The organism is Nocardia sp. NPDC046763 (assembly GCF_040645495.1).
In the GTDB taxonomy this organism is placed as follows: Bacteria; Actinomycetota; Actinomycetes; order Mycobacteriales; family Mycobacteriaceae; genus Nocardia.
Genome location: NZ_JBEYYI010000018.1, coordinates 56014 through 113684, shown reverse-complemented (window position 1 = coordinate 113684; position 57671 = coordinate 56014). Strand labels below are relative to the sequence as shown.

At 66.0% G+C, this 57671-nt stretch carries 43 protein-coding genes and 4 pseudogenes (1 of these 47 running past the window's edge); 37 read left to right on the top strand and 10 right to left on the bottom strand.

Translation table 11 applies throughout. The features are described from left to right. The 16 genes from eccA to ABZ909_RS27160 all read left to right on the top strand — a co-directional run. On the top strand, positions 1-1093 hold the 3' portion of the coding sequence (eccA, locus tag ABZ909_RS27235; RefSeq protein WP_357004674.1) for a type VII secretion AAA-ATPase EccA. It extends 620 nt beyond the left edge of the window; only the last 1093 of its 1713 coding nucleotides appear in the window; its start codon lies beyond the left edge, outside the window; its stop codon occupies positions 1091-1093. Positions 1094-1119: 26 nt separating this feature from the next. Further along, a complete protein-coding gene (gene eccB, locus ABZ909_RS27230) occupies positions 1120-2676 on the top strand; it encodes a type VII secretion protein EccB (protein WP_357004672.1) in 1557 nt (518 codons plus the stop codon). Then, positions 2673-6668: a type VII secretion protein EccCa gene (eccCa, locus tag ABZ909_RS27225; RefSeq protein WP_357004670.1), complete on the top strand. Its 3996-nt coding sequence runs from the start codon at positions 2673-2675 to the stop codon at positions 6666-6668. Before eccB ends, eccCa begins: the two co-directional genes overlap by 4 nt. Before the next feature lie 125 nt (positions 6669-6793). Continuing rightward, positions 6794-7108 carry a hypothetical protein gene (locus ABZ909_RS27220; protein WP_357004669.1) on the top strand — a complete coding sequence of 105 codons (315 nt, stop codon included), beginning with the start codon at positions 6794-6796 and terminating at the stop codon, positions 7106-7108. Positions 7109-7152: 44 nt separating this feature from the next. Further along, complete coding sequence (locus ABZ909_RS27215) at positions 7153-8562, top strand: PPE domain-containing protein (RefSeq protein WP_357004666.1); 1410 nt, start codon at positions 7153-7155, stop codon at positions 8560-8562. Positions 8563-8620: 58 nt separating this feature from the next. Then, on the top strand, positions 8621-8977 hold the full coding sequence (locus ABZ909_RS27210) for a WXG100 family type VII secretion target (RefSeq protein ID WP_357004663.1): 357 nt from the start codon (positions 8621-8623) through the stop codon (positions 8975-8977). Between the two features lie 20 nt (positions 8978-8997). Beyond that, positions 8998-9306 (top strand): hypothetical protein, encoded by a 309-nt coding sequence (locus ABZ909_RS27205; protein ID WP_357004660.1) that lies wholly within the window; start codon positions 8998-9000, stop codon positions 9304-9306. Between the two features lie 53 nt (positions 9307-9359). Further along, positions 9360-10187, top strand: coding sequence for an ESX secretion-associated protein EspG (locus tag ABZ909_RS27200; RefSeq protein WP_357004657.1), 828 nt, complete (start codon positions 9360-9362; stop codon positions 10185-10187). Between the two features lie 587 nt (positions 10188-10774). Then, positions 10775-12094, top strand: coding sequence for an AAA family ATPase (locus ABZ909_RS27195; RefSeq protein WP_357004655.1), 1320 nt, complete (start codon positions 10775-10777; stop codon positions 12092-12094). Beyond that, on the top strand, positions 12091-13614 hold the full coding sequence (gene eccD / locus ABZ909_RS27190) for a type VII secretion integral membrane protein EccD (RefSeq protein ID WP_357004653.1): 1524 nt from the start codon (positions 12091-12093) through the stop codon (positions 13612-13614). The genes ABZ909_RS27195 and eccD overlap by 4 nt, the downstream gene beginning before the upstream one ends. Before the next feature lie 23 nt (positions 13615-13637). Beyond that, positions 13638-14972, top strand: coding sequence for a type VII secretion-associated serine protease mycosin (gene mycP / locus ABZ909_RS27185; protein WP_357004650.1), 1335 nt, complete (start codon positions 13638-13640; stop codon positions 14970-14972). Then, positions 14969-16681 (top strand): type VII secretion protein EccE, encoded by a 1713-nt coding sequence (gene eccE, locus ABZ909_RS27180; protein ID WP_357004647.1) that lies wholly within the window; start codon positions 14969-14971, stop codon positions 16679-16681. Before mycP ends, eccE begins: the two co-directional genes overlap by 4 nt. 35 nt (positions 16682-16716) lie before the next feature. Continuing rightward, on the top strand, positions 16717-17055 hold the full coding sequence (locus ABZ909_RS27175) for a helix-turn-helix transcriptional regulator (protein ID WP_357004644.1): 339 nt from the start codon (positions 16717-16719) through the stop codon (positions 17053-17055). An 80-nt stretch (positions 17056-17135) separates the two neighbouring features. After that, positions 17136-18167 carry a hypothetical protein gene (locus ABZ909_RS27170; protein ID WP_357004642.1) on the top strand — a complete coding sequence of 344 codons (1032 nt, stop codon included), beginning with the start codon at positions 17136-17138 and terminating at the stop codon, positions 18165-18167. A 122-nt stretch (positions 18168-18289) separates the two neighbouring features. Further along, a complete protein-coding gene (locus ABZ909_RS27165) occupies positions 18290-18868 on the top strand; it encodes a hypothetical protein (RefSeq protein WP_357004639.1) in 579 nt (192 codons plus the stop codon). Between the two features lie 152 nt (positions 18869-19020). After that, positions 19021-23847, top strand: coding sequence for an NAD-glutamate dehydrogenase (locus tag ABZ909_RS27160; protein ID WP_357004637.1), 4827 nt, complete (start codon positions 19021-19023; stop codon positions 23845-23847). A gap of 79 nt (positions 23848-23926) precedes the next feature. On the opposite strand, the gene ABZ909_RS27155 is transcribed toward ABZ909_RS27160, so the two are convergent. Then, a complete protein-coding gene (locus tag ABZ909_RS27155) occupies positions 23927-24961 on the bottom strand; it encodes an SPFH domain-containing protein (RefSeq protein ID WP_357004635.1) in 1035 nt (344 codons plus the stop codon). A gap of 200 nt (positions 24962-25161) precedes the next feature. On the opposite strand from ABZ909_RS27155, the gene ABZ909_RS27150 reads away from it, so the two are divergent. Both ABZ909_RS27150 and ABZ909_RS27145 read left to right on the top strand, forming a co-directional pair. Next, positions 25162-26766 carry an amino acid permease gene (locus ABZ909_RS27150; RefSeq protein ID WP_357004633.1) on the top strand — a complete coding sequence of 535 codons (1605 nt, stop codon included), beginning with the start codon at positions 25162-25164 and terminating at the stop codon, positions 26764-26766. 233 nt (positions 26767-26999) lie between these two features. Next, positions 27000-29330: a tetratricopeptide repeat protein gene (locus ABZ909_RS27145; protein WP_357004630.1), complete on the top strand. Its 2331-nt coding sequence runs from the start codon at positions 27000-27002 to the stop codon at positions 29328-29330. A gap of 7 nt (positions 29331-29337) precedes the next feature. Here ABZ909_RS27145 and ABZ909_RS27140 read toward each other — a convergent pair whose 3' ends face one another. Next, complete coding sequence (locus ABZ909_RS27140) at positions 29338-29697, bottom strand: DUF1707 domain-containing protein (RefSeq protein WP_357004627.1); 360 nt, start codon at positions 29695-29697, stop codon at positions 29338-29340. A 201-nt stretch (positions 29698-29898) separates the two neighbouring features. Here ABZ909_RS27140 and ABZ909_RS27135 point away from each other — a divergent pair, with 201 nt between their 5' ends. From ABZ909_RS27135 to ABZ909_RS27115, 5 genes are all read left to right on the top strand, one after another. After that, positions 29899-30630 (top strand): MerR family transcriptional regulator, encoded by a 732-nt coding sequence (locus tag ABZ909_RS27135; protein ID WP_357004624.1) that lies wholly within the window; start codon positions 29899-29901, stop codon positions 30628-30630. A 138-nt stretch (positions 30631-30768) separates the two neighbouring features. After that, on the top strand, positions 30769-31317 hold the full coding sequence (locus ABZ909_RS27130; protein ID WP_357004622.1) for a hypothetical protein: 549 nt from the start codon (positions 30769-30771) through the stop codon (positions 31315-31317). A gap of 130 nt (positions 31318-31447) precedes the next feature. Continuing rightward, positions 31448-31786 carry an Lsr2 family protein gene (locus ABZ909_RS27125; protein WP_357004619.1) on the top strand — a complete coding sequence of 113 codons (339 nt, stop codon included), beginning with the start codon at positions 31448-31450 and terminating at the stop codon, positions 31784-31786. A gap of 159 nt (positions 31787-31945) precedes the next feature. Further along, the gene (locus ABZ909_RS27120; RefSeq protein ID WP_357004616.1) at positions 31946-32104 is read left to right on the top strand and encodes a hypothetical protein; all 159 of its coding nucleotides are present in this window, start codon (positions 31946-31948) and stop codon (positions 32102-32104) included. Positions 32105-32219: 115 nt separating this feature from the next. Next, the gene (locus ABZ909_RS27115; RefSeq protein ID WP_357004613.1) at positions 32220-33275 is read left to right on the top strand and encodes a hypothetical protein; all 1056 of its coding nucleotides are present in this window, start codon (positions 32220-32222) and stop codon (positions 33273-33275) included. 833 nt (positions 33276-34108) lie between these two features. On the opposite strand, the gene ABZ909_RS27110 is transcribed toward ABZ909_RS27115, so the two are convergent. Continuing rightward, positions 34109-35797 (bottom strand): tetratricopeptide repeat protein, encoded by a 1689-nt coding sequence (locus tag ABZ909_RS27110; RefSeq protein WP_357004610.1) that lies wholly within the window; start codon positions 35795-35797, stop codon positions 34109-34111. A gap of 200 nt (positions 35798-35997) precedes the next feature. Further along, on the bottom strand, positions 35998-36525 hold the full coding sequence (locus tag ABZ909_RS27105; RefSeq protein ID WP_357004607.1) for a LysR substrate-binding domain-containing protein: 528 nt from the start codon (positions 36523-36525) through the stop codon (positions 35998-36000). A gap of 18 nt (positions 36526-36543) precedes the next feature. Here ABZ909_RS27105 and ABZ909_RS27100 point away from each other — a divergent pair, with 18 nt between their 5' ends. Continuing rightward, a complete protein-coding gene (locus ABZ909_RS27100) occupies positions 36544-36810 on the top strand; it encodes a WhiB family transcriptional regulator (RefSeq protein WP_357004778.1) in 267 nt (88 codons plus the stop codon). A 54-nt stretch (positions 36811-36864) separates the two neighbouring features. On the opposite strand, the pseudogene ABZ909_RS27095 reads toward ABZ909_RS27100, so the two are convergent. After that, positions 36865-37111: pseudogene (locus ABZ909_RS27095) on the bottom strand (transposase); the annotation flags it as partial. Positions 37112-37288: 177 nt separating this feature from the next. On the opposite strand from ABZ909_RS27095, the gene ABZ909_RS27090 reads away from it, so the two are divergent. Both ABZ909_RS27090 and ligA read left to right on the top strand, forming a co-directional pair. Next, complete coding sequence (locus ABZ909_RS27090) at positions 37289-37495, top strand: hypothetical protein (protein WP_357004604.1); 207 nt, start codon at positions 37289-37291, stop codon at positions 37493-37495. A gap of 358 nt (positions 37496-37853) precedes the next feature. After that, a complete protein-coding gene (gene ligA, locus ABZ909_RS27085) occupies positions 37854-39845 on the top strand; it encodes an NAD-dependent DNA ligase LigA (RefSeq protein WP_357004601.1) in 1992 nt (663 codons plus the stop codon). 338 nt (positions 39846-40183) lie between these two features. On the opposite strand, the gene ABZ909_RS27080 is transcribed toward ligA, so the two are convergent. Together ABZ909_RS27080 and ABZ909_RS27075 are read right to left on the bottom strand one after the other, a co-directional pair. Beyond that, entirely contained in the window at positions 40184-40930 is a 747-nt protein-coding gene (locus tag ABZ909_RS27080; protein ID WP_357004598.1) for a glucose 1-dehydrogenase, read from the bottom strand. Then, complete coding sequence (locus tag ABZ909_RS27075; RefSeq protein ID WP_357004595.1) at positions 40927-41100, bottom strand: hypothetical protein; 174 nt, start codon at positions 41098-41100, stop codon at positions 40927-40929. Before ABZ909_RS27075 ends, ABZ909_RS27080 begins: the two co-directional genes overlap by 4 nt. A 399-nt stretch (positions 41101-41499) precedes the next feature. On the opposite strand from ABZ909_RS27075, the gene ABZ909_RS27070 reads away from it, so the two are divergent. The 6 genes and pseudogenes from ABZ909_RS27070 (at position 41500) to ABZ909_RS27045 (ending at position 48496) form a co-directional block, all read left to right on the top strand. Further along, the gene (locus ABZ909_RS27070; protein ID WP_357004592.1) at positions 41500-43161 is read left to right on the top strand and encodes a class I adenylate-forming enzyme family protein; all 1662 of its coding nucleotides are present in this window, start codon (positions 41500-41502) and stop codon (positions 43159-43161) included. Between the two features lie 331 nt (positions 43162-43492). After that, positions 43493-43789, top strand: coding sequence for a transposase (locus ABZ909_RS27065; protein WP_357004589.1), 297 nt, complete (start codon positions 43493-43495; stop codon positions 43787-43789). A gap of 190 nt (positions 43790-43979) precedes the next feature. Next, positions 43980-44315: pseudogene (locus ABZ909_RS27060) on the top strand (IS3 family transposase); the annotation flags it as partial. 247 nt (positions 44316-44562) lie between these two features. Next, positions 44563-44946: pseudogene (locus ABZ909_RS27055) on the top strand (helix-turn-helix domain-containing protein); the annotation flags it as partial. A 203-nt stretch (positions 44947-45149) separates the two neighbouring features. Next, entirely contained in the window at positions 45150-46568 is a 1419-nt protein-coding gene (locus ABZ909_RS27050; RefSeq protein ID WP_357004586.1) for a hypothetical protein, read from the top strand. A 20-nt stretch (positions 46569-46588) separates the two neighbouring features. Further along, on the top strand, positions 46589-48496 hold the full coding sequence (locus ABZ909_RS27045; protein ID WP_357004583.1) for an ATP-binding protein: 1908 nt from the start codon (positions 46589-46591) through the stop codon (positions 48494-48496). Positions 48497-48550: 54 nt separating this feature from the next. Here ABZ909_RS27045 and ABZ909_RS27040 read toward each other — a convergent pair whose 3' ends face one another. The 3 genes and pseudogenes from ABZ909_RS27040 to ABZ909_RS27030 form a co-directional block, all read right to left on the bottom strand. Then, a complete protein-coding gene (locus tag ABZ909_RS27040; RefSeq protein ID WP_357004580.1) occupies positions 48551-50407 on the bottom strand; it encodes a hypothetical protein in 1857 nt (618 codons plus the stop codon). Next, positions 50404-51336 (bottom strand): hypothetical protein, encoded by a 933-nt coding sequence (locus ABZ909_RS27035; protein WP_357004577.1) that lies wholly within the window; start codon positions 51334-51336, stop codon positions 50404-50406. The genes ABZ909_RS27040 and ABZ909_RS27035 overlap by 4 nt, the downstream gene beginning before the upstream one ends. A gap of 526 nt (positions 51337-51862) precedes the next feature. Continuing rightward, positions 51863-52267 (bottom strand): annotated as a pseudogene (locus ABZ909_RS27030) (transposase); the annotation flags it as partial. 584 nt (positions 52268-52851) lie between these two features. Here ABZ909_RS27030 and ABZ909_RS27025 point away from each other — a divergent pair. The 5 genes from ABZ909_RS27025 (at position 52852) to ABZ909_RS27005 (ending at position 57671) form a co-directional block, all read left to right on the top strand. Further along, on the top strand, positions 52852-53430 hold the full coding sequence (locus ABZ909_RS27025; RefSeq protein WP_357004574.1) for a hypothetical protein: 579 nt from the start codon (positions 52852-52854) through the stop codon (positions 53428-53430). A 257-nt stretch (positions 53431-53687) separates the two neighbouring features. After that, positions 53688-53993, top strand: coding sequence for a hypothetical protein (locus tag ABZ909_RS27020; protein WP_357004571.1), 306 nt, complete (start codon positions 53688-53690; stop codon positions 53991-53993). A gap of 335 nt (positions 53994-54328) precedes the next feature. Further along, positions 54329-54775, top strand: coding sequence for a hypothetical protein (locus tag ABZ909_RS27015; RefSeq protein ID WP_357004568.1), 447 nt, complete (start codon positions 54329-54331; stop codon positions 54773-54775). Positions 54776-54862: 87 nt separating this feature from the next. Beyond that, complete coding sequence (locus ABZ909_RS27010) at positions 54863-56836, top strand: gamma-glutamyltransferase family protein (protein WP_357004566.1); 1974 nt, start codon at positions 54863-54865, stop codon at positions 56834-56836. A gap of 229 nt (positions 56837-57065) precedes the next feature. Then, positions 57066-57671 (top strand): response regulator transcription factor, encoded by a 606-nt coding sequence (locus ABZ909_RS27005; RefSeq protein ID WP_357004563.1) that lies wholly within the window; start codon positions 57066-57068, stop codon positions 57669-57671.

Genomic DNA, 57671 nt, shown 5'->3' with positions numbered 1-57671 from the left:
CGATCACGATGCGGCCGATCGAATCCTGAAGGGACTGCAGGGTTCCTCACTGTGGTCGCAGCGCCCGCAGTGGCAGCGAGCCGTCGCGGACAAGGCCTACCGCCTCCAGATCACCAGTGCCGAGATGATCGAAACTCGCACCGATCGCTGGGATCCCAAGTCCGGCGACGACCCGGCCGAGCTGGCGGCGACCGCGGCCCGTTCCGAGCGCGAGACGCTGGTGTCCGAGGCCTCGGATCTGCTGCGGGCGCAGATCGGGATGGACTCGGTCAAGGAGCAGGTCGACCGGCTCAAATCCGGTGTGCTCATGGACCAGGTCCGCGTCGAGCGCGGGCTCACCGTCGACTCCCGCTCCCACCACCTGATCTTCTCCGGCCCGCCCGGCACCGGTAAGACCACCGTCGCGCGAGTCATCGCGAAGATCTTCGCCGGTCTGGGAGTTGTCGAGAATGCCGAGGTGATCGAGGCGTCCCGCAATGACATGGTCGGCACACATCTGGGCCACACCGCACCCAAGACGAACGCGCTGATCGATTCCGCGCTCGGTGGTGTGCTGTTCGTCGATGAGGCGTACACCCTCATCCAGGAGGGCCTGTCCGGCGGCGATGCCTTCGGCAAGGAGGCCGTCGACACCCTGCTCGCCCGCATGGAGAACGACCGCGACAAGCTCGTGGTCGTCATCGCCGGATACGAGGACCAGATCGACCGCTTCCTGGCCTCCAATGACGGTCTCGCCTCGCGATTCACCAAACGCATCCGGTTCTCGAGCTATGACCCCGACGAACTGGTGCAGATCGCCGATCATATTGCGCACAACAAGGATTCGATCCTTGCGCCGGACGCGCGGGAGGCCCTGCGGCGCCGATGCGAGCACCTGTCGCAGGCGACGCGCAACGGTCGCAGCCTCATCGACCTGGCGGGCAACGGCCGTTTCGTGCGCAACGTGGTCGAATCCGCGGAATCCGAACGCGACTACCGGTTCACCCGCGAGCACGTCGACGTCGCGCGGATGTCCGATGAAGAACTGATGACCATCTCCGTGGACGACATCACCGCGGCCCTCGAAGGATTGGCGCCGACCGCGACGGTCTGACGCCCGCCACGGAAGGAACGAACACAGTGGCGCGCTTCCGCGTGGTGACCAAGTACCAGATCTCCGGCTGGCGCTTTCTGTTTCGCCGCATCGAACACGCTCTGGTCCGGCGTGACGTGTCGATGATCGACGACCCCCAGCGCGGCCGGGTCACGGCGCTGTCGGTCGGCATCGCGCTGGCCTGCGTGGTCGTCGCGGGGTCGGCTGTCCTGGCCTTCTTCAAGCCGGCCCGGCAGATCGGCAATGCCCACATCATCGCCGATCGCGAGAGCGGCGCGCTCTTCGTGCATGTGGGTGACCGGCTGTATCCGGCCTTGAACCTGACCTCGGCCCGCTTGATCGTCGGTGCGCCCGAGAACCCGGTGCAAGTTTCCGGGAGCGAGCTCGCCAAGTACCCGCGGGGCCCGATCGTCGGCATCCCGGGCGCGCCCGGGAGCATCGCCGAAACCGGAAATCGCTCCTCGAACTGGGCGGTCTGCGACAGCACCAGCGTGGGTGCGGGGGCCACGGTCGACCCGGCCACCGGACTGCCGACGATCAGCCGGTCCCCGGTGCGCACGATCGTCATCGGGAGCCCGCTGCGTTCCGATGGCGACACCACCCGGCTGCTGGCCGTCGGTGAGGCGCGGCTGTTCCGTGAGGGAATCACCACCTGGCTGGTGTACACCGGCCACGACCACACCGTCGTGCGGTCGGCCATCGATCTCGCCGACTCGGCCGTCGCTCTCGCCCTCGGCATCGACGCGACCGCTCCGGTGGTACCCGCGTCCAAGGGGCTGCTCGGCGCGATCCCCGAAGCGCCGCCGCTGCGCGTGCCCGATGTCCCGGGATCCGGCCAAACAGTCACTCTCGCTTCGGGTCCGACTGTTCCGGTCGGCTCGGTCCTCACGACAACGGCCGTCGACCGCAGCACGCTGTACTACCTGGTGTCGCAGTCCGGCTTCGTGCAGATCACCCCGGTCCTGGCGGCGATGTTCCGCAACGCGAACTCGCACGGCGCGATCTCGACGACCGCGGTCGGACCCGATGTCATCGCGGCCAATCTGCGGGCCGGCGGCTGGCCCGGTACCGCGGACTATCCGACCGCGGAAGTGCGTCTGCTCGACCCGCAACGGGATTCGGTCACCTGCTATCACTGGTCGCGCGCCGAGACCGACTCGACCGCGGCCACCGAATTACTCATCGGACGCCAATTGCCGCTCACCACCGAGGAACTCAACCGCTCCGTTCCCTTGGTCACGGCCGCCGGATCGCACGGAAGCACCGCCGATGCCGCGTACATGCCGAGGGATACCGGCCGATTCATCCGGGTGACCGGATCCGAACCGGCCTCGCCCCTGCGTGAGGCCCTGTTCTGGATATCCGACAGTGGTATCCGCTACGGCATCGACGCACCACTCAACGGCAACAGGATGGACCCCACCGTGACCGCGCTGGCGCTGCACGATCCGATCACCGCGCCGTGGAGCATCGTCTCGCTCTTCGCGGTCGGACCCACCCTGTCGCAAAAGGACGCGCGAATCCAGCACGACGGCATCGCCTCGGACAAGGCGGCCGCGGCGATGCCGGGAGGACAACCGTGACCAGTACCCGCCGGTTCGTGCGGCCCGCCAGAACGATTCGGGGCCCGAAGGCGCCGGCGGTCACCGAGCTACGGCTGCAGCCGCCGACCGAGCTGCCCAAACCTGTTCCGCCGTCCCGGATCCGGATGATCATGCCGGTCGTCATGATGGCCGGGATGGTCGGCATGATGGTCATGACCTTCCGCAGTGGCGGCACCTTCTCACCGACCTCGCTGTTCTTCCCCCTGATGATGCTCGTCTCGGTGTTCGGCATGGCCGGTGGCACACTCGGCGGCGGGCAGGGCGGTGCCGCCGCACTCAACGAGGAACGCAAGGACTACCTGCGCAGCATCGCCGAGCATCGCAGAGCGGTCCTCACCTCCGAGGCCGAGCTGCACGGCTACCTGCAGTACACCCATCCCGGACCGGCCGGGATCGCGCGATTGGTCGGCGGCCCGCGCATGTGGGAGGTACAGGTCGCCAGCCAGCAGTTCCTGCGGGTGCGGGTGGGTCTGGGCCGCATCGCCAACCAAGTGCGGGTGATCGTCCCGGAGGCGGCGCCACTGGCCGACCTCGACCCGGTCGGCGTGGTCGAGGTGACCCGCTTCGCCAAGGCCTACTCGACGGTCGGCGGCATGCCCGTCGCGATCAATCTGCTCTCCACCCCCGAGGTCGGATTGGACGGCGACACCGCTGCCGTCGCCGCCCTGGCACGGGCCATGGTCGCGGAAGTCGTTGTGCTACACGGCCCGGACCAGGTCGGCGTGGCCGCGGTCCTGCCCGATCCCGATGCTCCCGAATGGGGGTGGCTGAAATGGCTGCCCCACGCGCAGCACCCCTCCGAGACCGACGCGATCGGCTCGAGCCGAATGGTGTACCGCAGTGTCGCCGAGCTCCGGATGAAGGTCCTGGCGGGACTGAACCGGGGCCCGTTCTCGGCCAATAGCCAACCCTCGATGGACCGCAAGCACTTCCTGCTGATCGTCGCCGGCGGCGGCGCGGCCAACGACCGTGACATCTCCGGCATCGACGGCTGCACCTGGCTGCGGCTGGGCGCCACCGAAGCGCCGCTGGCGCGCGCCCTGCGGTTCACGGTCGACACCGACCGCTCGCTGTACGAACTGACCGCGCGCGGCAAGCGCCAGGTGGGCGACGCCGATGCCCTGCCCGAACCCAGCATGACCGCCCTGGCGCGCGCGATCTCGCCCTACCGGCTCTCGACCGTCGTCGAGGTGGTCGCCGCCGAGCAGGCGGGTGGCACCGCGTGGGAGGACCTGGTCGGTATCGCCGATCCCGGCGACATCCGCACCGCCCGCACCTGGGTCGCCCGGCGTGACGTCGACCGCTCCCGGCTCAATATTCCCTTCGGCTACGACCCGGTCGGTGCGGTCGTGCACCTCGACATCAAGGAATCCGCCGAGGACGGTATGGGCCCGCACGGCATGTGCATCGGCGCCACCGGTTCGGGCAAGTCGGAATTCCTTCGCACCCTGGTCCTTTCGGCGGTGACAACGCACTCACCGGACGTGCTGAACCTGCTGCTCGTCGACTTCAAGGGTGGCGCGACCTTCCTCGGCTTCGACCGCCTCTCCCACGTCACCGCCGTCGTCACCAATATGGAGGAGGAAGCCGACCTCGTCACCCGTATGGAGGACGTGATCAACGGCGAAATGACCCGCCGGCAGCGGGTGCTGCGTGACGCCGGGAACTTCGCCAGCGTTGCCGATTACGAGCGAGCCCGGGAGCAGGGCGCCCAGCTCGAACCGCTACCCACCCTGCTGGTCATCCTCGACGAATTCGCCGAACTGCTCGAACAGCATCCCAACTTCGCGAAACTGTTCGCCGCCATCGGCCGCCTGGGCCGCTCGCTGCGCATCCACCTGCTGCTGGCCTCGCAGAAGGTGCCCGCCAGCCGCATGGGCGAGCTCGAAGCGCACCTGTCGTATCGAATCGCCCTGCGCACCAACCAGACCAGCGATTCCCGCGATGCCATCGGCACCGCCGACGCCTACCACCTGCCCAAGAAGCCCGGCGCGGGCTACCTGCGGGTCGGCGCCGGAGACCTGCAACGATTCCAGGCCGCCTACGTCGGCGCGAACTACGCCGCACCGGCCCAGGCCGGCACCGCCGGCGCGCAACGCGCCCGACGCGGCGGCGGCTATCGGCCGCCGCGGGCGTTCACCGCGGCCGCCATCCAGGATCAACGACGCCCCGCGCCCGAACCGGAGATCGCCGCGCCCGCCGCGCCCGAGACCGAACCGGTGACGATCATGGAGACCGTGCTGCAGCAGCTGGCCGGTCACGGTCGGCAGGCCCATCGAATGTGGTTGCCGCCCTTGAATGTTCCACAGACCCTCGACGTGCTGGTGCGTGCGGTACAACCGGGCACCCTGCGCATCCCCATGGCGGTCATCGACCAGCCGCGCCTGCAACGCCAGGACGTGTGGTCGGTGGATCTGGCGGGTGCGGGCGGGCACATGGCCGTCGTCGGCGGTCCGCAGTCGGGTAAGTCGACGGCGCTGCAGACCCTGGTCATGGCGACGGCGCTGACCCATACGCCGGAGCAGGCGCAGTTCTATTGCCTCGACTTCGCCGGCGGTCTGTCCGGATTGCGAACCCTGCCGCACGTCGGCTCGGTCGCGGCCGCCCGCGACGTCGATCGGGTCCGGCGCACCTTCGCCCTGCTCAACGGCCTGCTGGCCCGGCGTCAGGCGATGTTCGCCGAACTGGGGATCGACTCGATGCGGGAGTTCCGCCGCCGCCGTTCGGTGCCCCATGAATCCGCCCAGCTCGACGCGCACGGAGACCGCCACGGCGACGTCTTCCTGGTGGTCGACGGTTGGGACATCGGATTCGCCACGAGCGGCCCCTACTACGACGACTACCATCCGACCGTGGAAGCCCTTGCGCTGCAGGGCCTCGGCTACGGCATCCACCTGATCATCAGCAGTTCGCGCTGGATGGCCGTGCGGCCCGCGATCAAGGACCAGATCCAGACCCGCCTCGAGATGCGCCTCGGCGACCTCACCGACACGGTGTTCTCCGGACACCGGCAGATGGTCGCCGCCATCCCCCCCAACCGACCCGGCCGCTGTATGTCGGCCGAAGCCCTGCACATGCTGACCGCGCTGCCGCGCATCGACGGCGTGGGCGACGCCGAATCGGTTGCGGCCGGGACGAATGCCGCGATCGAGGCGTTGCGCGGTCGATACGCGAGCCGGCAGGCGCCCGCGGTGCGGCTGCTGCCCGCCCGGGTCACCCACGACGAGGTGGCCGCGCTGGGGCGGCCACCGGCCACCCTCGCCGAACGCCTGGTGCTGCCGTTCGGTATCCGCGAGTCCGATCTGGCTCCCGCCACCGTCGATTTCGGCGTCTCGAACCATCTGATCGTGCTGGGCTCCTCCGGATGCGGAAAGTCCACGGTCATCGGGGGCCTGCTGGAATCCATCCGGCGGCGCTTCACACCCGACCAGGCCCGCGTGCTGCTCGTCGACTACCGCCGCCAGCACATGGACGCGCTGCCCGCGGAACTGCTGCTGGGATACCTGACCAGCGAGCGGGACCTGCTCGCGGAACTGCCCGGATTCGCGCAGACCATGGGCACCCGGCGCGCGCCCGACCAGGTGACGACCCAGCAGCTGCGGGAGCGCTCCTGGTGGAACGGCCCGGAGATCTTCGTGGTCATCGACGACTACCACATGGTCGCGCAACGCGGACAAGGCAATCCGTTGGATCCGCTCAAGAGCCTCATCATCGATGCCCGCGACACCGGCCTGCACATCATCGCGGCCCGCAATATCGCACAAGCCGACACGGCGCTCTACGACAGTGTGCTGGGCCAGATCAAGAACGTGAATTCACCCGGATTCATCATGGACGGCTCCAGATTGGACGGCACCCTCATCGGTGACATGAAGGCCACCAAACAGCCGGTGGGCCGCGGATATCTGGTCGAGCCACTGCATTCCAGGCGGGATCTCGTGCAGGCATCGATAGGTCCGGACCAGCGATGACGTCCGGTTTACCCGATCCTCGGGGAGTCGAAACCACTCGAGCCTTCCCGCTATTGGGAATGAAATAGCGTTACGCGCAACGCCGCTCGAATAGAGCCGACAGATCCATCGTGAGGAGACGATCCATGTCTTTCCGTGTCGTTCCCGACCAACTCAGGTTTCTGAGCGCCGAGCAGATCACCTATCAGGGCGTGCTGTCGCAGATCCTCAATGCGACAAAGACACTCGCCGCCCCGGCGCGGGCCGCGGGCGGTGATATCGTCCACCAGAGCATATGCACGATGCTGCATATTCAACGCGACACCATCTTCGACCACACCGAGACGGCGCACACGAACTGGGGTCAGTGCTCGGAAGCGATGAACATCGCGAGTCGCAGCTACGAAACGACCGATTCCGCCGGTGCAGCCGCGGTCCAATCGGTGAGCGTCAACGTCTGATTCCCTGATTCGGTTTCGCCGTCCGAGCAGTCGGAGTTACGCCCATGTGGCCTCTTTTCTACGCCTCCTTCACCGGGCTGCAGCCGGAAAAGGTTGCCCAGCAGGTAATCAACGCACGGACCTCCGCGTCATTGGAAGTCTCCGCCGACGCATACACTGTGCTCGCTACTGGGCTCTACACCCTGGCAGCGGCGTCCTATGCCAACACCGATGCGGCGACGGCGTGCTGGACCGGACCCGCCTCAGATGCCGCGTGCCAGGGGCTCAACCAGTTCTCGGGTTGGCTGCGCGGTCAGGCCGATAACGCCATGCGTACCGCGACGGTGATCAGGCAGGTGCAGTTCGCGGCCGCGGCCGCGGAGATTGCCATGGTGCAGGTGATGGCGGTCTACATTCCGCTCGCGGCGAAGACGACCGCGGACGTGGCGCTTTCGATAGCCCACCCCGCCGCGGGCTTGCCGTTGGTTGCCCAGGATGAGATCAGTTACAACGCTTTGCAGGCGGAAGCCACAGCGGTGATGACCGCGTACGCGACGGGAGCGGGTCTGTCCCTGAACACATTGCCGACCTCCACCGCGCCGCCGCTCATCGCCACACCTGCCGCCCTTCTGGACGGCGGGGGTTCGACGACCGGATACGGTGATCCGCTCGGGTTGCCGGGCACAGGTGGCGGGCGCAGGCACAGTGGCGGCACCAGCCCCGGTACCGGTGGCGGTCCGGTGTCCAATCCCAGTGGTTCCTCTCCGATCTCTGGTCAGACCGGGGGTAGCCAGCCCGGAGGTGGTCAGCCCGGAGGAAGCCAGCCCGGAGGTGGTCAGCCCGGAGGAAGCCAGCCTGGAGGTGGCCAACCCGGAGGAAGCCAGCCCGGAGGAAGCCAGCCCGGCGGCGAGCCGGGATCCGGGCTGCCCGACCCTCAGCAGCCGAGTGCGGACTCGCAGGCCCCGGCTTCGCCTTCCGACTCGCTCCCGAGCCTCGGCGACGGCACCGGCGGACCGGATGATCAGGGCGTCCTCTACGGCGTCTCCCCGAACTCGCCGACCCTGAACGGTCTGCTGGGCGTCGGTCCCGGCAGCACCGTGACTCCCGGCATGACCGGTGGCGGATCAGTGGTTTCGTCCGGGGGGCTCAAGCTACCCACCGCGTGGCGCCCCGCCACCGCACAGACTTTCGGCGCAGCGACGGAAAGCCCTGCCCCGCAGCCGGTCTCGCCGCGGCAGCCGCCGCGAGGGGCGAACGCGCCCGACGCGCAGCGTCGGCGCGACCGCAAGGACGAGCGGAAGCGCTCGGCGACCTCCGTGGCGGGCGACGGTGTCGAGGCGGCCGCCGCCGATCTCCCCTACGTCATCGAATCCGACGCCGACGACATCGAACCCGTATCCGAATCGGAGAAGGTGCTGGCGTTCGGCATGCTGGACCGGGACTCGCATCAGACAACGGAATTCCAGGACCATTAGATGCGTGCCCGGCGAATGGTCCGGGACGAAACCGCCAGTGTAATAGGAAGGGATTGAAATGGTTTTGAAGGCTACAGTCGATCAAATGAACGCGATTGCCACCGATTCGGGGCATGACCATTCGGAATTGCTCTCCGAGATCGCCGCGCTCGAAGGTGCTCGGGATGTCTTCGTCTCGAGTTTCAAGGGTCAAGCGGGTAGCGCCGCTGTCACGGGGCTGGCACAGACAATCGACGCTGCGAAGAGCACGGCCAAGGATCTCGAGGGCATCATCGATACTCTCCAGGAATTTGGATACAAGATCGCTGCAGCGGATCAGGCTGGTCTGGATGATGTGCGCTCCCACGGGGGAGTCGAGCATCTGCAGGCGTCCAAGGTTGACCTCTCCGCGATCAACGCGCTCTCCGCGAGCTGAATTCAGAAAGGAATACGAAAATGGCAGACGACATTTACGTCAATCAGCCCCTGTTGGCGGCGGCGACAAGCGACATCGAGTCGATTGTTGCCAAGATGACGAACACCGCGAACAATCTGGAGACTCTCAAGGGCCGGCTCATCGCTTCCGGTTTCGACGGCGACGGCGCAGTAGAATACGCCAAGCGCATGAATAGTTTCGACGGCGACTCGAAAAATCTCCAGACTCAACTGGGGACCTTGAACGGCAAGATCGAAGCTGCATACAAGGCTCTCACCCACCAGGACTATGTGTCGGGTCAGGCCTTCGCTGGTGGTCGCAGGGCGTAGTCGTTATAGGCCGAAATTGGACGAATGCGCAACAACGATCATCCGGTGAGCTATTGAACAACGATCCCACCGCGATCGACTTGAACGTCGATGCCGCGCTACTCCTGCAGGATATGGCCGGCATCGACTCCTACCCCGATGTACTTGTACTGCTGCCCAACGTGTTCCGCCCCGAGGACCTCGACCGCGTCCGCGCGGTGGTCTACGAGCAGCTCACCCGAGCGGGCATCATCGAGGACGGCCTGGTCCACCCGGCGGTCGAGCACTGGTTGCGGTGCCTGTACCGGCCGGACGTGGAACTGGTGGCACGCGTCGCGGACACCGAGTTGTACAGCGGCCCCCGGGGCATGCTGCGCTTCTCCCTCGTGCGCAGCGGCGAGACGCACGTGCTCGCGCTGCGCTACGACGACCATGTCGTCATCCAGCCGATATTTCCCCAGGACAACCGGCTGGATGCCGTGGCGGATGCACTGCTCGCCGTCCTGGGATCGCTGCCCGAGGCGCGTTTCGACCCGTTGCGGGTGGACGCGGATCGGTTCGACACAGTCCCGGTCGATCCGGTCGAAAGACGTTCGGCCCTGATCGAATTGGGCGCGTCGCCGCGCAGCGCGGGCGTGCTCGGCGCGGCGTTCGGCACCGTGGTGCGACGCGCCGAGGTGTACATGCTCGAACACCATCCCGGCGATGTGCCGCTGCCGGACCTGTGCGTGCAGGTGCTGGACACCCAGTCCGGGCGCGTCGTCGTGGTGCCACAGCGGGCGCTCGACGGACAGGCCCGGTTGAGCGTGCTGCCCGGTGACACGGCCAATGTCACCGCGGCGGTCCGCGCCCTGGTCGATCTGCTGCCCGGCGGCAGCTGGTTCGACCACAGCCGGGAGTAAGTGCCCCTCAAGGGTTTTCGAGGAGGATGAGGGAGATGAACCGAGCACCGAGTACCGACGGTGATACGGCCGGGTCGGTGCGGCCACGAGGCGGCTACGACGTGTTCTTCGTCGAACCCTCGGCCGAGAGCGACGCCTCCGCCAGGCACTGGCGCGATACCGTGACCGGTCGCGCCCACCGGCCGAAGCCGGAGCCGGCGCCGGTCGAAGAGCCCGCCGCGCCGCCGCAGCCGCCGGAGTCCGCGCCACCGCCGGAGTCCCCGGAGTCCGCGGAGTCCGCGCCTCGGTCGCCGCAACCTGCCGCTCCGTCGGAACCCGTGTCGCCGCCGGAGCCCGAAACCCCGCCTACACCAGGACCTCTCGCGGACCGAGTGCCGCCCGGCCGCGCGCAGAGCCCGGATCCGTCGCCTGCCCCGCAGCCTCGCCCGGCTGCCTCCGCCCCGCTGTTCGCGGGTCCGTTCGGTTCGCCGGAAGGTCCCGTCGCTTCGCCGGAAGGTCCCGTCGCGCCGTCCGCGGGTCCTGTCGGGCCGTCCGCGGGTCCTGTCGGGCGGCCGGAAAACCCGGTACCGCAGCCCGCCTCACCGTTCATGTCTCCACCTGTGCGGCAGGACGATCCCGCTCCGCCGCCCGCTCAGTCGTTCAAGGCGCCCGTTGGGCGGCAGGAGAACTCGATCGCACCGTCGGTCACGCCCGCTCCGCCCGGCCCCGCGGCGCTCGGACACCAGGCTCGGCCGGTGGCCGCCTACCCCACCGCCGATCCGGCAGGACCGGCCAATGTCTACCTCCCGCCGCGCCCGCGGCCGCAGGCCGGATACGGGCCGCCGCCCGTACCGGGGGCCCGCACCGATCTCGTTGTCCGGCAACCGAATCAACAATCCGGCCCGGCCGCCCCCACGTCGGGCGACCTGGCCGCGGCCGTCCCGGATCACGCGGCGGGCCTGTCGATCGCGCTGACCCCGGCCGAACTGCTCGGCCAGCTCACCCCGAATCGTTCGGCGCATCTGCGTTCGAGCACCGGCATGCGCGGAGCCCTGAACAAGGTGGGGTTCAATCTCGGTCTGTCGCCGGACGAACAGCGGACCGAGCAACGGCGTGCCCGGATCCGCCGTCAGCTCACGAGCGCCTATCAGATCGCGGTGGTCAATGTGAAGGGCGGCGTGGGCCGCACGACCACCGTCGCCGGGCTGGGTTCGATCTTCGCGGCCTTCCGCCCGGATCGGGTTGTCGCGGTGGACGCGAACCCGGATTTCGGTGACCTGTCCGGTCGTACCGGGCGGCATCAGTACGGTCTGACGTTGCGCGATCTGGTCCAGGCCCGCGGTCTCGACTCGTTCGCCGCGGTCCAATCCTTCACCACGATCAATAACGCGGACCTGGCGGTGGTGGCGTCGCCGTGGTCCTCGACTGCCATCGAGTCGCTGTCGGGGCGTGAGTATCTCGCCGCCGTGGATGTGCTGCGGCGGCACTTCAACCTGATGCTGATCGACTGCGGCACCGGCCTTCTCGACTCCGCCACCGCGGGCGTCCTGCAGACCAGCCACGCGATCGTGCTGGCGACTCCGGCCACGGTCCGGGGCGTCACCGGTGCCGTGGCCACCCTCGAGTGGCTCGATTCGCACGGTATGCACCGCCTGGCGGCCGAGTCGATCATCGCCATCACCCATCAGTACCCGATGAAACCGACGGTCGCGATCGAACGGATCGAGGAACTCTTCGCCGCCGCGCACCGTCCTTCCGCGGTGATCCCGTACGACGACCATCTCGCCGAGGGCGGCGAGATCGATCTTCGCCTGCTCGACAAGGAGACCGTCTTGGCCTTCGAGGAACTCGCCGCCACGCTCGCCGATGGCTTTCCGAGTCACATGACCGGTGGCATCGCCCACGCCGATCGAGGTGGTCGGCCGTGAGCACCGCATTCGCCCCGGCGCCGAGCGCCGCCGGGGCCGCCCCCTCGGCGGAGGTCGCGCTTGCCCGGGTCGCGATCATGATCGCCACCTTCCAGGTGGATGTCGTGGTGCCGACGAAATTCAGTATCGAGACCTTCATCGAGGATCTGCTCGCCGTGCTGGCCGGCGTGATCGACGACGAGACGGTCGATTTCACGCCGCGGACGGGGCAGTGGACGCTGGCGCGCCCGGGTCAGACGCCGATCCCGCGCTGGCGCACCCTCGCCGACCACGAGATCACCGACGGCGCGCTGCTCATGCTCACCACCGTCGAATCCTCCGAGCTGTTCGAGCCGGTCGTCGAGGACATCACCGACGCGCTCGCGCTGACCAACGAGCGGGAATTCGCGGAATTCGATGCGCGGACCGCGACATTGACGAGTCTGGCCGCGTTCGGCGGCGCCACCACGGCCATCGCGGCGATGCTGGTGTGGTCGTGGACCCGCACCGCGTCGCCGGTGTGGTGCACCGCGCCCGCGCTCGTCCTCGCGGCGAGCAGCTGGCTCGCGGCCATCCTCGCGCCTCGCCGAAACTGTTCGGCCCCAACCTGTGTCGGGCTGGCCCTGTCCGCGCTGCCCCTGATATTCGCCGCGGCCGCGATGATCGTTCCGCGACCGTACGGCGATCCCGGATTCTTCACGCCCGCGAACATCGCCGCCGGCTCCGCGCTCACCGCCGTCGCGGCCGGTTCGCTACTGCGCTCGATCCGGGGCGGGACGACCGTCCTGGTCGCGGCTGCGGTCTCGAGCCTGGTCTGCGCGGTCACCGCCGGCGCGATGACCTATTTCGACCTCTCCGTACGTCAGGCGGCGGGTGGCGGCGTTCTCATCGGGCTGATCCTGCTGTCCGCGGCGCCGCGGCTGGCCGTCGTGGCCGCCCGTATCCGTCCGCCGGACCTGCCCGATCCCGGGCGTGCGGTCGAACAGGCCACCCTGACCGACATCTTCGACGCCGAATCGGCCGGCAACGACGAATCCGAGGACGAGGAAGCCCAACGCCGCCGTTACCGCACCGGCATCGAAGCGCGCGCCCGTCTCGCGGTGACCACCTTGCGCGGGATAATCATCGCGACCGTGGTTGTCCTGGCCTGCTCGATCATCGCCGCCACCTCCGCGAGCCCCGGCGGGGTACGCGAAATCGTGCTGGCCGCAGCGGTTTCCGGCCTGCTGCTGATGCGGCCACGCTGGTACCCCGATCGAGTTCAGGCGATCATGCTGGTCGTCGGCGCGGTCGTCGTCCAGATCGGCGTCGGGTTCGTGCTGACCGCCGCCTACACCACCGCCCCGGCGCGAGCGGTCGTCGTGCTGCTCGGCACCGGGGTCGCGGTGGCCGGATGTTTCGCCGGCACCCGGCTGCCCGGGGTGCGGCTGTCCCCGGTGATGCGCAGGATCATCGACCTGATCGAATACGCGCTCATCCTCGCGGTACCGGTTCTCGCCTGCTGGATCATGGGCATCTACACCGCGGTCCGGGGGATCTGATGGGTGCCCGCCACGGTGTGGCGATGCTGACGGCCATCCTCGCGGCCGTGCTGGCGGGGGGTCCGGCCGCGGCCGTGCAGCCCCCGGTCGCGGTGGTCGGTGCGCCGCCGCCGGACGACGCGCCCGGGCCCGAGTTTCCGATGAAGCAGGACAAAGGCTGCCTCGGCGTCGGTGTCCTGCCCGACACCGACGTCTCCCAGAGCCCGCCGGCCGACCACGCCCTGGACCTGCCGAGAGCGCGCGCGCTCACCCGCGGCGCGGGCGTCACGGTCGCGGTGCTCGATACCGGTGTCAGCCCCAATTCGCGGCTGCCGAATCTGGTCGGTGGCGGTGACTATCTGCAATCGGGTGGTGACGGCTTGTCCGATTGTGATGCGCACGGGACGTTGATCGCGGGAATCATCGGTGCGACCGCCGCTACCGGCGACGGATTCCTCGGCGTCGCGCCCGACGCGCGGATCATCTCCGTCCGTTACCGATCCGGGGCTTTCAGCGCCGACGGCGCGTTGAACCTCGATGCCGCGGCGCAGGCCGCCGTCGACCTCAGAAGACTCGCGCGCGCTATCACGCACGCCGCCAACCTCGGCGCCGACGTGATCACGGTGGCGCTGCCCCTGTGCCTGCCGGTCGGTCTCGGTGTCGATCAGTCGCCGTTGGCGGCGGCGATCGGCTATGCCGTGCACGTCAAGGGCGCGCTCATCGTCGCCGGTGCCGGCGCCTCCTCGGGAGCGGGATGCGACCAGAACCCCGACATCGACCCCGGGCGGCCCACCGACCCACGCAACTGGGACGGGGTCAAGACGCTCGCCGCGCCGGGATGCTTCGCCAACGATGTGCTGACGGTCGGCTTCACCACCGTCGCCGGGGATCCGATGAGTGAATCCCTGGCCGGGCCGTGGGTGTCGATCGCCGCGCCGGGCACGGGCATCGAATCGGTGGGCCCGGGCGGTGGAGGTCTCATCAACGGGGTCGGAGCGTCCGACAAACTGGTCCCCGTCGGCGGCGCGTCGTTCGCGGCCGCGTATGTCAGCGGGACCGCCGCGCTGCTGCGTTCCCGATTCCCCAACGAGTCACCGGCCCAGATCGCCGCCCGCTTGCAGGCCTCCGCGCACGCCCCCGCACGCGGTGTGAACAATATCGTCGGCGCCGGCCTGGTGGATCCGCTGGCGGCCTTGAGCTTTCGTACACCCCCACAGTCACCGACCGGCCCCTACGGTGCGATACCCCTGGTGCTGCCCGCACCGCCGCGCCCCGCGGATGGGAAACCCGGTGCGGTCGCGGCGGGCGTCCTGCTGATATCCACGCTGCTCGGATCGGGAATTATCTTTGCGCACAACCTAATTCGGAGGAAACGGTGAGCGGTCCGCGGATCCGGCTCGGCGGCATCGACCGTGGACCGTTCGCGGTTCTGGTGGTGGGCGGCGCTCCGCTCGCGGCCGTGATGTTCGGGCGGATTCCCTGGTGGGGCATCGCGTTGACCGCGTCGTTCTCGGTCGCGATGGTGGTCGTGCGGGTCGGTGAGCGAACGCCGGTGCGATGGTGCCTCGACTGGGGTCGATACCGCGTGGGCAGGGGGTCCCGAGCCCGGGAACTCAACGCGCCCACCGACATCCGTGACTTCGAAACCACCAACGGAATCTGTGGCATCCAATTCGGCGATCCGATCCTGGTCGCGATGATCCAGCTCGCCCCGGATCTGGACCTGCCCACCGTCATTGCCGATCGGACGGTGTACACCGAAGACAAGGTCGCGGTGAACGCGCTGCTGCCGATGCTCGAGCAGTACGGCATCGAATTCGACATCGACATCGTCACCACCGGCCGCCGGGCCCGCGCGTCCAGCGGCTACAGCATGCTCTACGACCAGCTCATCGGCTCCCAACCGGTCGTGGGGGACCGGTTGACCTGGCTCGTCGTGCGAATGGACCAGGAACACAATCTGGCTCGGCTGACCCGGCGCGGGAGCGCTGCGGCGGCGGCCCCACGCGCCCTGGCCGCCGCGGCGTACCGGATCGCCACCGGGCTGCGGGCATACGGTGTCGGCGCCCACGTGCTGCCCGCCGCCGCGATGCGCGACGCCCTGCGGATGCTGCACGCCGGAGTCGAATTGTCGGATCTGCGGGAAACCTGGACTCGACTCGAATCGACCAATCCCGGTCGCGGTGTCAGTAGTTTCGCCGTCGATTGGAGCCGACTGGGCGACGGCGGACTCGACGACTGCTGGAGCTGGGATCGAGGCCGCACGACCGTGGTGATCTCCTTGTCGGGCCGGGCCGCGGGCCCGCGCGGTCTCGTGCGGTTCATCGGTCCCACGGTCGACGAGACCCCACCCGTCTTTCTGCGTCCGCTGGTCGGCCGCCAGTCGGCCGCGCTGCTGGCCACCCTGCCCAGCACGGCGTCGGCCCGAGACCTGCCGACCGCGCCCGGTCTGGACACCGCCCCTGCGGATGTGCTGTCGGAGTTGGCCGTACCCATCGGCCCCAACGGGCAGATCCTGGGGGTCATCAGCGGACAGCCCATGCATACCTTCGCGCTACCGCTGTTCGATCCGACCCGCTACAACCCGCAGCGCCGCAGCGTCGATATCCGCGCGGAATTGCCTGTCGCCCAGCAGATCATCCTGCGGGCCGTGGTCGTAGGCGCGGATGTGGTGATCCACTCCGCCCGCCCGGACCGCTGGCGGCAACTGGTCGCGGCGGTCGGTGACCCGGACTCGCTGCGGTTGGCGCCGGGCCCCGGCGAGGCGAGTGAAGACGTCGCCGTCGCGCCGACCGCGACCATCGCGGTGTACGACCAGTTGCCGCCCGTGCGTTCCGACGCCCCGACCACGTTGACGATCAACGAGCCCGGCGAGCCGCGAAGCCGGGCCGTCGACCTCGCGATCGAACAGGTCGACGCGCACACCGTCGACATCGGTATCCCGATGCGGACCGTCCGAGTCGATCTCATCGAGCCTCGCGGCGAAACCCGCTACTTTGAACCGATCAACACCGCGGCCGTCAATGGCGAAAGACACCGGCCGCCATCGTTACCCGCGCCGCCTTCGGTTCCGACGGCAGGGTTTTGAGGTCAGCGAGAGAGGGGACGGTAATGTCTGCGAATGTGGTAGCCGATTCCGAGCCGTACAGCGATCAGGTCCAACCGCTCGGCGACGGAGACGAACTCACGCCACGCCAGGCGGCGGCCGCCATATTCTCCCGGCGCTTGTCGGCCTTGATCTCGGAGTCGATGGTCTCGACCGAAGACGGAGCGACTCGCTCGCTGACCCTCTACTCACTGGCCCAGCATCTCGAGCTGGCCTATCCGGATGTTCCCGTTTCGCAATCCGGTCTCTATCGGCTCATCCATGGAGACGCGATTCCCCGATTGGATCTGATCATCGCACTGGCCCGGGTATTCGACGTTCCCCCAGACTATTTCGTCACCGGCGAAAGAAAGTAGCGGATACCGCCACCTCCGGTTCCCATCGCGGGGAACAACGAAGCATCGATATTCGTGGACACCCGGATACGATTCCGATCGTGCCCGACGAGGATCCGGGGGATGGCTTCCTCCGTCACAGAGCAGCGGTCCTGGACGCGCTGCTCGCCGATCCGGCACTGGGGCGATCCGCCCCACCCGAGGCCGAACAATCGTTCAGCGGAACGGATTTCAGCCTCGAACCGGACGCCGGCCTCGAGTCCATCACCCCGAGCTCCGCCCCCGCCGCGCCGCCGCCCGCCGGGGCGGGTTCGAGCGGCCCGAAGGCCAGCGAGCGCATCCTGGCACTGCTCAACGGCGGGGGCGGTGCGGAATCCGCCGGTCTCGATCTCTCGGGCAAACTGTCCTCGCTCGCCTCGAAGGAACCCGCACCGGAACCCGACACCCGAGCCGAACCCGAGACGTCGCGACCACCGGCCACACCACTGGCCGAGCGAGCGCGAGACCTGCTCACCGTCGTGCGAAACCCCAAGGCGGCGTTGGTCATCGGCGCCGCAGTCATCATGGTGGTCATCCTTGCCCTGGTGATGACGACCGGTGACCACGGCTCGGAGCGGGAATCCGCGCAGGCCTCGGTGACGCCGAGCCCCGTTCCGGCCACCACGCAAACCAGTGTCACGCCGACCGCTCCGGCGGGCGGCACCATCCAGGTCAAGTCCGCGGTATCGCACTGCCCGCCCGGCGGGACGCCGGGTATGGACGCCTTCGCCGGTCCGGGCAAAGCCTGGTCGTGTTCGCGGGCACACCGGGTCGACGGGCAGATCCTCAGCATCGACCTGGGTGGTTCCTACACGGTCGAGTCGATCGGACTGGTACCCGGATGGGACGCCATCGGCGCGGACGGTACCGATCAGTGGACGAAATACCGTACCGCCAGCCGAGTTTCGTATCGGTTCGACGATGCCGGTGCCACCACCTGTACCCAGCAGACCCTCGATCAGCGCGGTCCGGTGGTCACCACGATGAATCCGCCGGTGACCGCGTCGAAGATCGTCCTCACCGTCTTGCAGTCCAAAGGCGATCCGGGGCAGAACATCACGGCCCTCTCATCGATTGTGATCACCGGACATTGAGCGCTTCTCATTCTCTGTGCGCGTACTGCGGGCACCGCGATTCCGGTGCGGGATCGACATGTTCGCACTGCGGCGCCCCACTGGCGCCTGCCGCACCTGCGGGATCATCACTGCCGGGTGAAGTGCTCGCCGGAGCCGAGAAGACGGCGGTCGCCGTGGGAAAGGCCGTCGCCAAGGCGGGCATGGCGGCCGTGACGGGCACCGAGCACGCGGCTCGGCCGCTGCTCGCGCGGTTCAGCAGTGTTCTCGGCGGACTGATCGTGCTGGCCGTGCTCGCGTTCGTGGTGCTGCGATGGTTTCCCGGATTGCCGGGACTGCCGTCACTGGGCACGGCCGATCCGGCCGACTCGCTGCCCGCGACGCTGCGGACGGCGGTCTCGTGCCCGGGCAGTGCCTCGGTCAACGCCGATCAGTGCGTGATTCCCGCTCGCGCCTCGTTGCTGGCGGGCGGACTCAGCGGTGGTCGCGATCTGACCCTGAGCATTCGAGTGGTCGAGCAGGACAAACTCGGTGACGATATTCGCCGGTGGCGTGCGGCCGGGCCGTCGATCCGTTCCGACAGTGCGGTGTTCGCCGCGATCGGCCCACGCTTCGTTGTCTGGTACGCCGACCTTCGTAGTGGTTTGCGTATCGAGACGGCGGCTTTCAACGATCAGTCGTCCGCCCGGACCTTCCTGCAACGGGCCGGGCTGTCCGGATGACGCGGGCCGACATCACAAGCCGGTTCTGATTCGGCGTGGTCGCCCAGACCGCGCCAGTTTGCTACATTGGATAATGTGCCGCTATTTAACGGTACGTTAAATAGGTGACTGTGGCTGTGGGATACGGCCCAGATCCCGGGAAGGTTCGGGCGATGGCGACAACCACGCTTCAGACGATTACATTGCAACGACTCCGCGAGGATCCCAAGGCCTTCGAGGCCGTCTACTACCGCTGGACCCAGCCCGGGGCGACGACGCCGGCGGTCAGTACGCGAGCGAGCCGGATCTTCGAGTGCCACCTGGAGCTGGCGACTCTGCGCCGACCGGGCGCGGCGACCCTGCGGGTCTACCGGCCCGAGGACCCCACCGGGCTGGGACCGGCCATCCAGATCGTCAACGACGATATGCCACACCTGGTCGAATCGGTGTCGTCCATGCTGCGGCGGGTCGGTGTCGTGGTGACCGATATCGTCCACCCGATCATCGACGCGCTTCGAGACAACCGGGGAGTGTTACGCGCCATCGCTCCCTCGCGCAGCGCCGAGCCGAGCCCCGGTGACCATACCGTCGCCGAATCATGGATCCACATACAACTGGCGGAATCCGTTGGCGCCGACCAACTCCGCCACATCGAGCAGGCGCTCCCGCAGTTGCTGGCCACGCTCCGCAGCATCGCCGGCGATACCCCGGCGATGACGACCACACTGCTCGCCGTTGCCGCCGCCCTCGGCCGCGGCGCCGGAGCGGACTCCGAATCCGTGGACAATGCCAATCTGCTGAACTGGCTCGCCGACGGTCGCTTCACGCTGCTCGGATACGGCTATCACGCCATCGATTCCGATCGTGCACTCGAAGCCGGGAGCTCCGACACGGTCGCGACGACGGAGCTGCGGCCGACCGCGGGCCTGGGAATCCTGCACCAACGCCTCGACAACGAGATCGACATTCCGCTGTCCGGTCCCCGCCGGCCGGTGCTGCGCCTGTCCAACATCTCCTTGGATCCACTGCTGCCGGGCGCGGCGGATGGTTACGTCGTCACAGTGTCCGATTTCGGAGATACCGTGCGGGGCGAACACATCTTCATCGGGTCCTTCACCGTCACGGGCCAGCACGAGAACATCCTCGACATCCCCGTCATCTCCCGACGCATACGTCAGGTGATCGAGTGGGCCGGATTCGGAGCGAACTCCTTCTCCGGCCAGGCCATGCTCCAGACACTTCAGACGCTGCCGCGGGCCGAACTGTTCTGTGCGGACACCCGCCGACTGTTCGAAACCGTCTCAGCGATCATGGATCTCGGTCCGCGTCGACAGGTACGGCTGTTCCTGCGGCCGGACGCGCGCAGCACGGCACTCTACTGCCTGGTCTACCTCCCGCGCGACCGCTACTCCACCGATGTCCGACTCCGCATGCGCGACATCCTCCGCGACGAGTTCGACGCCGAACAGATCGATTACTCCGCGCGCGCCAGCGAATCCGAACTCGCTGTCGTCTACTTCACGGTCCACCGCCGCGCGGACGCCGCGCCGGTCGACACGTCCGCGGCCAATCTCGAACGGGTCCAGGACCTGCTGTTCGCCACGACCCGGACCTGGGCCGACCTGCTGATCACCCAGGCCGCTGTCACCCGCGCCGTTCCGGGCGAACTGGCCAGGGACTACGCGGCCGCGTTCCCTGCCACCTACCAGCAGGAATTCACGCCGGCGCGAGCGCTGGCCGATCTGTGGCGGCTCAATCGCCTCGACGACGGCACGATCGACACCGACCTGCACCGGGAGGTCGACGCCCCGGACGGCGAGTGGCGATTCACTCTCTATGTCCATGGCGCGGGGATTTCGCTGAGCCGGATTCTGCCGATACTGCACAGCGTCGGTGCGGAGGTCGTCGACGAACGCCCCTACCCGCTGACGCTGCCCGACGGCACCCACCGATGGATCTACGACTTCGGATTGCGCATCCCCTCCACACCGGCGAAGGCATCGAGGTCGGAGGACACCCAGGCTCGGACACTCTTCGCGCAAGCCGTCGAGGCAATGTGGTTCGGCCGCGCGGAAATCGACTCACTCAACGAACTCGTCCTGAGCGCCGGACTGAACTGGCGCGAGATCTCGGTCCTGCGCGCCTATGCGAAATACCTACAGCAAGCGGGATTCTCGTACTCCTTCGCAAGTATCAGCAAGGTCCTCCTGAGCCAACCGGCCACCGCCTCCGCGTTCATGGAGTTCTTCACCGCCCGTTGCGAGCCCACCGATATCGCCATCGAGGACGCCCGCACGCTCGACGAGCGGCTCCTCGCCGACATCGAATCGGTGGTCGGTCTCGACACCGACCGCATCCTGCGCGCGATCCATGGGCTGATCCGTGCGACCCTGCGCACCAACTACTTCCGAGTCGACGAGACGGGCGGTCCGCGTGAGGCCCTGTCGTTCAAGTTCGACCCTCGCGCGATCGCCGAATTGCCCAAGCCCAGACCGCAATTCGAGATCTGGGTGTACTCGCCGCGGGTGGAGGGCGTGCACCTGCGCTTCGGGCCGGTCGCCCGCGGTGGGCTGCGCTGGTCGGATCGCCTGGAGGATTTCCGCACCGAGATCCTGGGCCTGGCGAAGGCACAGGCGGTGAAGAACGCGGTCATCGTGCCGGTCGGCGCGAAGGGCGGTTTCGTGGTCAAGAATCCTCCCGCGGCTACCGCCGACCCGGTCGTCGACCGCCAGGCCTTGCAGGCCGAAGGAATCGCCTGCTACCGCATCTTCATCTCCGGTCTGCTCGACATCACCGACAACATCGATCGGATCACAGGTGAGGTCATCCCACCGCCGCACGTCCACCGCCGCGACGGCGATGACACCTATCTGGTGGTGGCGGCGGACAAGGGTACGGCGACGTTCTCCGATATCGCCAATGATGTTGCCCAGTCTTATGGCTTCTGGCTCGGTGACGCGTTCGCCTCGGGTGGTTCGGTGGGTTACGACCACAAGGCGATGGGTATCACCGCCAAGGGTGCGTGGGAGTCGGTGAAGCGGCATTTCGCCGAGATGGACATCGATACCCAGACCGAGGATTTCACGGTGGTCGGTGTCGGTGACATGTCCGGTGACGTGTTCGGCAACGGCATGCTGCTCTCACGTCACATCCGGCTGGTCGCGGCGTTCGATCACCGCCATATTTTCCTGGACCCGAATCCCGATGCGGCGACGTCGTTCGCCGAGCGTGAGCGTATGTTCGCGTTGCCGCGTTCGTCGTGGGCCGATTACGACCGGTCGTTGATCAGCGAGGGCGGCGGTGTCTATGACCGGACCGTCAAGTCCGTCCCGATCAGCGATCAGGTGCGCGAGGCGCTCGGCCTGGCTCCCGAGGTCACGGTGCTGTCGCCGCCGGAGTTGATCCGGGCGATCCTGAAGTCTCCGGTGCAGTTGTTGTGGAACGGCGGGATCGGTACCTATATCAAGGCGTCGGCCGAGACCAATGCCGATGTGGGTGACAAGTCCAACGATGTGGTGCGGGTGAACGCGAACGAGTTGCGGCTGCGGGTGATCGGTGAGGGCGGCAACCTGGGTGTGACCGCGTTGGGCCGCATCGAGTTCTGCCGGTACGGCGGCAAGATGAACACCGACGCCCTGGACAACTCCGCGGGCGTGGACTGCTCCGACCACGAGGTCAACATCAAGGTCCTGCTCGACAGAGTGGTCGCCGAAGGAAGTCTGTCGATCTCGGATCGCAATGCAGTCCTGGCCTCGATGACCGACGAGGTCGCCGAACACGTCTTGCGTGACAACGTCTCCCAGAACTTCCGCCTCGGCCTTTCCCGCGCACATGCCCCGGCCATGGCGGCCGTCCATCGTCGTCTGATAGCCGATCTCGAGGACCGGCACGGCCTCGACCGCGACATCGAGGCGCTGCCCTCGGACGCGGAAATGGCCCGAAGGATCGCTGCGGGAACCGGGCTGACATCGGCCGAGTTGGCGAATCTTCTTGCCCACGTCAAACTTTCACTCAAGCAAGAACTTCTTGCCGGGCAGCTGCCCGATAACCCTGCCTTCGCGGCGGTGTTGCCGAACTACTTTCCCGCGCCGCTACGCGAACGATTCGGCAGCGCGATGCGCCACCACCCGCTGCGTCACGAGATCGTCGCCACGACGGTCGTCAACCGCGTCGTCGACTACGGTGGCACCACATTCGTGTTCCGCCTCGTCGAGGAGATGGGCGTGACCGTGGACGACGCTGTGCGCGCGTTCACGGCGGTGACCGAGATCTTCGATCTCCACCAACTGTGGCTGCGCATCCGGACCACTCCGATGCCCACCGCAGTCCGCGACGAACTCGAACTGGAGACCAAACGAACCCTCGACCGTGCGTGTCGATGGCTGCTGACGAATCGTCCACAGCCCATCGCAATCGGCACCGATATCGCCCGCTACCGGCACGGCGTACGAGCGATGAGCACATTGGTGCCCGAGTGGCGGCGGGGGGTCATCAGCGACGAGCTGCTCGCTCGTGCCGGTGCTGCCATCGACCGTGGCGGCCCGCGCGATCTGGTCGAGGAGGTCTATCTGCTGATCTACCGATTCCCACTGCTCGATATCGTCGATATCGCCGAGGTAGCCGAACGCGAACAGCGTGAAGTTATCGCCCTGTACTACCACCTCGAGCGACAATTCGATTTTCAACGCCTCCTCGATGCGGTCGTCCGCCTCGAGCGCAGCGACCGCTGGCACACACTCGCACGGCTCGCGGTCCGAGACGATCTCTACGATTCGCTGAAATCGCTCACACTCGACGTGCTGCGAGTGACCGCGCCCGCTGACACGGTCGCGGAGAAGATTCTGTTCTGGGAATCGCTCAACAGCTCACGACTTGCCCGCGCCCGAGTGGCCCTGGACGAGATATTCGCCGCCGGGACAATGGATCTGGCTACTCTCTCGGTCGCTGCACGACAGGTGCGCAGCCTGGCTGGTGGCGTCGAACCGACCGCCGTGGTCTGAGCGATGGGGCCGGGCTTCGAGCCCGGCCCCATCGTGAAGCGTGTCCTCGACCAGCCACCACGAAAACCACTGCCACCCTTCAGGTGGCGGGGGCCCCGCAGCGACCGCAGAAGTTCGCGTGTTCGGAGAGTTCCGCCGAACATTGGCCGCACCGCCGAACCTGCTGGAGGTCCAGGCCGCAGTGCGTACAGAACCGAGCAGTCGGGGAATGGGATGTGCCGCAGGCCGCACAGGCCGATTCGACGGCCGCGGCGATCGGCGCCCGTGCGGTCGGTGGCGCCGTGTGCTGGTGCAGCGCGTTCATTCCCAGCGCCGCACCCAGAAACCCCGTGTCCCCGACGCCGCGCGCCAATCCCTGGCCGGCCCCCAGCGCGAGCTCGCCGGCGGCGTACCGCTGGAAGTCCCCGGCCAGCCGCACGTAGGTGGTGTCCTTCGCCAGGCGCTTGAGCCGTTCCGCGTCCTCGGGAGCAACGGTGATGTCGAAGTTGCCCAGCCGGGGAACCCGGAGCCCGTACTCGTAGAGCTGCAGATTCGCCGGTCGCAGTACCGCCTCCTCGATGTCGCCCAGATGCGCGGACAGGCCGAGGATGGGCCAATCGCCTCGCGATACCCCCTGCGTCACTGCGATTTTCATCACCTTCAGCAGTTGTTCGGCACACCAGGCCGGGGTTGCCGCCGGGTCGGTCGGAGTCGCACTGCCGGTCACCGCCGTGATCAACTGAGCGGGATCCCGCACCGACAGCGCGAATTCGCCGAACGATCGCAGCGTCAGCACCTGCGCGCTGACCGGATCCAGGACATCCGACAGCCGCCCTCCGAACTTGACCCGGGGAAACTCCTTGGTGGAAACGAAGTACAGCTCCGCCCGGTAGTAATTGCCTCCGGTCAAGGTGTCGATCAGCGCGCCGAGAACGGGCAGTTCCTCGGCGTCGATGCGGTGCCGTCCGGGACCGAGGGTGGCGAGAACACGGCCGGTTCGCACGAACACGGCGACCTCGTCGGCATTGATGATGACGCGCGAGAAGCGGCGGATATTGACATCCGGCCACTTGAAGACCAACTGGTTCTTACTTTGTTCGGGCACCGCGATGAACTCGCGCTCGAACCATGCCATCCGGCTACTCCATCAGTATCTGACTCATTAAGCGTATCGATAGTTGGCGGCTCACTCAATCAGGGGTGTTCACGGGTGGAGATCCCCTGTTGGCTGTCGGATCGCCGGACCGATCAACGGACAAACACCTATTGATCGTGCCGTTGTATAACGGTACATTGACACGGGTATGGCACGCGTCACGTGAAAGGTCTTCCGTCATGACAACCGTTCGACCTCCCGATGCGCCCGCGGAGGCCTTAGCCGCAGAGGACGCCGGCTACCACAAAGCCCTTCGCCCCCGCCAACTGCAGATGATCGCCATCGGCGGCGCGATCGGCACCGGATTGTTCCTCGGCGCGGGCGGACGTCTGGCCAGCGCCGGTCCGGGGTTGTTCCTCGTATACGGGATCTGCGGCGTCTTCGTGTTCTTCGTCCTACGAGCACTGGGCGAGCTGGTCCTGCATCGCCCGTCGTCCGGCTCGTTCGTCTCCTATGCGCGCGAGTTCTACGGGGAGAAGCTGGCTTTCGTGGTCGGCTGGATGTACTTCTTCCATTGGTGCATGGTCGGCATCGTCGACATCACCGCGGTCGCCACCTACATCCACTACTGGAACGCCTTTCAGGCGGTACCGCAGTGGCTGATCGCGCTCATCGCACTCGCCTTGGTGGTCAGCATCAATCTCATCTCGGTGAAGTGGTTCGGCGAACTGGAATTCTGGGCCGCGCTCATCAAGGTCGTGGCGCTGGTCCTGTTCCTGGTCGTCGGCAGCATCATCCTGGTCGGGCGTTTCACGGTCGGTGGGCACCACACCGGACCCAGCGTGATCACCACCCACGGCGGACTCTTCCCGACCGGGCTCGCGCCACTGGTCTTGGTCACGACCGGTGTCGTATTCGCCTATGCCGCAGTGGAACTGGTCGGTACGGCGGCCGGTGAGACGGAAAACCCCGAGAAGATCATGCCGCGGGCCATCAACTCGGTCATCGCCCGAATCGCCCTCTTCTATGTGGGTTCGCTCGTGCTGCTGGCGCTGTTGCTGCCCTACACCGCGTACAAGGCAGGTGTCAGCCCGTTCGTCACGTTCTTCTCCACACTCGGAGTGCCCGCGGCGGGTTCGGTGATGAACCTGGTCGTGCTCACCGCCGCCTTCTCGAGTCTCAACGCCGGTCTGTATTCCACGGGCCGCGTGCTGCGATCGATGTCGATGAACGGCAGCGCACCGAAGGTGGCCGCGCGGATGTCGAGCACCGGTGTCCCGTACGTGGGAATCCTCGCCACCGGCGCCATCGCGCTGCTCGGTGTCGGTCTCAACGCGGTCGTACCCGATCAGGCCTTCGAGATCGTGCTGAACATGGCGGCCATGGGCACCGTGACCGCATGGTCGGCCATCGTGCTCTGCCAGTTGCGGCTGTACTACTGGTGGCGCGATGGTCGCACCGACCGACCGTCGTTCCGGTTGATGGGTGCGCCCTACACCAGCTACGCGACGCTGTTGTTCCTGGCCGTCGTGGTCGTCTTGATGGCCAGCAGCAAGGACCACGTGCAGCGCTACGCGGTGGTGGCCATGCTGTTGGTCATGGCGCCGGCGTTCGTGGTGGGCTGGTTCGCGGTTCGCGGCCGAGTTCTCCGCCTCGCCGCCGAGCGCCAGGGATTCACCGGTCAGTATCCCGTGGTGGTCGAGCTGCCGCCTCGGCTGCAGGATTCCGCGGACTCCGGCGACGGCAGCGCCTTCGCGTATCCCGTCGTCTCGCGGCCCGGCCCGGGTCGGGAAGACGCGGCCGCGGAGGTCGGTGCGACGCTGGATCAATCGGCGGGGGAGTAGCAGGCCACAAGGTCCGCCCCGGTGCTGAACACCGGGGCGGACTCGATGCTGGGCGCCCTTCCCGCTGCAGGGAACACCCCGCTGCGCGGTCGTGCAGTGAATCCGAGAATGAGACCTCGATCGCACGGTGGGCACGAGAGGTTTCCATGCCGGACCAACCCAGCGCAGTCGGAGGTCCCCAGTCACACCCCTGGGCCAACCGGCGTATGCGCGGCACCGAGATACCCCGGCCGGTGCCGAATCCCTGGTCGACCCGACGATCGGTCGCGGTCACACCGGGGCAGCGATTCACCACATCGCTGCGCGCGGCACCCGCGGAAACCGAAGTCACCCGGCGACTCTCGCCCGACGAGCGAGCGAATCAGCAACCCGCGTCCGTGGACCTCATCGATATCGAAGACCCCGATGACGAGGACCTCGACTCCGATTCGCTGTCCGGGCGCAGCTCTCGATCGCGTCCCAGCGTCCGCCGTCTGGGCGGTGGCCTGGTGCAACTGCCCAGGGCCATGCTCGTCGATCCGCGCGAGGTGGTGCTCACCGATCCCGAAGTTCCCGAGGCCAAACGCTTCTGCTGGAACTGTGCGCGTCCGGTCGGCCGTCGTGAAGAAGGACGGCCCGGCGCCGTCACGGGGGTGTGCCCCCACTGCCGATCTCCGTTCAACTTCCGCCCCCACCTGCACACCGGGGATGTCGTTGCCGACCAATACGAGGTACAGGGCTGTCTGGCGCACGGCGGGCTCGGCTGGATATACCTGGCCATCGACCGCAACGTCAGCGACCGCTGGGTGGTTTTGAAGGGCTTGCAGAACCCGCTCGACTTCGAGGCGCACATCGTCGAGGTCGCCGAACGCCAATTCCTTTCCGAGATGGCGCATCCGGGCATCGTCAAGATCTACAACTTCGTCAAGCACGCGAACGCCGATGAATCGCCCCACGGCTACATCGTGATGGAATACGTCGGCGGCCGTTCCCTGAAGACGATGGTCGAGCAACACGAACCCGCCGTGCTGCCGGTCGCCGAGGCCATCGCCTATGTCATGGAAGTCCTTCCGGCGCTGGACTACCTGCATTCATTCGGTCTTGCCTACAACGACCTCAAACCCGACAACATCATGGTCACCGGCGAGGAGGTCAAACTCATCGACCTCGGCGCGGTCGCGGCCATGGACTCCTACGGCAGCATCTACGGCACGCCGGGGTACATGGCGCCCGAGTTCACCGAAACCGGACCCACGATCGCCGCCGATATCCACGCGGTCGGCCGCACACTGGCCGCGCTCGTTCTCGATCTACGCCGAGACGACACGGACGGATTCCCGCCCGGCATCCCCGATCCGGCCGAACAGCCGGTGCTGCGCCGCTATCCCGCGTTGCGGCGGCTGCTGCAGCGGGCCACCGACCCCGACCCCGAACGCCGATTTCCCTCCGCCTACGCCATGTACTGCCAGCTCGCCGGCGTGCTCCGCATGGTGCTGGCCACCGACACCGGAACCGAGCATCCCCAGGCTTCGGTCGAATTCAGCGCCATGCGTGGCGATTTCGGCATCGACACCTTCGTGGCCAAGACCGATGGCATGGTCACCGGTCTGCACCACACCGCCGAGCTCGACCCGCAGGCCATCGCCGCCGCGCTGCCCATTCCGCTCATCGACACTGACGATCCCGCCGCGCCACTGCTGTCGACCCTGCTGCACAGCGAAGCCCGCCACGCACTCGACGCCCTGTATCGCACGCACAGTCGAATCGTCGCGGGGACGATCCCGGCGCCGGCGTCGTATGAGCTCGAAGGCGCCCTCACCGCCGTCCGCGCGCACCTCGACCTCGGCCAGACGGTGCCGGCGTGCGAGCTCTTGGCCGAACTACGTCCGCGATATCGCAAGGACTGGCGGATCGAGTGGTACATAGGAATCGCGGCTTTGCTCGACCACTATCCGGACCGGGCGCATCGCCACTTTGACGCGGTCCATGCCATGCTCCCGGGTGAGATCGCCCCCGCGCTGGCATTGGCGGCCTCGGCGGAGCTGGCTTCGGAGGAACCCGGCGGCGATCGGGACCGCTGGCAGACCGTCGCGCTCGACAACTTCCACGCTGTGTGGCAGGTCAATCACGGCGCTATCAGCGCCGCGGTCGGCCTCGCTCGGGGCTTGGTCGCCGCGGGTGACGTGCTCACCGCGGTCGAGATTCTCGACCAGGTACCTACCTCATCGCGCCACTTCGCACTGACCAGGCTCACCGGGAGCCTGCTGCTCGTCTCACGGCCACCCGCCCATATCACCCAGGACGAACTCGCCACGGCCGCGGCGCGACTGGACGAGCTCACCGAGGAACCCCGCGCCCCACAAGTGCGAGTGCTGGTGGTCGGCGCCGCCTTGGAGTGCTTGCGCAAGGGATACCACCGGCAGCGGGCCGACCTCGAGATCCTCGGCTATCCGTTCCTCGAGAAGCCGCTCCGGCAGGGACTCGAGGCCTGCCTGCGCGCCGTGGCGCGTTTGGCCCCGGAACGTTTACATCGCTACCGATTGATCGATCTGGCCAACCTGGTCAGGCCCAGAACGCTGTGGTAGTCCCGGTTCACCGGTTGCGCAGGCCGAGTGTCATGACCGCGGGTATGGCCAACAGGAGCAACAACCACCACCAGTTACCGAAGACGAATTGGCACACGCCGGCCGACACCACGATCGCACCGACCCGAACCACCGTCCGGGGCAGTGCACCATCGGTCAGGTACGAACCCTCAGCGGAGGCGGGTGCCGCCGGAAGATCCGCGAATGTCTCGGCCAGTTGCCGGACGGTGATCGCCCGCCACACCCGGGAGCTGCGTTCCTCCAGCTCTTCGACCGACAGCCGGCCCAGAGCGAAGTGCTGTGCCAGCTCGTCGAGTGCACGGTCACGTTCGGAGGAACTCACCCGGGTGTGCGATGAGTCGTTCATCGGCCAAGAATAGGTCAGGGCACGAGGAGAAAAGTCTGTCGAATCACCAAGGGAGGGAAGAATTTCCGGGTCGGTGACCAGCGCTGACGTCCACGTGGCCCACCGGGTGTTGCTCGAATCGAGATCAAGATCCATCGGCACGATAATCGACGTCACAACGGTGCGTGGGACCTCGCGCGAATGATGTGGTTTCCTTGTCTCATGGCAGCAGCGGCCGAATACACCATCGACGAACTCGCGCAGGCCGCCGGGACGACCGTGCGCAGTGTGCGCGTCTATCACGAGCGAGGTGTGCTGCCCCCGCCCCAGCTGCGCGGACGAACCGGCTACTACGGCGACGAACACCTGAACCGGGTCCGCACGATCAGCCGGCTCCTCGACCGCGGCATCAAGCTCAACGGGATCAAAGAACTGCTTGCCGCCTGGGATCGCGGCGACGACCTGGGGGCCGTGCTCGGTGTGGTCGAGCCCGAGCCCGCGGCGGTCGACGAGCTCGAAGACTCCACCATCTCCGCGACCGAACTGCAGGCGCGGTTCGGCGACGTCCCGAACGGGCTCGCGCGTGTTGTTGCCATCGGCGTGTTCGAGCCGGTCAACGCCACGACCTATCGTGTGGCCGATCCGGCGCTGGCCACGCTGTTCGATTGTTCCGCCGCCCTGGGTGTGCCCTGCGCGGAGGGACTTCGCGAACTGGAACGATTGAAGGCCGACTGCGACCGGATCGCCCGCCGTCTGGTTGACCTGCTGCATCGCCATGCGTGGGAGTCCTACGCGACGTCCAATCGCGGCTCGGACGAGTTGGCGCAACTCGCCGCGCAGGTGGCAGCGATTCGGCGGGTGCCGGGCAAGGCCACGGGTGATCTGGTGAACCGCCTCATCGAGCGCGAGATCGAGCAGGACAGCGAAATCTCCGAGGTATTGCACAAGGCTTGATCCCGCGGGTTATTCCCACCGGTGGATACGCACCGTCGTAATGTGCCGTTGTTTATCGGTACATTCACTACGTCAGTCAACGTGTCAACATTCCAGCCAGTACCAGCGCGGAACACACGTGGCGAAACGGAGACGTCGATGTTCACGAACGCGAAACGCAATCAGAGTCACCACCCCAACCCGGTCTCCCGGCTACGAGCCCGGCTCGCCGCAGCGACCGCCGTTCTCCTCGGCGCCTTCGGGATCGCCGCAGCCACCACCCCGGCCTCCGCGGACATGCCGGGGGCACACTGCCTATGGGCCGGTGCCAGTTACGGCCAGGGGGCATCCGTCTATGCGGGTGGCCTCGCATTCACCTGTCAGACAGACACTTTCGGCGCACCGAGGTGGATCATGCGATCGGCGCAAGGGCATGCGAGCACCGTGGTGAGCCCCGGGTCCATTCGAAATCCGGCCGGGCAGTTCAGCCCCGGCGCCCGTCAACCGGGCACGGACTACAACGACTACTGTTCGGGCAGTCAGCTCATCGACGGCTCCGAAGACCTCTTCGAGGTCGTTTCCACCGGCGGCTTCCTCATGTGGCGTTCGGTTGGCCCGGTCTCGCAGTGGGCATTCGACGCCGAATCCACTCGTCCCGCGCCCACCTGGCGCTCGGCCAGTCTATGCATCGATGGCGTTCTCAGCTGACGGTCATCCCTTGATTCCCATGATTGGGAATACGGTTCATTCGCCGGTCGAATTTCTTGGCAGACTCCCTGATCACCTCCGCCGGAAACATATTCTGATCTCCGTAACGAACCGAAAGGAAATCCCATACATGGTACGCAAGCTGGTCGTCAACTTCATCGATGATCTCGACGGCGAGTCCGAGGCGGCAGAGACCATATCATTCGGGCTCGACGGAGTGTCCTACGAACTCGATCTTTCCGCCCCGAACGCCAATGATTTGCGTATTGCGCTTTCTCGATGGACTACACACGCCCGCAAGGTCGGACATTCCCCGCGCAGCAGGAGCACCAGACCCAAACCGGCGGACACTCGCCAGAATTCGGTCATCCGCCAATGGGCTCGCGACAACGGCTACGACGTACAGAACCGCGGCCGAATCCTCTCGGAGATAATCACCGCCTACCGCGCACAGCACGAGCAATTCTGACGAGGGTGTGTGGTACCCGCCTGAGGTCCGAGCGCCCATAGCACGGGAGTTCCCTACCTTCCCATGAGCGGGAGTGCGCCGATCGCGGTGCGGCCCATACTGGGATACATCAGCGTCAGCGCACACCGGAGCTGACCAGAGATCAAGGAGGAGGCCCTCATGAGTCGCAGTACCTTGTCGTTGTCCGAATTGTCGACGATGGAACTCACCGAACTGCTCGACTCGGCCACACCGGCCCTGCGATCGGCCCTGCAGCGCGGAATCGACGGCGGCAGCGATACCGGTATCCACGCATTCAATTCATTCATCGACGCGTAGAAGTATTTGTTGGCAGGATGTACAGCGAGCGCGAAACGTAGCCGATGGCCGCGTTTCGCGCTCGCCCATATCCGGGCCTCTTTTGACCGCGCTAGAGTGCGACGGAACGTGAGCAATGACAACCCCATTCACTCTTGATTACAAGCAAAACGCACCAATTCTGAATCCTGCCATCAAAAAAACTCGGGAATTCTTCGAGAAGGTGCTGCCGGTAGTCGGCGATGGTAACGCCGTAGCACCAATGGCGAAGAGTTTGGATGCGACCCCCGCCGTCATGCCAGGTTCCGGTGAACTTCAAACCAAATACTCGCTGAGTGCGGCACAGGCTGACAAGCTCGAAACCGACCTGAGTTCGCTCAACGCGAGCGTTGCCGATGTCACGGCGAAATCGGCCACCGTCGCGAACAACCTCAAAATGCAGACTTCGGGATATCTCAACGACGTCAAGGATGCTCTGGCCACTGTGCCCGACGAGAACCCGTCGATTTGGGATCAAGTCCGTGTGCACGCGACTCTCGAGGGTATCGTGGCGAAGGCTCAAAACGATTTCGATCAAGCCTATGATCAGCTCCAGGCGAATTCTGACGCCGTTCACAATGAAACACCCGCCACGGACGGACCTACGCCCTTCATTCCGAGCGGCTACAATTCCCCATCCTATTCCGGCAATGCTGACAATCGGTACGTACCGTATGCACCTGCCAATCCGGCGGGATCGGGCACATATAGGGATGCGGCATACGACAACTCGGGGCGCAAGGGCAGACACCGCGCCCTGAGTGAAGCGGAATTGACGATAGAGATCGGCAAGGCGCTCGACTATCTGGGGATTACGGATCCCGTCGCCCGTGAGAATTGGACAAAAGGTTATTTAACGCTCATATCCCGAGAATCTGACGGGGACCCCGACAGCGTGAACGACTACGACAGCAACGCTAGGGCCGGGACTCCTTCGCAAGGTCTTACTCAAACGATTCCGAGCGTCTTCTTGGCGTACGGGCCAAAGGGGGCAACGCTCGCCGATATCAAAGATCCGGTGGCCAACATAATCGCGAGCATGAACTATGTAATGCACGACCCCGGCCACGCGTACTACGTCAAAATGGATGGGTCCAACCTGGCCGAAAGGGTTCAGCAAGCGGATCCAAACCGACGATCGAAAGGCTACTGACGCCGGGAGGCAACCAACAAACCCGCCTTCTTGTGACTTGACGAAAAATGGCTGGGCTCATTCCGGGCCTCGGATGCACTCGGTGGAGGGATTACTGCCGGAGGCGGACCCTACTCGGGCTGCAAGCCGAGTTCGGTCGCGGCTAGTCTGTCGCGGCCTGCCAGCGGGCAGTTGCGCGGCGGAGCGAGCGCGGATCGGAATACCCGACGCGGCGTGCACGCTCGACCGCGGTCAGTTGTCGAGCCTGGTCGGCGGCTTCGCGACGGGCTCGGGCGAGTTCTTGCCGCCACGAGGTGCCTTCGTCCTCCAATCGTCGTTGCAAGGTGCGTCGGCCTGTCATGAGTCGGCGCGCGACGGCGTCGATCGAGATCTCTCCGCTGGGGAGCATCGAGGAGAGTTCGAATGGATTCGTGCCGACAGGGGAGGAGACCGAAACCCCAGCACGACTGGAAGAGTATGGTATTCGAGCACCTCAGCAGCACCTGGTTCGTCCGGCAGCGGAATCGGAGAGCCGACCGCCACTGTGAGCCGTACGGGTAGTGGCAACGATTCGAGCGCCATTGGATGGGACTCGAGTGATGTTGCGGGTGCGGGGACGCTCGCGCTTCCTCTCGTCGGGAAGCGACAGGGTCCAGTGCGTGGGACCCTGCAGATCACCGAAGCCACCTACTACCGCTGGCGCAACCAGTACCGGCCAGCAGCAGAGTGATGAGCTGGTCGCGCAGCTCCTGATCGGACAGCGGTGCGTCCGACGAGTTGTCGCCCGCGGTGCTGCCGATCGGCTAGCGCCCTTGGGGTTTTCACTCGACGGCACCGGTGTGGCGCCCCTCCTGCTACTGCTTTGTAGGGCGTGCTTCGGCTCGCTGCGCGAGCACCAACGCTTCTCGCGTGACAGCGGTGTACCGGTGGTCTGCACCGAAGACTCGGACGCGGTCTGCCAGGGCGCGGGTGAGGGTGGTGATCGCGGCGTCGCGATGACCGGCCGCGTGGTAGGCGCGGCCGAGGAGGTGTCTGGTCGACAGAGCGCCCGGGTGGTCCGGGCCGAGTACCCGTTCTCGGTCGTCCACTGTGCGTGCGGCCAGGGCGATCGCCTCGTCGTGGTGCCCGGCGGCGACGAGGGCGAACGCCAGGTTGTGGGAGGAGGCGAGTGTGTCGGGGTGTTCTGGACCCAGGATGTGGCCGCGTCCGGCAAGTGCAAGTTTGTGTTGTTCGATCGAGTCGGTGTAGCGGCCCAGTGCGCTGTAGGCGGCGCCCAGGTTGTCCCGGGTGAGCAGTGTCATCGGATCGTGCGGGCCGACAACGCGCTTGCGGACAGCGAGGATTCGTTCGTAGGCGTCGGCGCAGCGGTCGTGTTGTTTGAGCTGTCCGTAGATCGCGGCCAGATTGTGCAGGGTCAGCAGGGTATCGGGGTGGTCCGATCCCAGGGTGTCCATGCGGATGGTGAGGACGCGTTCGTGCAAGTCGATCGCTTCCGGAATGCGATCGGTCTTGTGGTAGGCGTGGGCGAGGTTGTTGCAGACGACGAGGGTGTCGTTGTGGCGCGGGCCGTAGTTCCGCTCGTGGTGTGCGAGTAGGTGTTCGCACTGGTCGGCGGCCTTGTCGAACTGCTCGAATCTGGCGGCGTAGAGGTGGGACAGGATACGGCGTACCGGAATGGTGTCGTCATGACCGGGGCCGCGTAGCCGCTCGTGAGCGGCCAGGACCTGTTCGAACAGCGGCAACGCGTGCTCCGGATTACCGGAATGCCATGAACTCCAGGCGAGTTGAAACCTCGCTTCGATAGTGTCGTCGTGGTCGGGGCCCAATTCTCGCTCGCAGACGACCAGATCGTAGGCAAGCAGCGGAATCTCCGAGGCGTAGCGATTGGTGCCCCGATACAGGGCGGCCAATCCCTTTCTGGCATGGACTGTCTCGGGGTGATCCTTACCGTGGACGCGCTCGGCGGAGTCGAGAATGCGCTCCAGCAGCGGGATCGCCAGTTCGTCACGGCTGTTTTCCACGTAGTACGACATCAACCGGTAGCGAAGGTCGATGGCGACCGTATCGTCGAGGTCTATGATGCGCTCCCGATCCCGAAGTGCCTGTCCCAAAACGACAATCGCCTCCGACACCCGGTCGGGAATTCTGAGCAGCGCCAATGCCAGATGCTCACGTGCTTCCAGGGTCAGGCGACTGTCGATGCCTCGAACCCGCTCGTTGTCGGTCAGGCTGCGTTCGAGCAGCCCGACCGCATCATCGTGTCGGCCGCGCCGATGCATATCGACCGCGACCGCAGTGCACACATCGATCGTCTTCTCATCGTCAGCGGCATAGAGCGTTACGCAGTCGGCGATCAACCCCTCGAAGTCCGGCGCATCGACGTACTCCGCCGAGTCCAACAAGACCGCCAAGGCCCGAGGGTGACGTGAACCGAGCTCCTGCTGGACGGTGTGCAACGAATACTCGTGGAGCCGAACCGAATCGCCGTGCCAACCCGCGAGTTGATGTAGGAGATGATCGTGTTCGCCGGTGGAGATCGACATCTCGAAACTGTATCCGCCGCTGCGGAAGTCGTATTCCCACCAGAAGTTACCGCACTGGGCGGCAGCGCGGTGCGCGAACGCCGACGAGGATCACTCCGAGCGGTTCGGCCGACCGCTGCATTCTTGCGACACCTGGGCGCCCCGCCCCGACCATGAGCCGCCGACCACCACAACAACAGTGCCCCAACAGATTCCCCTGATCAGAGCGTTACAGAGCTAACGTGAGCAGCCTCGTCCGGGCTGCCGATCACCGCACCGATGCGCGGGGGACGGCCACCACGGGCGTCCAGGGCCAGCCAATACTCGCGCAACTGACCCGCGGATTCCGGCAGCGCCAGGAACGGCTCGTCGATCAGGTCGGCGAATGTGACCGTGTCGCTGGCCGCCAGCCGATGCTGTCGCGGAACTGCGACACAGCACGACCCAGCGGAAGCGGCGGTTGTCGGGCAGCGGCAGCCACACAAACGCCATGTCGGTCGGGCCGTCCGCCAAGCCTGCCGTCGGGTCGTGCCAGCCGACCTGGTGCAGCTCCACCTGGTCCGACGGGAACAGGGCGGTGAAGGTCGATGGTCGCCGGCGGCGGTGCGACTCCATGGATCCCCACCATCAGCAAACTCGGCGGTCTGCCCTCTGGGACTCTTGTATTTCACAGTCTGATGTAATGCTCGCTGTTCGTCCGTGGTCCACCTTTCCAGGAGTGGGGAGCTCCTAACCTGGATGTCATCCATGTTTGAAAGGGACTATCGATGTCGACAGCGATCAGGAGTGGACGTCGGACTGTCGATGATATGCCGTGGCAGGATCTTGGAGCCTGCAACGGCATGGATTCGGGCGTCTTCTTCCATCCCGAGGGGGAGAGGGGTCGCGCTCGAACAGCTCGAATTCGCCGGGCTAAACAAGTCTGTCGCACATGTCGCGTGCTCGATAACTGCCGGACTTACGCGCTGATAACTGAACAACCCTTTGGAATCTGGGGTGGAATGTCGGAGCGGGAACGGCAGGAGCTCCTCTGACGGGACCCCGTGATTCGGTCCGCCGTGTGTGAGAGCCGGTTGTCGGTGGATGCAGGTTGCAGCGTATCGGGCTGGAGTGCTGTAGCCCAGCGCGGAATGTCTTCGGCGGTGGTTGTATTCGTCCTTCCAGTCGCTGATCACGACCCGGGCGTGGGTCAGGGACCAGAAGCTGTTGATGTTGAGGCATTCGTCGCGCAGTCAGCCGTTGAACGATTCGATGTAGCCGTTGCGCCAGGGCTGACCGGGTGGGATGAACGCCAAACCGACCCGTTCCCCAGCGGCGTAACCAATCACGCAGCGCCGCATCAGGATCGGCTGCGGTCTGGGCGGCCGGTGAGCGGCGTTGGGTACTTCGGTGTTGCCCGGTGACCCGGCAGGCGAGGCGTTCGCTGAGGCCCAGCACGCGCCACGGCCGCCCGCCGGTGTTCCGGGTCTAGAAGTTTCCCTTGGCGGTCTCCTTCAGCGCGGCTGTGCGGCCTTGGCTGCAGCGCTCGCCTTCGGTTGGGCGGAAGTCGGTTTCGCTGCGCCCAACGGAAGCGTGGCGTTGACGCTCTACCGGGTACGTGCGTTCCCGGACGAGTTCGTCGGCCGAATCTTCGGTGTCTTCAAACTCATCACCCATGGCGGGACTGCCTCGGGCGCGCTCGTCGCGGGGATGGCGGTCAGCAACGACAAGTTGACATAACGATCATTATCGGCGGAAAGATGTTGGTGTGCAGAGTGATTCGAAAATCCTGCCTCAGTGCGATGGGCTCGATCGATCACTGTCGGCGCTCGCGCATAGAGCTCCATGTCGACTGCATCGACGCTCGGATGAGCAGGTGTCTGAACATGGCATGTTCGATCGGTCGCGTCCGCAACCGCGTTCTCCAAGGCTTGCCAATTTCGGTTATTCGTCACTGTGACGAAAATTAGCATGAGGGCAAGGATGCCGAGCTAATGGGCTCGTCCAACCAACATCGGCAAGCACGACCTCAAGAACCCGCTCGCCTGGCCCATATGGTCCGGCGGAGTGTCGGCCAGTATCGGTACCGTCCAGTGTTGTGGAACCTGGGGTACGAATCCAAGAACTTGCCGAACGTGTCACCGCGCTGCGGGCCGCCTACTACGAGGGCGCGCCGTTGGTCGCCGACGCCGACTACGACGCGCTCGAGGACGAGCTGCGCGGCCTGATCCAAGCCCATCCCGGGCTCACCCCGGATCCGAACCCGCTCGACCAGGTCGGCGCACCGGGTGTGCTGCATGCCCCGGTCCGGCACGCACGCCCGATGCTGTCTCTGGAGAAGGCCACCACGCCTGAGCAGGTCGCGGCGTTCTTCGCGCGCTTCCCCGGCCAATCGATGGTCGTGATGCCCAAACTCGACGGACTGTCGCTGTCGCTGGTGTACGAGAACGGCCGTCTGGCCCGCGCGGTCACCCGCGGCGACGGCACCACCGGCGATGATGTCACCCCTCTGGTGCGCGCCCTCGTCGACGGTGTCCCCGACCGCATCGGACCCTCCGGCCGGGTGGAGGTACGCGGCGAGGCAGTCATGCTGCGCTCCACCTTCGCTGCCTACAACGCCGCGCATCCGGACAAGCCGCTGATCAATCCGCGCAACGCCGCCGCAGGCACGCTGCGGGCCAAGGATCCGGCCACCGTGGCCGAGCGGCGGCTGCAGTTCTTCGGCTTCGACCTCGACTCCCCCGCTGGGGACACTGAGGTGGATCTGGAGGCCGGGCTGCAAGCGTTGGGCTTCACCGGTGCAGCCATGCAGCACTGCGCCGATGCCGACCAGGCCCAGGCTGCCATCGGCGAGATCGAACGCGGCCGCGGCGATCTCGACTACGACCTCGACGGTGCGGTGTTGCGCCTGGCCGACCGCGACGCCTACGCCGCCGCCGGCACCCGCTCCAACTCCCCCCGCGGCGCGCTGGCGTTCAAATTCGCCGCCGAGGAGAAGACCACCCTGCTGCGCGAGGTCATCTGGGACGTCGGCAAGACCGGCAAGATCGTACCGGTGGCCTGGCTCGAGCCGGTGTTCGTCGGGGGCACCACCGTCACCAAAGCTACTCTGGCCAACCAGGAAGTCATCCGCGCCCGCGACATCAAGGTCGGTGACACCGTGCTGGTTCGCCGCGCGGGCGACGTCATCCCGTTCGTGGCGGGCGTGCTCGACGCGGCCGCGCGCACCGGCGCCGAACTCGACATCGTCGCCCCCACGATCTGCCCCTCGTGCAAGCAGCCGGTGACCGAACAAGGCAACAGTCGAGAGTTGTTCTGCACCAACATCTCCTGCCCCGCACAGACGGTGCGGCGGCTCATCCACTGGGCCTCACGCGCCGCCGCCGACATCGACGCCATCGGGCAGAAATGGATCGAACGCCTCGCCGAGGCGGGCATGCTGGAGAACCCGTCGGACTTCTACGCCCTCACCAAAGAGCAACTGCTCGAATTCGATGGCGTCGGTGAGGTTTCCGCCACCCGCATGATCGAATCCATCGACAACAGCCGCCCCGTCGGCCTGCGCCGCGCCCTCATCGGCCTGGCGATCCCCATGGCCTCCGACGGCACCGCCGCCCGCCTGGCCCGGTCCGGATTCGCGTCGCTGGAAGAGGTCGCCGACGCAGGTGAAGAACGGCTGGTCGAGGTCGAGGACATCGGGCCGAAGGTCGCTGCCTCCCTGGACACGCACCTTGCCCGGCTGCGTCCAGAGCTCGAGCGACTGCGCGCACACGGTGTCTCTCTCGACGTGCGCGAGGAGGACCTGCCCCCGGTCGTCGCCGCTGGCGCTCCCCTGGCCGGCAAGACCGTCGTGATCACCGGCGCGATCAGCGACCCGCGCTCCGGGGAGAAGGTCGCCCGCCCGACCTTCCAGCGCCTGTGTGAAAAAGCCGGGGCCACAGTCGCTTCCTCGGTCTCGGCCAACACCGACATGCTCATCACCGGCGCGGGTGTCGGCGACAGCAAACTCACCAAGGCCGAGAAACTCGGCGTGGAGGTGGTCGATCAGGCCGACATCTGGAAACTGCTGATCGACGCCAACGTCGCCTAGGCTCTCACCGTCGCCCGAGCGGCCACCTCGGCAACCTCTCTCGTACCGCCGGAGCCCTATATGCCGCCCACCCCACAGTCGTTGTCCGAGAGCGACATCCAGCACCTCGTCGCGGAACTCGAACACGGCCGCCAGCCCGCCGTCTGGTTCACCAGTACTGCGGTTTCGATCGAAATCGGCTGCGCGGCCTTGCCTGCCGGGCATGCGTCAACGGTAGGAACGCTGGTGGCTCGATCCCACCGTTCAGCAGCGCCCGAGGCGAATCATTGCAGTTCAGGGGTGTGAGAGGGAATTCCGGACCGGAATTCCATGGATGGGACAGCGCCCACCGAGGACTGTTATCCGGACGTCTTGTGCGGCACGCCGACAGTCAGCCCGCCGTCGATGACATGTTCGGCACCCGTGGTGTAACTGGATTCGTCGCTCGCCAGGTAGACGATGAGGTTCGCGACTTCGTCGGAGTTGGCGGCACGTCCGAGCGGGATCTGCAGGAAGTCCTCGGGGATGCCCTGTGTCATCGGTGTTCGCACCATGCCGGGGTGTACCGAGTTCACCCGAATGTTGTGCGGGGCCAGTTCAAGTGCGGCTGATTTGGTCAGGCCTCGCACGGCGAACTTGGTGGCGGTATAGCCGTGCAGTCCAGGGCTTCCTCGCAGGCCTTCCACCGAGGAGATATTGATGATCGAGCCGCCGCCGGCGTCCATCATCGCCTTGGCCGACGCTTGAATGCCGAGGAAAGTGCCGGTCAGGTTGATGTCGACGATCCGTCGCCAGGCCGCGAGTTCGTAGTCGATGATGGTGTTGCCGTTGACGATTCCGGCATTGTTCACGAGGACCGTCAGCGAACCGAACTCCTCGACGGCCGCGCCTACAGCCTGCTTCCAGCTGCTGGGGTCGGTCACATCGAGGTGCGCGAAGTGGGCCGCCGAACCCAGTTCGCCTGCCAGCGCCTTCCCTTCGGCTTCCAGTAGATCGGCGATCACCACACTAGCGCCGTGCTCGACCAGCGCACGGGCGTGTGCCGCGCCCATTCCGCGCGCGCCACCGCTGATGAGAGCAACTTTGCCGGTTACTCGCTTGTTCATGCTCGGACCTCCGGGTGAGTGGTGATGATCAGGCGGCGGCTCGGCTGCCGCTGGGACGTCTGCTGGGCGCAATTCGGACGCACGGAAACCGCGTCATAGGTCTCGGTCGGCAACCACCGCTCTGCGGTGAGCGATCGAACACGGGTGTCCGCCGAGAGTTTCTCGGTCATGGGAGCAGTTAACCATGCTTTCAATCACTGATTGAATCATTGTTTGAATCAATAGCTCGGGCACGACCTGGCTCCGACCTCGCCGCCGTCAGTGCACGCCAGCACCCCGCGCACGGGGGCCACACCGCGTACCGGGGATGGGAAACGGTGTCGCCCTCGCCGTCTCGGCACCGATGAGAACACCAGGTGGTAGCCACGGTCTCCGAATACCCGGGGGTGGGAATGGAGAGGCCGCCGCGCGGCCCGATTCGGTCACCACCGCGTGGCTGCGATCCAGGGGGCGTGATTGTGCTGTCTTACTTCTGAATGCGACCTTCGGCACAGTCGGGGGGTGTGCGTGACGGGCTTCACTCGGGCAAGCTGCGAAGGTTCGCGCTATCGGATTCGAGGACTTGATTCATGAGCAACGCCGTTGATCTGCAGGCACTGGCCGCGCAGGTGGCCGGGAAGTTGACCGGGCCGGGTGGGCCGTTCGAGATGGCGGTCGAGCCGGTGCTGGGTGTGCCGTTGCCGGTGTTCAAACATCGCCGCGGTTCGCTGCTGGAGTTGTTGGACGCTTCCCGGGAGCTGGGTGATCTCGAGTATCTGGTGTCGCCGCGGACCCGCTACAGCTTCGCTGAGCATCACGCGGCCGCGGGTGCGTTGGCTGCTGCGCTTGCCGAGCGGTACGGCGTGGGTAAAGGTGATCGTGTCGGCATCCTGGCCGCCAATGCCCCGGAGTGGGTGCTGACGTTCTGGGCCGCGCAGCGGTTGGGTGCGATCCCGGTCGGCTACAACGCGTGGTGGGTGCCGCGCGAGATCGCCTACGGCTTAGAGCATTCCGCCCCGAAGGTAGTGATCGCCGATGCCAAACGGGCCGCGCTGGCCGCTGAGACCGGTACCGAGATCCCGGTGCTCACGATGGAGACCGATCTGCCGGTGTTGATTGCAGAGTTCGCTGGCGGCAACCCGAGTGTGGAAGTGGCCGAGGATGATCCGGCGATCATCCTCTACACCTCGGGCACGACCGGCCGCCCGAAGGGTGTGGTTCACACCCAGCAGAACATGGTGGCCGTGGCCGACTATCACCGGTTCATGGACGCTCTCGCGGCCGGTTTCGGTGGCCGGGCCTGGGATGGTTCCCCGGCGGGTCGCCGTTATCTGGCGACGATGCCGTTGTTCCACATCGCGAGCCTGCACAACCTGTCGGTCCCGCGTTTGGCCACTGGTGACGCGGTGGTGTTCCCGACCTCGGGTGAGTTCGATGCGGCGTCGCTGCTGAAGCTGGTCGAGACGGAGAAGGTCACCCACTGGGCGGCGGTGCCGACGTTGGCGAGTCGTATTCTGGGCGTGGACATCTCGCAGTACGATCTGTCGTCGCTGACGGCGTTCTCGCTCAACTCCGCGCCGTCGTCCCCGGCGCTGGTGCAGCGGCTGCGTGAACGGTTCCCCGTCGCGTTGCAGGGTTTGACCACCAGCTACGGGTGCACCGAGTCCGGTACCGCCGCGACGGTGGCGACTCCGCCGGAGCTGGCTGCCGACAACGAGACCGTGGGTCGTGCGGTGGTCGGTGTCTCGGTCGAGGTGCGTGATCCCGATGGCAAGCCGGTGCGCGATGGCGAGGAGGGCGAGATCTGTATCCGCAGCCCGTACGTCATGCTCGGCTATTGGAACAACGAGGAAGCCACCAAGGCCGTCATCGACGAGAACCGGTGGCTGCGTACCGGTGATTACGGCATCCTGCGCCAGGGCAAGCTCTACATCTCCGGTCGCCGTTCGGATCTCATCCTGCGGGGTGGGGAGAACGTGTACCCGCAGGAGATCGAGAACGTCCTCGACGAACACCCGCTGGTGCGGGAATCGGCCGTGATCGGTATTCCGCACGAGGATCTGGGTCAGCAGGTCGCCGCGATCGTGGTGGTCGATGACCCGGAGTCGTTGTCGGAGGACGAGCTTCGCGATCACGTGGCTAAGCAGTTGGCCTACTTCAAGGTGCCCGTGCGCTGGCTGGTCACCGCGGATCCGTTGCCGCGCAATGCCACCGGCAAGGTGCTGCGCCGCGACCTCTCCCTGGGAAAGTGAATTCCTGTGCACGACACCATCATCAAGAACGGACGCTGATGTACCGGTCTCGGTGGGCCAGGGACCAAACTCGGCCGTAGTCACCTGAGTCCTACCGAGGAGCCGGCCATCGGAGTGCACTCACGTCCCGTTGGATCGTCCGGGATGCTGTGCCCGAGAGCATATTCGAGCTGGTTGATGTCATTGTGGTCGGCGGGTGGGGCGAGGTTCTCAGACGCTGGCGGGACATTGACTCGCAGCCAACTCACGTAGTCCTCGAACAGCTCGATTGCGTGCACTCGGGATGCGTTTCCCCCATATCGTGGAGGCCGGACCATAGAGGAAAGGCCAGATGGCAGAGAAGAGACGCAAGTACGATGCGGAGTTCCGTGAGGGAGCGGTCAGGATCGTGCGCGAGACCGGGCGGCCGGTCGCGCAGGTCGCCCGCGAGTTGGGGGTCAACGAGGGCACGCTGACCACGTGGGTGGCCCAGGGTCGGCAGCAGCGCGACAGCGCTGCCGGTGACCGGCTCAGCGAGTCCGAACGCGAGGAGTTGCTGCGGCTGCGGCGGGAGAACACCGAGCTGGCGATGGAGCGTGATGTGCTCAAGCGATCAGTGGTCGGGTGGGTGAAGGAGGCGACCAAGTGAGCGTGGCCGGGTTCATCGCCTCCCAGAGGACCGAACATGGTGTGCCGCATGCCGTTTCGTGCCGCGCTCTCGAGGTCAGCGAGTCGTGGTTCTACAAGTGGAACGACCGTGAGCCCACCGAGCGCCAACAACGCCGCGAAGATATGACCGCCGCGATCGGCAAAGAGTTCGCCGACTCCGTGCCACCTACGGCAGCCCGCGAATCGGCCTCGAATTGCGAGAGAAGGGCGGGCGGGTCTCCGACAACACCATCGCGGCACGGATGGCCGAGAACGGCTGGGTGGCAAGGAAAATCAAGCGCAGGCACTCGACTACACGTCAAGGGAAACGGGCAGCGGCACCGGATTTGGTGCGCCGCCAGTTCACCGCCGTCGCCCAGGATGTGCTGTGGGTTGGTGATGTCACCGAGATCGTCACCGACGAGGGGAAGCTATATCTGGCCGCAGTGGAAGACCGGTTCTCCGGTCGGTTGCTCGGCTACGCCACCAGTGCCCACCATGATCCGAACTGGCTTGTGCCGCACTGAAAATGGCCGTCACAACACGAGGCGGGTTCGACGTGATCGACGGGGTGATCTTCCACTCCGACCGCGGCAGCGAAGCTGGATTCAACTGGTCGTTGCAACACCTTGATTTTGGAGGTGTGTGTTGGTGTATGGGAAGCGACAGTTGGAGGTTCGGGCCTATCGGGGGCAGATTCCGTCGCCGGGAAGGCCGACGGCGGCGTGGCGTGAGGACAGGGTGCGGTTCTGGGCGGCGATCGCGCGTGGGGTGATGACAGAGGACGCTGCCGTGGAGGCGGGGGTGTCCTCGCCGGTCGGATTTCGGTGGTTCTGGCATGCTGGCCGGGTGAATCCTCGTTTGTCGCAATCGGTTTCGTGTCGGTACCTGTCTTCGGGCGAGCGTGAGGACATCGCGTTGTGGCGCGCGCAGTGTGCGGGCGTGCGTGAGATCGCGCGCCGGCTCGGGCGTGACCCGTCGACGATCTCGCGCGAGTTGCGACGGAACGCGTCCACGCGCACGTATCGACTGGACTACAGGGCATCGACGGCGCAGTGGCATGCCGAGCGGCGCGCGAGGCGTCCGAAGACCGCGAAACTCGTCGCCAACGACAGGCTCCGCCATTACGTCCAGGACCGGCTCTCCGGTGTTGTCCGTGCATGTCGGGCTGTATCCACTGCTGGGCGATACCCGGGCACTTCGGATGGACGTGAACCTCTCATTTCGTCGGATCATCCTGCTATCGTTTGGCCTTCCGAGTTGTATCCGTGTTGAAGGGCGCTCCGATGAGTCTTGGCACCACCGGAGACCTCGATACCGCAGAACATCATCGGGCCGGTATGGGGCATCGGCGCCAAACTTTGCCTGACCTAGCGGACCTGCGTCGGCTGCTCGCGGAAGAACCCGGTGATCCGGAGGTTGTCGAGCAGGCCCGGCAGCGCAAGGATGCCGCACTGCTGGAGCTGGGGTTCGGGCAGAGCGTGGTGGCGTCCTGGTTGTATGCCAAGTGCCACCATCACATTCCCACTGTCGCGATTCCCACCGCCGCGGTGATGGCCACCGGCGACGGCAGCCGCGCCTTGCTCTACAACCCGTACTTCTTCCTGGAATTGGACGTTGACGGCGTCAAGTTCGTGCTGTTCCACGAGGCCCGGCACCTGATGCACCGGCATCTCCACATCGAGGAGGATCTGCGCACCGACCCGGTGTTCACCGTCGCCGCTGAGGTGGCCATCAACCACGTCGCGCTTCGCCGGCTGGCGCGATCGGCGCTGCCCACGATCCCGGTCCGGTCCGGTGACGGTGGAGACGGAAGCGGGTCGCGAGAACCGGTCGGCGTCGACCCGGACCTGGTTTACCAGGCGTATCAGGAAGATCTGCGGCGGCAAGGACTTTCGCCGTTGCCGTACGAGAAGTTCAGTTACACCGACCTCACGGTGTACAGCGAGCTGCGCCGAATGCGGACGCTCACCGGGCCCTCGCCCGGATACTGCGTCCACCTGCACGGCGGTGATCCGGGCAGCGACCACATCCCGATGGATGACGAGACCGTGGAGCAGTTGGGGGGCGAGGTGCTGCGGGAGGTGATGCAGGCGGCGTTGCGGGGCAATCGATCTGCCCGTGACGAGCTGCTCGACCTGGCCGACCGCGCGGATGGCGGCAGGGAGCGGCTGAACCGGCTGTGGGGCAGCCTTGGCCTGGACCAACTGCGCGGGGTGACCCCGAAGACCCGCCGAGTCGAATGGTGGCAGCGGTGGCTGACCGACGTGCTCGCCTCGAAGCTCGAGGAGGGCGAGCGGCTGGTCTACCCCAAAAAGCACGGCGCGATCATGTTGGCGCTCGGCCACGACCCGTTGCTGACCCGGCGGGGACCGCAACGGATGAAGACGGTGCTCATCGCGATCGACACATCGGGTTCGATGCCTGACTCCGTTATCGAGTGGCTGACCACACTGGTCGGGCAGAGCGACGGGGTGGACAGCCACTGGCTGAGCTTCGACGGCGTCGCGATGCCGTTTGTGCCAGGGGAACGGGTGTGGGGCGGCGGCGGCACCGATTTCCAGAACGTCGTCGACTACGCGGAGGGCCGGTTGGCGGTGAACCGCAAGCGACTCGAGGTCGAGCCCGACGCGATCATCATCGTCACAGACGGGCACGCGCCCCAGGTCACCCCCGCGGAGCCCAGCCGATGGATCTGGCTGATCACCGACGGCGGCGATGACTGGCCGGAACGGCATCATCCCGCGATGGCTTGTCACCGCGTCACATCCGGACGATGACCAAAGGAGAAACTCACCAGTTGACGGCTACAGAACTGTCCTATGCGGACAGAGAGACTACGCGGAGGGCGGGGCGAGGGTGGCAGACCACCGCCACGTATCCGGAGCCACCGGAGGACGGCTCGGTCGCGAAGCTCGAAAAGTTCATCGACGCGATGATCGCCATCGGCCAGACCGGACAGATCTTCGGCGAGCACGGCATTGGCAAGACGTCGACGTTCGTGTCGTACATACCGAAGCGGTTTCCCGGCACCGCCCTCGTGATCATCCCCGCAGCCAACCTTACCCCGGACGACCTGCTGGTCAACGCCCCGGTACGTGACGCTCGCAGCGGAGAACTGGTGCTGCGCCAGCTTCTCATGCGGCAACTGGTCCCGGGCAAGCCGTTCGTCCTGCTCATCGACGACTCGTTGCAGGCGGGCACCACGGTGCAGTCGCAGCTCATGCAGATCGCCTGCAACTGGAGCCTTGGCGAGTACGACCTGCGCGAGCTTGGCTGCGTCGGCGTGTTCCTCACCGACAACGAATCGCTCGCCGAGACCAGTGTGCGCCGGTCCGATCTGGCGATCCTGGACCGGATGGTCACCCTCCGGCTGACCGCGAACGACACCGCGTGGCGGTTCGCCCTTGCCGAGCGTTATCCCCACTGGGACCTGCGTGAGGTGTTCCGGCACTGGGCCGCCCTTGGCCCGAATCTGCGGCAGTTGCTCTCGCCCCGCACCCTGCAACACGTACTCGACTGTGCCAGCGCCGGATTTCCGCTGGCCTGGGGACTGCCGTTACTCAACGGTCGCCGGCTGGCGCTGACCGAGGAGGGGAAGGACGGTGAGCGGGGTCGGGACCGCACCGCGGAAGTGCTTGACGGCATCGCCAAGGTGGTCGGGGCGAGCAACCCGGCCACGGTGGCGGACCCTGTCCGCCGCATCCTCCGGGCCGCGATGACCCATCGCTGGGCTGTCCTGCTTCAAGGGCCACCCGGGTGCGGGAAAACCGAGATCACCAAACAGATCAGCCGGGAGGAGACCGGCCGGGAACCGGCCTACTTCTCCCTGCCGGTGACCAATGTCGAAGACCTGTGTGTGCCGGTGCCCACCCCGGACGGATCGCTGGACGCCATGCTCGCCAGGGCGCTGCTCGACCCGGAACCCAAGGTGCTGATCTGGGACGAGTACAACCGGCCGAAGGACAAGGCGACCTTCGCCAAGCTGATGGAGATCACCCAGGAGTGGACCCTCGCCGGGCGGCCGATCCCCGGCCTGCGGGCGCAGGTGGCGTTGCAGAACCCGCCCTACCACCTCGGCCGCAAGCTGCTGGTCGCGAGCAACAACGTGGCACAGGCCAGCCGGTTCACGATCAGCTACGAGGTACGCACCGAGGATATCCCGGCCAACGAGTGGCTCATCTCGACCTACGGTGAGACGGCCGAGACGGTGCTGGATTGGTGGAAGTACGACATCGACGACGAGGGCCGGGACTGGGTCACCAAGCGCACGCTGGAACGGCTGATCAAGTTGCACCAGGCGGACATGCCGCTGCAGTCGGGCCTAATCTACCTCGGCGACGGCGAGTTCGCCCCGGTGCCGTTGTCCGGGCTCCAGGCCCGCCTGGCCGACCGGCCGCAGACCAGCCTGGCCGAGATCGCCGAGCACTGCCCGGCCTGGGAAGCCCGGCTGTCGGCAGCGGCGGAGATGAGCGACGAAGGCACCAACGACACCGACCTGGTCCACCAGATCTTCTCCAACGCTGAGGTGTCCCAGCTGGAACGACACCTCGACGTGGTGGCCCGGCTGCTGGCATACCTGCCACCCAAACTTCGGGCCACGTACCTGGTCGGGCAGACCGAGCAACGGCAACGCTTCTGGATAGCGGCACTGGCCCGCATGGCCGTACTGTCCGCGGCCGGGCGCACCGGAGACCGGGCGTCCTAGTCACGACGGCCAGGTGGCCGAGGCGGAGGGTTATCCTCCGCCTCGGTGGACCAGCTAAACCTCAGATTCGTCGTCCTCTTCCTCGTCTTCGTCGTAGCGGTCCTCCCAGTCTTCGTCGATGTCGTCCTTCGAGAAGGGGCGGATCATCGGGATGGACACCGTGGACCGCTCCTGATCGACCATCCAGGAGTTGCGGAAAAAGTCGAACTTCAGGTGGTAGCAGTCGGCCGACTCGGCGAACAGGATCGGCGGGACGAGCAGGCTCAGCACTTCGACCGTGCTGGCTGTGGTGATGAATTCCTTGGCCGGGGCAACGGGAGGACCGCCCTGACAGGAGGCGAAGTTCACTGGTGTCAGCGAATTCTTGCCGAGAACGTGAATACGGTTGCCCTCGACGACGAACCTGTCCGGATCAAAGACCACGTCCTCGCCGAGCAGCAGAATCGGCGCCGGTATGACGTCCGCCTTGGCGGAATCCTGTGCGTGCTGGTACTGCTCGATGATGTCGCCGTTGCGCGAGGTGTCGAAGTGGGGGGTGAGTACACCTTCGTCGCACAGCCCGCAAGCACAGTCGGGCATCTCGAGGGTGGCGGGTTTTTCCGGCTCGGGGAACAGCATGGACTTGTCGAACGGCACGACCGGCGACTCGCCGCGTTTGTCCTTGAGGAAAGCCGGAATCCAGTCCGTGCTGTTCGCGTGGACCACCTCCGAGTCGCACAGGGCACGGAACGCGCTGTCGCCGATCTTGCAGTTGAAGTAGTCCAGGAGCGTGATCACGGCGCACTCGGCCAGGGATAGTTTGTCGCTCTTGGCGAACCAGAAGTCGTAACCGTTGGCGACGAAATCCACACCGCGGAACCGCTTGTGAATGACGGGCTCCCGTGCGGTGCTGGTGGCGAGGCCGTTCCAGTGTGCCGAGGCGACCCGGTTGTAGTAGTCGTCGGCGTGGCGGGCCAGCTCGGGAGCGAAGACGCTCTCGCCGGTCAGATAGCAAGCCTTGCTGAACAGCGCCGCGATCTCGGGATCGTGCTTGACCTCTGGATCGGTGAAGATGAGCTCGGTCCGCAGGAAGACCTTGCGGCCGTCGCGGTAGGGCGCGCCCTCGTGCTCGTATCGCTGATCGAAGACCACACAGGTGAAAGGCTCGATTTCCTCGAGCGTTGCGCCTTCGGTCAGGTCCAGGACGGGCGCACCCGAGCCGCCGGTGAGGTAGAGCAAGATCGTGTAGCGAGAGACGTGGTGGCGCGCGGCGTCGTAATACGGCGTGTCGCGGTGCCGGTGGAAGTTCGCATCACCAGGCTCGAAGCGGTTGCATCGGAAGACCGGATTCACGTGCGAAAAGCCGTCGAGCGACGACTGCGGCATCGCCTCGGCCACCGCCTTGGTGAGCGCTTCGGCGAGGAGCGCCGAGTGGAAGATGAAGCGGTCGCCGCCACGCGATGCGGCGTTGAGTGGCGGGACGTAGAGGTCCAGCGAGTCCAGGCGTTCCAGGCTGGCGCGGGCCGTGTCGGGGAGCTTCAGCGAGAACGCGTACGCGCCGTCAGCGAACTCCTCGCGCCCGGTGAGGTCCAGCTCCAATCTCGCGTCCGTGAAAAGGTGGTCCAACGGAAGAATGTTTTCGAACGTGCGGAATGACAACTCATGCGGGTCGACGAAGACGGCGGCCAGATACGGCGCGGCGACACTGGGCCGGGCGAACAACTCGCGCACATCGGCGTCGATGCGCTCGGCCTCGACAAAGCGCACCGCCTTGAATCGCGCCGTTGGGTGCCAGCAGATCGCCAGCCCCTCGAACGTCGTAGTGGGTTCGGCCTCAGTCGTGTCCACCTGGTCGCGGTACTGGGCGACCTCGTCAGCGGGGGCCCGGCCGGTCGACAACTCGAAGAACCGATCACGGAGCTCGGTGTTCACACACTCCTCCAATAGCTTCGCAGTGCAGGCGGAAGTTGGGGAGCGGACGCGAGCATCTTCGCGCCGTCGTCCCCCACGTCGGTGCGGTACAGATACAGTCGGCTGAGCGAGCCGATGAACGGCGCCGCGAGCAGGGTCTGTATCCCCTCCGCGCCGATCTCGTTGTATCGCAGGTCCAGTTCGGTTAGCCCGGTGAAGCGATGCAGCGACTGCACGCCCTCCGCGGTAATTAGATTTTTCTGCAGGCGCAGTCGACGTACACCACCGAAAGACGGGGACGCCGCGATGGCGGCGAGACCAGCGTCGCCGATATGGCAGTACCGCAGGTCAAGCACCTCGATTCGGCCCATCGCAGCGCCAGCGGCGGGGTTCTCAGCAGCAGCCGCCTCAACGCGGAAGTATGCCGAAACGGCGAGTGCCTCGGCGCCGAGCCCGCCGATGCGAAGGTACGAGAGATCAAGCTCGGCAAGCCGGCCGAGGTTGAGCGTGGCGAGAGCGCCGGCATCGATGGACGAGGACGGTTCATCGTTCTCGTCTTCCCCCCAGTCGTCCTCGTCCTCCCCTTTGTCGGACGGCTCGATTCGGAGGGCGGTCACGAAGGGGGCTCGCAGGGTCTGCTCGATCAGCACGGGCGCGTCATCGGACCATTCGAGGCTGACCTTCGCGGCGAATCCGTGCCGGCGTGCCAGGAGGGTCACCTCCGGCGGCAGCTCCGCGTCCCAGCTTTCCTGGTGCTCCCGGACCAGCGCGGTGATCTCCTGGTTCAGGGCCTCGCGATCGGCAGGGCCGACGTGCGCACAGCGCTGTTCCAGCTGTATCAACGTGCCCCTCGCGTCGCTCTTCTCCAGAAGCCAGTCGCCATAGGCACGCCACGAGTCGACATCGTCGGGGTTCTCCCGCAGATTCTGTTCGAGGACCTCAACTTTCATCGTGTAGATGCTAGCGCAGAGCCGTCGCCGTCGATCAACGGCCGAGTCATGATCGCGCCACGCGATCAAACTGACGCTCGGTAGCGAGTAGTGGTGTGCGCCAGTACTTTCGGGTTCCGTTCACCGGCGATCAGGGGCATCCGTCATCTGCCGCCCGGAAACCACGAAAATGTCGGAAGCTACGACTGAGCTTGAGATTTAAGGTTTTGAGGCGGTGCCCCGGTTGAGCATGGGTGAAGCCCTGGGTTGATGATTTGTCTTGCGACAGAACAAATCCGCGGTCGCCCAGAGCTGGACGCGGCTGCACCCCCAGCTCGTCCATCAGGCCCGTTGGGCTGAGCACCCCGGCGAGTTACCGATCATCGAAGGCAGCGCGATCCGCCTCAGCGTGGACCGGCTGCCCGGTGACAGGAACCCGAAGCCGTTGTGGCTGTGGACATCTCACATCGACCTCACCACTGAGCAAATGGATCGGTACTGGCAGGCGTTCCTGCACCGCTTCGACATGGAACATACCTTCCGGTTCTCAGGCGTGCTGTTCGGTGGTGCGTGCGAGTCGGCGGGTAAGAGTGTGGATAGCGGCGATGTAGACCATGGCCTCGTGATGGTCGGGTCGGGTCTCGTAGTCACGGACCACACGCCGGTGTTTGACCAGCCACCCGAAACTTCGCTCGACGACCCAGCGGCGGGGCAGGGCTTCGAATCCGGTGGTGGTGTCGCTGCGTTTGATGATCTGGATCGTGAGTGCCAGAACGGTTTTCGCCCGCTCGACGAGCCGTCCGCTGTAACCGCCATCAGCGAACCCGAGCGTGATGGTGGTGAAGCGGGCTGCGAGGGCGGCCAGTAGCCGGTGCGCGGCGTCGCGGTCCTGGATCGAGGCGGCGGTCACCACGACCGCCAGCAGCAAGCCGGAAGTGTCGGTGGCGATGTGGCGTTTGCGGCCCTAGGTCCGGCGACCCATGGCAGGTGATGATCCTCGCCCCGATGCTCGTCGAAAGCTGCACCGGGGGCCAGCGTAATGCATGAAATAGATTGCGGCACAGCATGATTACAGCGCCGATAATGTATCTTATGTAAATTATGGGACCGAAGGCGCGGTGCTAGGAATCGATCTGGCTATGACCCTGGTGGCTGTGATTTCCCGGGACGCGGGCACTTCAGCCATAGCACCTGTTGTGTGCGGCAGTTTTCGAATGTGTTGTGCGAGTTCGGACGTGTGCTGCGGTGGCACGACCATAGCCGCCATCCCGCCCATCAGCCACACCATGAGCGCCATGCCCGCGCTCTCGCTCGGCGCCATGCGGGTCTTCCGCATCCGCCGCAGGATCCGGGCCATCACCGCTCGCGATCGTGTCGATCGAGGTGAACGGGCCCACGAGCTCCTTCCCCGTATTCGGATACGCCTTGTTTCATTCGGCACACTAGCCCGATGATGGCGTGGCCCCGCATTTCCCATCTTGGGGAATAGTTGTCCGGCGCTGCTATGGTGTTCATCCAGCTCTTGCGGGAGATGCCATGAATCCAGCAGTGAAACAATTGAATTCGATCATGCCGCCGATTCCGCTGCCACCGGTTGTGGCGCCACCGTGGATCGATATCGAACACGCCATGGGTGTACGGCTGCCGACCGACTACCGCGAGTTCATCGACAGCTACGGCGACGGCCAGATGAATCGGTCTCTGTCGGTGTTCTTTCCGGCCCGGCGTGGACCACACCGCACTTCGATGGCGGCTCTTTCCGATCGCACCGCCGGCTTGTACGCCAGCGGATTCTTCGACAAGTTCGGTATCGGCGACGCCGAATTCGCCAGAGCCAAAGGTAAATCGGCCGCGTTGCTGCTGTGGGGGCAGAGCAAGCTGGGCGACCTGCTGTTCTGGTCCACCGACAGTGAGGACGCCGACCGCTGGACTGTCACGGTCTTTCTTCAGGAGACCCTCGAGCATCGCCGCTGGTCCCATTACGACCAGGGGATGGCGGAGTTCCTCGTCGCGGTCGCCGAGCGCACCATTCCCGAATCCGCCAGACTGCTCGGCCCCGCGGCCGGCCGGGCGCGATGGAGTCGACTGCGGGACTGGGGCCAGTACTACGGTTAGCCGTCCGCGCGCCACCGTGCGGGCGAATTCCCAAGGGCGGGAACACGATTTCGCGCACCATCGGCACCCATCGATACATTGGTGCCGGTCGATGGGCGCAGGATGCGCTCCCCGCGCGGCCGAACGGACACGCGGACGACACGCGCCGAGCCCGGAGGGGAACCGACATGAGAGCTTCAGCTTTTCGAGCAGTGACGACCCGAAGAATCTGTTATTTCGCGGTAGCCTCGGCCGTTGCTGCAGCCCCTTTGCTCTCCGTGGCATCGGCCTCCGCGGACATCGTGCTCGACAACCCGGCGGCACAGACTGCGGAGTCCAACAGCCTGGGCAATATGCCCGCGCCCCCCCGTGAGGTGCCAGGCAGCGATCCCCGCCTGCACATGCACGACGAGGGTCCGGGTGAGCCCGGCGATATCAACTGGCCCGGTTCCTACCCGGATTACCCCGCTTATCTCGATTACCCGGGCTGGAACCACCACCGGCACCACCCGCCGTATCCGCCCTACCCGCCGTATCCGCCGTTCCCGCAGGAATCCGGCAGCGCTTCGGGCAGCAACATGTGAGTTGTTCTCTCCGACAATAGAATATCGATCCGATGCCCGTGGGCGAGCCATCCTGATGGCGCCCGCGGGCATCGCCGCGTCTACGCCACGACAACTGCGAGCGGACGGGGCGGTCGCCGGGCCGCAATTGTTCTCCAATCCCGGAGAATATCTCGCATATTCCCACCGATGAGAACTCTATTTTGCGGATTATTCTCTGGGTTCTCCGATAGGAAAGGCGCGACCATGGTTCACCGAAATGGGTTGCCCGCCAAGAGAATGAGTCCGCTGTGGTACATGCTGACGCCATTGGCGTTGCTCGCGGCCACACTGTGCTTGATGATCAGCCTTGCCGGGTGGGCTTCGCGGACGGTCGTCTCGTCGATCAGGACGGCAGTCCCGTGTATCTGGAGAGTGGTAGGTCCTACGCTATCAACGGCGATGTGATCGCCGGCGATCATATCCTGTGCGCGTTCGACCCGACGTCGGGAAAACTCGGCTTCGACCGCATATTCCGTGTCCCCGCACAACAGACGTGGAAACACCCGACGCTACTGCCGATAGGGATGTTCACGGTGCCCGATGCGGGGTCGTATGCCATCACCTGCCGATCCGATCGCGGTTCGGTCGGCCAGGTCCGCATCGACTCGCCAGGACCGGGCTGGCTGCGAACGGTCGAGATAAGTGGCAGCGTTTTCGGCGTTTTCGGCGTGGCATGGGTCGCCTACGTCTTCGTCCGCCGCAGGAGATATGTGCGCTGGAGTTCGATGAGCGCCATTTCCGGGCTTGTCGAAGCGATATGACGCGCTGCACGAAATGACCTGGGGAGGAACATGTTTCGGGTACAGCCACGACTTCCCACCGCTGAAGACAGCACTAGGGTCCCAGTTATGAGGCGCATGCGACCGCAGCTGTGGGCCGGTGTTGGCGCCGCCCTGCTGCTCCTGTTCGGTTCGACCACCGCCTGCTCGTCCACATCGGACGAGTACGAGGCGTCGTGCGCGACGACAGCCCCCAACGGGTTGCCGGTCGCCTCGGGCGTCCCGGCGGCCGCAACCTCGACGAACCTGGCCACGAACCCGGAGATCGCCACCGGCTACCGCACCGGCATGAAACCAGTGCACACGGCCAGCTTCGCGGTTTCCACCGCCAACCCGGTCTCCACCGCGGCAGCTTGCCGGGTGCTGCGCGACGGCGGCACTGCCGCCGACGCGCTCATAGTCGCGCAGACCGTCCTGAATCTCGTCGAGCCCCAGGCCACCGGGATCGGCGGCGGCGCATTCCTGCTCTACTACGACGCCACCGCCAAGACCGTCGACGCGTACGACGGCCGCGAGACAGCGCCTGCCCGAGCGACATCCGACTACCTGCGCTGGGTCAGTGACGCCGACCGGACGGCACCGCATCCCGACCTTCGCGCCAGCGGCCGCTCCATCGGCACCCCCGGAGTGCTGCGCCTTCTCGAACTCGCGCACGACGAGCACGGTAAGCGGCCCTGGAAGGACCTGTTCGACCCGGCCATCACCCTGGCCGACCACGGTTTCGCGATCAGCCCCCGGCTGGCGAGCCAGATCGCTTTCTCCGCACACGATCTCGCTGCCGACCCCAACTCCCGCGCCTACTTCCTGGAGCCCGACGGCACCGCGAAACCCACCGGTGCGACCCTGACCAACCCGGCCTTCGGAAAGACACTCGCCGCCGTCGCCGCCGAGGGCACGAAAGCCTTCTACACCGAATCGATCGCCGCCGACATCGTCGACGCCATCGGCAGCACGGCGGGCGGCCGCACCCCCGGGGTGACGACCGCCGCGGACCTTGCGGCCTACCAGGCCAAGAAGCGCACCGTGCTGTGCGCGCCCTACCGCACGCACGACATCTGCGGCATGCCGAACCCATCCTCGGGCGGCCTCGCCGTGGCGGCGTCGCTCGGCATCCTGTCCCACTTCGACCTGTCGTCGATGAAACCTGAGCACACCGGCGGCGACGGCAACGCCGCACTCGATGGCGGTACTCCAACCGCACAAGCTGTGCACCTGATCTCGGAGGCCGAGCGGCTCGCCTACGCCGACCGCGACAAGTACGTGGCCGATCCCGATTTCGTTCCGCTGCCGGGCAATTCACCTCAGACCCTGATCAACCCGGATTACCTGGCGCAGCGGGCGGCGCTCATCGACGTCAACCACAGCATGGGCGCGGCCGCGCCCGGCAACTTCGGCATGGCGACGGTCGGTGTCGGCCCGCAGCAGGTCGAGCATGGCACCAGCCATATCTCGGTCGTCGACAAGTACGGCAATGCCGCCTCCATGACCACCACCGTCGAATCGGCCTTCGGCTCCTTCCATATGGTCGACGGGTTCCTGCTGAACAATCAACTCACCGACTTCTCGGCCGAACCGGTCGACAAGAACGGTGTTCCGGTGGCCAACCGGATCGAGGCCGGAAAGCGCCCACGCAGCTCCATGGCTCCGACACTGGTCTTCGACCGCGAACCCGGCGGTTCCCGCGGACCGCTGTCCTACGTCACCGGTTCCCCCGGCGGCGCGGTCATCATCCAGTTCGTGGTCAAAACTCTTGTCGCCATGCTGGATTGGGGGCTGAGCCCGCAACAGGCGGTATCGATGATCGACTTCGGAGCCGCCAACACACCGATCACCAATGTCGGCGGCGAACACCCGAACGTGAATGCCACCGACAACGGCGACCACGACCCACTGGTACAGGGATTAAGGCAGTTGGGCCACCAGGTCTCGGTGGCCCCGCAGTCGAGCGGCTCCTCGGCGCTGACCCGCGACGGGACCGGTTGGATCGGCGGCGCGGACCCCCGCCGCGAAGGCGCGGTACTCGGCGACCAGCCCAAGCGATAGGCGCCACCACACCTGCCTCCACTCATCGGTGTCGCTCGACCAGGTCGCTCGTCGCGCACGCCGAATGATCAGCTTGGGCGATCACCCCAAGATTGCGTCCCGGACGGCGGCACCTTGGGCGACATTTGCCGAGGCCGAGACCACGGCATTGACGCCCCGAACCCTCGATATGACATTTCAAGACCAACGGGATTGAATCTCCTTGCACAACCGAAGGAGCATTTGTCAGATGATCAGGGTATTGGTCGCCGAGGATATGCGGCTGTTGCGTGAAACCGTAGTCGCCGCATTGGAATTCGAGGATGACATCGACGTGGTGGCCGTTCTCGAAGACGGTGAGACCATTGCTTCGGCCGCAACCGAGGCGCAGGCGGAGGTGGCTGTTCTCGACATCGACCTCCCTGGCCGGACCGGGCTGGAGGCCGCCGCAGAGCTGCGGACGAGCTATCCGCAGTGCCAGGTCCTCATACTGACAGCGCTGGCCAATCCCCGACATCTCAAGCGCGCCATAGAGATCGGCGTGTGCGGATTCATCCTCAAGGACGGTTCCCGCCAGGACCTCTTGCGCGCCGTCCGCACAGTGGCAGCCGGTGGCAGCGTATTGGACCCAGGGCTGGCGGTCGCGGCTTTGCGCACTCCCGATAACCCGCTCACCGAACGCGAGACGGAAGTGCTCCGGTGCTTCGCCGCAGGTGCAGCACCCAAGCAGATCGCAACTCGGCTGCACTTGTCCTACGGCACGGTGCGGAACTACCTGGCTTCGGCTGTGACCAAGTTGCAGGCGCGCACCCGAGTCGACGCGGTGCGTCTGGCCACCGACGCCGGATGGTTGTGA

Coding starts and splice junctions, on each gene's coding strand:
- ABZ909_RS27220 (WP_357004669.1), top strand. CDS start 6,794: ATGTCTTTCCGTGTCGTTCCCGACCAACTCAGGTTTCTGAGCGCCGAG.
- ABZ909_RS27215 (WP_357004666.1), top strand. CDS start 7,153: ATGTGGCCTCTTTTCTACGCCTCCTTCACCGGGCTGCAGCCGGAAAAG.
- ABZ909_RS27210 (WP_357004663.1), top strand. CDS start 8,621: ATGGTTTTGAAGGCTACAGTCGATCAAATGAACGCGATTGCCACCGAT.
- ABZ909_RS27205 (WP_357004660.1), top strand. CDS start 8,998: ATGGCAGACGACATTTACGTCAATCAGCCCCTGTTGGCGGCGGCGACA.
- ABZ909_RS27195 (WP_357004655.1), top strand. CDS start 10,775: ATGTCTCCACCTGTGCGGCAGGACGATCCCGCTCCGCCGCCCGCTCAG.
- mycP (WP_357004650.1), top strand. CDS start 13,638: ATGCTGACGGCCATCCTCGCGGCCGTGCTGGCGGGGGGTCCGGCCGCG.
- ABZ909_RS27160 (WP_357004637.1), top strand. CDS start 19,021: ATGGCGACAACCACGCTTCAGACGATTACATTGCAACGACTCCGCGAG.
- ABZ909_RS27155 (WP_357004635.1), bottom strand. CDS start 24,961: ATGGCATGGTTCGAGCGCGAGTTCATCGCGGTGCCCGAACAAAGTAAG.
- ABZ909_RS27150 (WP_357004633.1), top strand. CDS start 25,162: ATGACAACCGTTCGACCTCCCGATGCGCCCGCGGAGGCCTTAGCCGCA.
- ABZ909_RS27140 (WP_357004627.1), bottom strand. CDS start 29,697: ATGAACGACTCATCGCACACCCGGGTGAGTTCCTCCGAACGTGACCGT.
- ABZ909_RS27135 (WP_357004624.1), top strand. CDS start 29,899: ATGGCAGCAGCGGCCGAATACACCATCGACGAACTCGCGCAGGCCGCC.
- ABZ909_RS27130 (WP_357004622.1), top strand. CDS start 30,769: ATGTTCACGAACGCGAAACGCAATCAGAGTCACCACCCCAACCCGGTC.
- ABZ909_RS27125 (WP_357004619.1), top strand. CDS start 31,448: ATGGTACGCAAGCTGGTCGTCAACTTCATCGATGATCTCGACGGCGAG.
- ABZ909_RS27120 (WP_357004616.1), top strand. CDS start 31,946: ATGAGTCGCAGTACCTTGTCGTTGTCCGAATTGTCGACGATGGAACTC.
- ABZ909_RS27115 (WP_357004613.1), top strand. CDS start 32,220: ATGACAACCCCATTCACTCTTGATTACAAGCAAAACGCACCAATTCTG.
- ABZ909_RS27110 (WP_357004610.1), bottom strand. CDS start 35,797: ATGTCGATCTCCACCGGCGAACACGATCATCTCCTACATCAACTCGCG.
- ABZ909_RS27105 (WP_357004607.1), bottom strand. CDS start 36,525: ATGGATGACATCCAGGTTAGGAGCTCCCCACTCCTGGAAAGGTGGACC.
- ABZ909_RS27100 (WP_357004778.1), top strand. CDS start 36,544: ATGTCGACAGCGATCAGGAGTGGACGTCGGACTGTCGATGATATGCCG.
- ABZ909_RS27080 (WP_357004598.1), bottom strand. CDS start 40,930: ATGAACAAGCGAGTAACCGGCAAAGTTGCTCTCATCAGCGGTGGCGCG.
- ABZ909_RS27075 (WP_357004595.1), bottom strand. CDS start 41,100: ATGACCGAGAAACTCTCGGCGGACACCCGTGTTCGATCGCTCACCGCA.
- ABZ909_RS27070 (WP_357004592.1), top strand. CDS start 41,500: ATGAGCAACGCCGTTGATCTGCAGGCACTGGCCGCGCAGGTGGCCGGG.
- ABZ909_RS27065 (WP_357004589.1), top strand. CDS start 43,493: ATGGCAGAGAAGAGACGCAAGTACGATGCGGAGTTCCGTGAGGGAGCG.
- ABZ909_RS27035 (WP_357004577.1), bottom strand. CDS start 51,336: ATGAAAGTTGAGGTCCTCGAACAGAATCTGCGGGAGAACCCCGACGAT.
- ABZ909_RS27025 (WP_357004574.1), top strand. CDS start 52,852: ATGAATCCAGCAGTGAAACAATTGAATTCGATCATGCCGCCGATTCCG.
- ABZ909_RS27010 (WP_357004566.1), top strand. CDS start 54,863: ATGAGGCGCATGCGACCGCAGCTGTGGGCCGGTGTTGGCGCCGCCCTG.
- ABZ909_RS27005 (WP_357004563.1), top strand. CDS start 57,066: ATGATCAGGGTATTGGTCGCCGAGGATATGCGGCTGTTGCGTGAAACC.